The organism is Flavobacterium glycines, from assembly GCF_900100165.1.
Classification (GTDB): domain Bacteria; phylum Bacteroidota; class Bacteroidia; order Flavobacteriales; family Flavobacteriaceae; genus Flavobacterium; species Flavobacterium glycines.
Genome location: NZ_FNEO01000003.1, coordinates 115,343 through 173,013 on the forward strand (window position 1 = coordinate 115,343; position 57,671 = coordinate 173,013).

General features: G+C 33.3%; 53 protein-coding genes (2 of these 53 running past the window's edge). 26 read left to right on the top strand and 27 right to left on the bottom strand.

Going from position 1 to position 57,671, the window contains the following annotated elements; all coding sequences use genetic code 11:
- Positions 1 to 525: the beginning of an alpha-L-fucosidase gene (locus BLR17_RS10245; protein WP_066323723.1), read on the bottom strand. Its footprint begins 1,566 nt before the window's first position; the window shows 525 of its 2,091 coding nt (coding positions 1–525); its start codon is at positions 523 to 525; its stop codon lies off the left edge, out of view.
- A 219-nt stretch (positions 526 to 744) separates the two neighbouring features.
- On the opposite strand from BLR17_RS10245, the gene BLR17_RS10250 reads away from it, so the two are divergent.
- The 4 genes from BLR17_RS10250 to BLR17_RS10265 all read left to right on the top strand — a co-directional run bounded on the left by BLR17_RS10250 (position 745) and on the right by BLR17_RS10265 (position 4,065).
- Positions 745 to 1,305 carry a DUF6642 family protein gene (locus BLR17_RS10250; protein WP_066323954.1) on the top strand — a complete coding sequence of 187 codons (561 nt, stop codon included), beginning with the start codon at positions 745 to 747 and terminating at the stop codon, positions 1,303 to 1,305.
- Positions 1,306 to 1,422: 117 nt separating this feature from the next.
- A complete protein-coding gene (locus tag BLR17_RS10255) occupies positions 1,423 to 2,139 on the top strand; it encodes a GYF domain-containing protein (RefSeq protein WP_066323722.1) in 717 nt (238 codons plus the stop codon).
- A gap of 36 nt (positions 2,140 to 2,175) precedes the next feature.
- Positions 2,176 to 2,739: a 2'-5' RNA ligase family protein gene (locus BLR17_RS10260; protein ID WP_066323717.1), complete on the top strand. Its 564-nt coding sequence runs from the start codon at positions 2,176 to 2,178 to the stop codon at positions 2,737 to 2,739.
- 180 nt (positions 2,740 to 2,919) lie between these two features.
- Entirely contained in the window at positions 2,920 to 4,065 is a 1,146-nt protein-coding gene (locus BLR17_RS10265) for a saccharopine dehydrogenase family protein (protein ID WP_066323714.1), read from the top strand.
- 113 nt (positions 4,066 to 4,178) lie between these two features.
- Here the strand turns inward: BLR17_RS10265 and BLR17_RS10270 are convergent, their stop codons facing one another.
- Positions 4,179 to 5,204 (bottom strand): LacI family DNA-binding transcriptional regulator, encoded by a 1,026-nt coding sequence (locus BLR17_RS10270; protein WP_066323713.1) that lies wholly within the window; start codon positions 5,202 to 5,204, stop codon positions 4,179 to 4,181.
- 130 nt (positions 5,205 to 5,334) lie between these two features.
- Between BLR17_RS10270 and BLR17_RS10275 the strand changes: the two genes are divergently transcribed.
- From BLR17_RS10275 to BLR17_RS10285, 3 genes are read left to right on the top strand one after another with little or no spacing between them, the layout of a single operon-like run.
- Positions 5,335 to 6,351: a zinc-binding alcohol dehydrogenase family protein gene (locus BLR17_RS10275; protein WP_066323952.1), complete on the top strand. Its 1,017-nt coding sequence runs from the start codon at positions 5,335 to 5,337 to the stop codon at positions 6,349 to 6,351.
- Between the two features lie 2 nt (positions 6,352 to 6,353).
- Complete coding sequence (locus BLR17_RS10280; protein WP_066323710.1) at positions 6,354 to 7,181, top strand: amidohydrolase family protein; 828 nt, start codon at positions 6,354 to 6,356, stop codon at positions 7,179 to 7,181.
- Positions 7,182 to 7,184: 3 nt separating this feature from the next.
- Positions 7,185 to 7,976 carry an SDR family oxidoreductase gene (locus BLR17_RS10285; protein ID WP_066323708.1) on the top strand — a complete coding sequence of 264 codons (792 nt, stop codon included), beginning with the start codon at positions 7,185 to 7,187 and terminating at the stop codon, positions 7,974 to 7,976.
- A 68-nt stretch (positions 7,977 to 8,044) separates the two neighbouring features.
- On the opposite strand, the gene BLR17_RS10290 is transcribed toward BLR17_RS10285, so the two are convergent.
- The 5 genes from BLR17_RS10290 to BLR17_RS16490 all read right to left on the bottom strand — a co-directional run bounded on the left by BLR17_RS10290 (position 8,045) and on the right by BLR17_RS16490 (position 11,652).
- A complete protein-coding gene (locus BLR17_RS10290; RefSeq protein WP_066323705.1) occupies positions 8,045 to 9,508 on the bottom strand; it encodes an AAA family ATPase in 1,464 nt (487 codons plus the stop codon).
- Positions 9,509 to 9,631: 123 nt separating this feature from the next.
- Positions 9,632 to 10,750, bottom strand: a complete 1,119-nt coding sequence (locus tag BLR17_RS10295; protein WP_066323951.1) for a vWA domain-containing protein — start codon at positions 10,748 to 10,750, stop codon at positions 9,632 to 9,634.
- Between the two features lie 129 nt (positions 10,751 to 10,879).
- Complete coding sequence (locus BLR17_RS10300) at positions 10,880 to 11,254, bottom strand: YchJ family protein (protein WP_066323704.1); 375 nt, start codon at positions 11,252 to 11,254, stop codon at positions 10,880 to 10,882.
- Between the two features lie 12 nt (positions 11,255 to 11,266).
- Positions 11,267 to 11,497 carry a hypothetical protein gene (locus BLR17_RS10305; RefSeq protein ID WP_066323701.1) on the bottom strand — a complete coding sequence of 77 codons (231 nt, stop codon included), beginning with the start codon at positions 11,495 to 11,497 and terminating at the stop codon, positions 11,267 to 11,269.
- A 2-nt stretch (positions 11,498 to 11,499) separates the two neighbouring features.
- Positions 11,500 to 11,652, bottom strand: a complete 153-nt coding sequence (locus BLR17_RS16490) for a hypothetical protein (RefSeq protein WP_169817136.1) — start codon at positions 11,650 to 11,652, stop codon at positions 11,500 to 11,502.
- A 509-nt stretch (positions 11,653 to 12,161) separates the two neighbouring features.
- Here BLR17_RS16490 and BLR17_RS10310 point away from each other — a divergent pair.
- Together BLR17_RS10310 and BLR17_RS10315 are read left to right on the top strand one after the other, a co-directional pair.
- Positions 12,162 to 14,366 (top strand): sensor histidine kinase, encoded by a 2,205-nt coding sequence (locus tag BLR17_RS10310; protein ID WP_169817135.1) that lies wholly within the window; start codon positions 12,162 to 12,164, stop codon positions 14,364 to 14,366.
- Positions 14,366 to 14,752, top strand: a complete 387-nt coding sequence (locus BLR17_RS10315; RefSeq protein WP_066323698.1) for a response regulator — start codon at positions 14,366 to 14,368, stop codon at positions 14,750 to 14,752. Before BLR17_RS10310 ends, BLR17_RS10315 begins: the two co-directional genes overlap by 1 nt.
- Here BLR17_RS10315 and BLR17_RS10320 read toward each other — a convergent pair.
- A complete protein-coding gene (locus BLR17_RS10320) occupies positions 14,749 to 15,309 on the bottom strand; it encodes a hypothetical protein (protein ID WP_066323695.1) in 561 nt (186 codons plus the stop codon). The genes BLR17_RS10315 and BLR17_RS10320 overlap by 4 nt on opposite strands.
- 87 nt (positions 15,310 to 15,396) lie before the next feature.
- On the opposite strand from BLR17_RS10320, the gene BLR17_RS10325 reads away from it, so the two are divergent.
- Both BLR17_RS10325 and BLR17_RS10330 read left to right on the top strand, forming a co-directional pair.
- Entirely contained in the window at positions 15,397 to 15,645 is a 249-nt protein-coding gene (locus BLR17_RS10325; protein ID WP_066323689.1) for a hypothetical protein, read from the top strand.
- A 161-nt stretch (positions 15,646 to 15,806) separates the two neighbouring features.
- Entirely contained in the window at positions 15,807 to 16,247 is a 441-nt protein-coding gene (locus tag BLR17_RS10330) for a KTSC domain-containing protein (protein ID WP_066323687.1), read from the top strand.
- A gap of 82 nt (positions 16,248 to 16,329) precedes the next feature.
- On the opposite strand, the gene BLR17_RS10335 is transcribed toward BLR17_RS10330, so the two are convergent.
- Both BLR17_RS10335 and BLR17_RS10340 read right to left on the bottom strand, forming a co-directional pair.
- Entirely contained in the window at positions 16,330 to 17,022 is a 693-nt protein-coding gene (locus tag BLR17_RS10335) for an SIMPL domain-containing protein (protein WP_066323685.1), read from the bottom strand.
- Between the two features lie 45 nt (positions 17,023 to 17,067).
- The gene (locus BLR17_RS10340; protein ID WP_066323680.1) at positions 17,068 to 17,706 is read right to left on the bottom strand and encodes a rhomboid family intramembrane serine protease; all 639 of its coding nucleotides are present in this window, start codon (positions 17,704 to 17,706) and stop codon (positions 17,068 to 17,070) included.
- 118 nt (positions 17,707 to 17,824) lie between these two features.
- Between BLR17_RS10340 and BLR17_RS10345 the strand changes: the two genes are divergently transcribed.
- A complete protein-coding gene (locus BLR17_RS10345) occupies positions 17,825 to 18,697 on the top strand; it encodes a lysophospholipid acyltransferase family protein (RefSeq protein WP_066323678.1) in 873 nt (290 codons plus the stop codon).
- A 69-nt stretch (positions 18,698 to 18,766) separates the two neighbouring features.
- On the opposite strand, the gene BLR17_RS10350 is transcribed toward BLR17_RS10345, so the two are convergent.
- From BLR17_RS10350 to BLR17_RS10360, 3 genes are all read right to left on the bottom strand, one after another.
- Positions 18,767 to 19,345, bottom strand: a complete 579-nt coding sequence (locus tag BLR17_RS10350) for a porin family protein (protein ID WP_083189144.1) — start codon at positions 19,343 to 19,345, stop codon at positions 18,767 to 18,769.
- A gap of 16 nt (positions 19,346 to 19,361) precedes the next feature.
- Positions 19,362 to 20,114: a membrane metalloprotease gene (locus BLR17_RS10355; RefSeq protein ID WP_066323673.1), complete on the bottom strand. Its 753-nt coding sequence runs from the start codon at positions 20,112 to 20,114 to the stop codon at positions 19,362 to 19,364.
- 78 nt (positions 20,115 to 20,192) lie between these two features.
- Positions 20,193 to 21,233 carry a hypothetical protein gene (locus BLR17_RS10360; RefSeq protein WP_066323670.1) on the bottom strand — a complete coding sequence of 347 codons (1,041 nt, stop codon included), beginning with the start codon at positions 21,231 to 21,233 and terminating at the stop codon, positions 20,193 to 20,195.
- 239 nt (positions 21,234 to 21,472) lie between these two features.
- On the opposite strand from BLR17_RS10360, the gene BLR17_RS10365 reads away from it, so the two are divergent.
- The 6 genes from BLR17_RS10365 to BLR17_RS10390 all read left to right on the top strand — a co-directional run bounded on the left by BLR17_RS10365 (position 21,473) and on the right by BLR17_RS10390 (position 28,366).
- Positions 21,473 to 21,988, top strand: coding sequence for an RNA polymerase sigma factor (locus BLR17_RS10365; RefSeq protein WP_066323668.1), 516 nt, complete (start codon positions 21,473 to 21,475; stop codon positions 21,986 to 21,988).
- A 58-nt stretch (positions 21,989 to 22,046) separates the two neighbouring features.
- Complete coding sequence (locus tag BLR17_RS10370; protein ID WP_066323665.1) at positions 22,047 to 22,961, top strand: FecR family protein; 915 nt, start codon at positions 22,047 to 22,049, stop codon at positions 22,959 to 22,961.
- Positions 22,948 to 25,476, top strand: coding sequence for a TonB-dependent receptor (locus BLR17_RS10375; protein ID WP_066323664.1), 2,529 nt, complete (start codon positions 22,948 to 22,950; stop codon positions 25,474 to 25,476). The genes BLR17_RS10370 and BLR17_RS10375 overlap by 14 nt, the downstream gene beginning before the upstream one ends.
- Before the next feature lie 222 nt (positions 25,477 to 25,698).
- Positions 25,699 to 26,817 (top strand): DGQHR domain-containing protein, encoded by a 1,119-nt coding sequence (locus BLR17_RS10380; RefSeq protein ID WP_083189132.1) that lies wholly within the window; start codon positions 25,699 to 25,701, stop codon positions 26,815 to 26,817.
- Positions 26,807 to 27,601 carry a hypothetical protein gene (locus BLR17_RS10385; protein WP_066323662.1) on the top strand — a complete coding sequence of 265 codons (795 nt, stop codon included), beginning with the start codon at positions 26,807 to 26,809 and terminating at the stop codon, positions 27,599 to 27,601. The genes BLR17_RS10380 and BLR17_RS10385 overlap by 11 nt, the downstream gene beginning before the upstream one ends.
- Positions 27,602 to 27,817: 216 nt before the next feature.
- Positions 27,818 to 28,366 (top strand): REP-associated tyrosine transposase, encoded by a 549-nt coding sequence (locus BLR17_RS10390; RefSeq protein WP_066323661.1) that lies wholly within the window; start codon positions 27,818 to 27,820, stop codon positions 28,364 to 28,366.
- 339 nt (positions 28,367 to 28,705) lie between these two features.
- Here the strand turns inward: BLR17_RS10390 and glmM are convergent, their stop codons facing one another.
- Positions 28,706 to 30,100, bottom strand: a complete 1,395-nt coding sequence (gene glmM, locus BLR17_RS10395; protein WP_066323654.1) for a phosphoglucosamine mutase — start codon at positions 30,098 to 30,100, stop codon at positions 28,706 to 28,708.
- 225 nt (positions 30,101 to 30,325) lie between these two features.
- On the opposite strand from glmM, the gene BLR17_RS10400 reads away from it, so the two are divergent.
- From BLR17_RS10400 to BLR17_RS10435, 8 genes are all read left to right on the top strand, one after another.
- Positions 30,326 to 30,910: an acyl carrier protein phosphodiesterase gene (locus BLR17_RS10400; protein ID WP_066323652.1), complete on the top strand. Its 585-nt coding sequence runs from the start codon at positions 30,326 to 30,328 to the stop codon at positions 30,908 to 30,910.
- Position 30,911: 1 nt separating this feature from the next.
- Positions 30,912 to 31,586, top strand: coding sequence for a DNA alkylation repair protein (locus tag BLR17_RS10405; RefSeq protein ID WP_066323651.1), 675 nt, complete (start codon positions 30,912 to 30,914; stop codon positions 31,584 to 31,586).
- Positions 31,587 to 31,623: 37 nt separating this feature from the next.
- Complete coding sequence (locus BLR17_RS10410; protein WP_066323649.1) at positions 31,624 to 33,408, top strand: chloride channel protein; 1,785 nt, start codon at positions 31,624 to 31,626, stop codon at positions 33,406 to 33,408.
- A gap of 209 nt (positions 33,409 to 33,617) precedes the next feature.
- Positions 33,618 to 36,449 carry an excinuclease ABC subunit UvrA gene (uvrA, locus tag BLR17_RS10415; protein ID WP_066323643.1) on the top strand — a complete coding sequence of 944 codons (2,832 nt, stop codon included), beginning with the start codon at positions 33,618 to 33,620 and terminating at the stop codon, positions 36,447 to 36,449.
- A gap of 138 nt (positions 36,450 to 36,587) precedes the next feature.
- Positions 36,588 to 37,475, top strand: a complete 888-nt coding sequence (locus BLR17_RS10420) for an alpha/beta hydrolase (RefSeq protein WP_066323640.1) — start codon at positions 36,588 to 36,590, stop codon at positions 37,473 to 37,475.
- Between the two features lie 288 nt (positions 37,476 to 37,763).
- Positions 37,764 to 38,492 (top strand): LOG family protein, encoded by a 729-nt coding sequence (locus BLR17_RS10425; RefSeq protein ID WP_066323638.1) that lies wholly within the window; start codon positions 37,764 to 37,766, stop codon positions 38,490 to 38,492.
- A gap of 93 nt (positions 38,493 to 38,585) precedes the next feature.
- The gene (locus BLR17_RS10430) at positions 38,586 to 41,417 is read left to right on the top strand and encodes a gluzincin family metallopeptidase (protein WP_307725425.1); all 2,832 of its coding nucleotides are present in this window, start codon (positions 38,586 to 38,588) and stop codon (positions 41,415 to 41,417) included.
- A 186-nt stretch (positions 41,418 to 41,603) separates the two neighbouring features.
- On the top strand, positions 41,604 to 44,009 hold the full coding sequence (locus BLR17_RS10435; RefSeq protein WP_066323628.1) for an alpha-ketoacid dehydrogenase subunit alpha/beta: 2,406 nt from the start codon (positions 41,604 to 41,606) through the stop codon (positions 44,007 to 44,009).
- Positions 44,010 to 44,073: 64 nt separating this feature from the next.
- Here the strand turns inward: BLR17_RS10435 and BLR17_RS10440 are convergent, their stop codons facing one another.
- From BLR17_RS10440 to ligA, 13 genes are all read right to left on the bottom strand, one after another.
- Positions 44,074 to 44,784, bottom strand: coding sequence for a response regulator transcription factor (locus tag BLR17_RS10440; protein WP_026715022.1), 711 nt, complete (start codon positions 44,782 to 44,784; stop codon positions 44,074 to 44,076).
- Positions 44,785 to 44,787: 3 nt separating this feature from the next.
- Positions 44,788 to 46,371 (bottom strand): sensor histidine kinase, encoded by a 1,584-nt coding sequence (locus tag BLR17_RS10445; protein WP_066323625.1) that lies wholly within the window; start codon positions 46,369 to 46,371, stop codon positions 44,788 to 44,790.
- Between the two features lie 71 nt (positions 46,372 to 46,442).
- Complete coding sequence (gene coaE / locus BLR17_RS10450; protein ID WP_066323622.1) at positions 46,443 to 47,027, bottom strand: dephospho-CoA kinase; 585 nt, start codon at positions 47,025 to 47,027, stop codon at positions 46,443 to 46,445.
- Positions 47,028 to 47,029: 2 nt separating this feature from the next.
- A complete protein-coding gene (locus BLR17_RS10455) occupies positions 47,030 to 48,028 on the bottom strand; it encodes a glycosyltransferase family 2 protein (RefSeq protein ID WP_066323620.1) in 999 nt (332 codons plus the stop codon).
- Between the two features lie 156 nt (positions 48,029 to 48,184).
- Positions 48,185 to 49,375, bottom strand: a complete 1,191-nt coding sequence (gene fabV, locus BLR17_RS10460; RefSeq protein ID WP_066323618.1) for an enoyl-ACP reductase FabV — start codon at positions 49,373 to 49,375, stop codon at positions 48,185 to 48,187.
- Positions 49,376 to 49,477: 102 nt separating this feature from the next.
- Positions 49,478 to 51,130 (bottom strand): DNA repair protein RecN, encoded by a 1,653-nt coding sequence (gene recN / locus BLR17_RS10465; protein ID WP_066323615.1) that lies wholly within the window; start codon positions 51,128 to 51,130, stop codon positions 49,478 to 49,480.
- A gap of 45 nt (positions 51,131 to 51,175) precedes the next feature.
- A complete protein-coding gene (gene porD / locus BLR17_RS10470) occupies positions 51,176 to 52,060 on the bottom strand; it encodes a type IX secretion system protein PorD (RefSeq protein WP_066323613.1) in 885 nt (294 codons plus the stop codon).
- Complete coding sequence (gene coaBC / locus BLR17_RS10475) at positions 52,053 to 53,264, bottom strand: bifunctional phosphopantothenoylcysteine decarboxylase/phosphopantothenate--cysteine ligase CoaBC (protein WP_066323611.1); 1,212 nt, start codon at positions 53,262 to 53,264, stop codon at positions 52,053 to 52,055. Before coaBC ends, porD begins: the two co-directional genes overlap by 8 nt.
- A 6-nt stretch (positions 53,265 to 53,270) precedes the next feature.
- Positions 53,271 to 53,588 carry a DNA-directed RNA polymerase subunit omega gene (locus BLR17_RS10480; RefSeq protein ID WP_035657230.1) on the bottom strand — a complete coding sequence of 106 codons (318 nt, stop codon included), beginning with the start codon at positions 53,586 to 53,588 and terminating at the stop codon, positions 53,271 to 53,273.
- A gap of 9 nt (positions 53,589 to 53,597) precedes the next feature.
- Entirely contained in the window at positions 53,598 to 54,392 is a 795-nt protein-coding gene (locus BLR17_RS10485; protein WP_066323949.1) for an outer membrane protein assembly factor BamD, read from the bottom strand.
- 135 nt (positions 54,393 to 54,527) lie between these two features.
- Positions 54,528 to 55,409, bottom strand: coding sequence for a 4-hydroxy-tetrahydrodipicolinate synthase (dapA, locus tag BLR17_RS10490; RefSeq protein ID WP_066323608.1), 882 nt, complete (start codon positions 55,407 to 55,409; stop codon positions 54,528 to 54,530).
- A gap of 11 nt (positions 55,410 to 55,420) precedes the next feature.
- Entirely contained in the window at positions 55,421 to 55,939 is a 519-nt protein-coding gene (locus BLR17_RS10495; protein WP_066323604.1) for a DUF6913 domain-containing protein, read from the bottom strand.
- Between the two features lie 151 nt (positions 55,940 to 56,090).
- On the bottom strand, positions 56,091 to 57,671 hold the 3' portion of the coding sequence (ligA, locus tag BLR17_RS10500) for an NAD-dependent DNA ligase LigA (RefSeq protein WP_066323602.1). It continues 426 nt past the right edge of the window; 1,581 of the gene's 2,007 nt are visible here — the last part of the coding sequence; its start codon lies beyond the right edge, outside the window — the gene reads right to left on this strand; it ends in the stop codon at positions 56,091 to 56,093.

Sequence of the window (57,671 nt, forward strand, 5' to 3'; positions counted from 1 at the left end):
ATTAGTGAGCAATTCTTTTAACTGATTTCTGAAATAAGTAATGTATTCCGGCTTACCGTATTGTGGATGATTTCTATCCCAAGGAGAAAGATACAATCCTAATTTCAGATTGTACTCTTTACAAGCTTCAGCCAGCTCTTTTACTACATCACCTTTTCCATTTTTCCATGGTGAGTTTTTAACCGAACGTTCAGTATAAACAGACGGCCATAAACAAAAACCATCATGATGTTTAGCTACCAATATAATTCCTTTCATTCCGGCTTCTTTAGCAATACGCGCCCATTGTCTTGCATCTAAAGCTGTTGGATTAAATAATTGAGGCGATTCATTTCCATACCCCCATTCTTTATTGGTAAATGTGTTTAGTGAAAAATGAATAAATGCATAAGACTCCATTTCATGCCACTTCATTTGTTTTTCAGAAGGAAGAGGACCATAAGCTTGTGGCGGATGAACTATTTTCTGACTGTAAACAGGAAAAAATGCAGTTAAAAAACTAAATAACAGAACCAGTTTTTTCATTACAATTACAATGTATTTAAGGTGAAGCCAATCATTTGTAATATAAAATTATAGCATTATAATTCCGAATTGATATATTTTCGACCAATGACGTTTTTAATACTATTTAGGTAAATAATACCCCTTAAATGAAAGAAAGAATTAATGCTCGTTACTAAAAAAACAATTCTAATTAAACATATCTTTGTTCCCTTTTAAATAAATTCAAAACACAGCATGATGGTTAATGAGAATTTTATTTTTTGTCTTGAAGGCGTTCCTGACGTAGAAACCAATATTACTACTGAAGTACTTAAAAATTTAGAACATCTGGCTTTTGAAAATAAAATCTCCAGTATTTATAAAAGCTGCGACACAATAGAAGGACTTGAAGAGAGTCTGGGAGCTTTGTTGTACGATGATCATAATTTCAAAGATTACCAAATTATCTATTTGGTAATGCCTGGACAGGAAAACAATATTTGTCTACACGATTATTACTACAGCTTAGAAGAAATAGCTGAATTATTTGAAGGCAAACTAAAAGGAAAAATCATTCATTTTGCTAATGAGAAAGTATTGGATTTAACTTCGGAAGAAGCGCAGTACTTTCTTGATATCACTGGCGCAAGAGCCATTTCAGGTTACGGAATCAAAAACCAAAAAATAAGCAGTATTCATCTGGATAAATTCTTTTTTAATTTATGCGATGAATTAGATGATATTATTGAAATAGTAGAAGAATTACATCAAAAAAACTATGCTCTTTGTAAATTTCTTGATTTCAGATTGTATTACTAAATCTTACTATTTTATAAATTCGACAAACTTTAATAACTTCGAAAAGCTTAAATATAATGGGATACTATAAATTCTTATTTTCTGTTTAATCTTTAGACGCACATAATATTAACACTAATGAAAAAATACTATTTACATAACGGTGTCGAAAGCAGCGGTCCTTTTGACCTGACCGAATTAGAAATGAAACAAATTACAGCAACTACTCCGGTATGGTTTTCAGGAATGCCGGATTGGAAAACGGCTGCAGAAATAGACGAACTACAAATACTCTTAAAAGTTAGTCCGCCTCCATTTAAATCACTTCCGACAGAATTGGAACCGGAACCAAAAGAAAAAGTAAAAAAAACAAAACTTATGGGACTTCATAAGAATACATTTTATTTGGTTTTACTATTTGTATCATTAATTATTGGAAGTTTTGTTTTAAATATTTTAGAAGAAAACAGAAAAGCGGAATTAAGTAAAATAAACCACCAAACTGAAATTGAAAACAGACAATTTTTACTAAAAGAGAGAGAAATTAAGGAACAAAATGAACGTTTAGCCGAACAACAAAGACAAGAAGCAGAACGTATTGCCCGAGAAAGAAAGGATACAATAAACAAAAGACTTTCTGAAATAAAAATTGAGAAAATAGAAAATCAAACGCTTTTAGATGAAGCTAAAAACAAATTGCTCAAAGCCAACAATTTTCAATTTTTTAGAACTGCTGATGAAAAAAGTAAAGAAATAAATGTGTTACAAACTGAAATTTCACACCTTAAAAGCGAACTGGAAATATTAGAAAATGAGCAAAATCAACTGAATTTAGAGCTGGAAAGAACACACTAGAAAGCAACTAAAGTTTCTTACTTAATCTAAAACAAAATGGAAAATCGTTATTCATTAGTTATAAGTCCGCCTGAAACGATTATTGATTTGGTAAAAATCATGAAAAACGAATTAGCGCATGAGATAGGCTGGTTTCACAGCAAAAATTCATTGGCACATATTACAATTAATGAGTTCATGGCTAATGAAAATGAAATCGAAAGTATTAAGAAACAATTAGATACTATCTGTGAAAGTCTAAAGCCAGTTTTTGTATGCTTAAACAGCTTTGACCACTATCCTAATGGTGCTTTTTTCATTGCTCCGGATACTGTTTCAAAAATTGCTTTGAAACAAATCATGAAACACATCAACCAATCTTTTCCAATAAAAACAATCTTTAAAAACAACGAACCACATTTATCCATTGCCCGTAAATTAACTTCTGAGAATATATCCAAAAGCTACCGCTTATTTTCCAAACCAATTGATTTGAAATTTGAATGCAAGAGCATTGCACTTCGGTTGTTTAATCCTAAAATAAAGCAATTTGAAATAATTGCCTATTTCGAATTGAGGAATAACCCAAAACCTACATTTGAGCAGGGAACTCTTTTTTAGTTTTATCAAAACTAAAAAACATTAAATATTTTTTGATAAAATCAAAAATCGTAATTTTAAGATACGAAATAACCTCAATACTAAATCAGTCTAAAAAAGCAATAAATAGATGCAATTGAGGCAATAACGAAGAGCTTAAACAATAACATATGACCGATAAACAACAATAAATATCAACATATGAAAAAGCATTTCAACATTATCATAGCGGGAGCAGGCGGAATAGCAGAAGCAGCGGGTTTGATTCTAGCTGAATGGAGCGAAGTTACTCCTTCTCTATTTATTGGAAACAGAACGCTCGCTAAAGCACAATCTGTAGCTAATTGGATTAAGGAAGGAACGACAAAACAGTGTGCTGTAGAACCTTTTCTACTTCCTGAAGAAGAATTGACTGAGGAAATGAAAATAATTTTCGACGAAGCCGACATTATTTTGGATTGTTTACCGGGAAATCAGGCTCCAAGAATAGCAAAACTGGCTCAGGAATTTCATTTGCATTATGCAAATCTTACCGAATACGTTGCCGAAACCGAAGAAATTATTGCTTTTGCAAAAGATGCTAAAACGGGTTTTATACTACAAACAGGAATTGCACCGGGTTATATTGATGTACTTGCTAACTACTTATTTCAACAATTTTGTATTGACTTCAATGTAAATACAGCAGATAAATTAGAATTTAAAGTAGGTGCATTGACTAAAAATGCAGTAGCTCCGCATTATTATGGTTTTACCTGGAGTCCTATTGGTGTTGCTACCGAATACCTGAAAAATGTAATAACTATAAGGAACTTTAATAAAACCGAACTCCCAGCCTTATCCGAAAAAACTACAATAATTCTCAACGGAGTTACTTATGAAGCCGATTTGACTTCAGGAGGTGCTGCCGATTTACCAGATACCTTGACTGGAAAAGTACGGGATTTGGATTACAAAACCTTACGCTTCCCGGGTCACTATGATTGGATTCAAAATCAAATAGCAACGATTGGTAACTCAGAAAATAGAATTACAGAATTGCAAAAGATTATGGAAAAAGAAATTCCTCTCTTTGAAGATGACCAAATCATATTGTTCGCTGCTGTGGAAGGTAAAGATATTAAAGGAATTTTGAGAAGACGTGAAATCACCAAATGTATTCTTCCACTAAAAGTTGGAAACCATCAATTACGTGCTATTCAAACCACAACTGCAGCTTCTTTAGTACAATCAGCTCAATTATTACTTGAACAAAATTTAAAAGGAGTTATTCTTCAAAGTCAAATTGAATCAAACTCTTTTTTGAACGGAAATTTCATCGTTCCTGTTTACGGGAAAATAGAATAGCACCTAAAATTTTCGCTGAAAAAAAGAACACAGATTTAAGAAATTTGAAAAATAAAAACAGATTTTCTAAAATTTTTATCTGATAAAATTTCTTAAATCTGTGTTCCCAAATACTACTTCAAATCCCTATTAGAAGATTGTCTAATTATCAATTCCGGTTCCAGAATGATTCGGTTAATCGTTTTTTTCTTAGGATTTTTCATTCGCTCCAGAAAAGCTTCAGCAGTTAATTTTCCTATTTGGTCACTATGCTGATTTACTGTCGAAATTGATGGTTGGGTAAGCGAAGTAAAAGGCTCGTCACTAAAACCGATTAAAGCGATTTCCTCAGGAACTTTGATATTATTTTCTAAAAGTACCTGCAAAGCACCCAAAGCCGCAATATCTCCCGCCACATAAACTGCATCAGGTCTTTCCGACGAATCCAATAATTGCTGCATAATTCGGCGTCCGTCTTCCAAGCGTAAATTACTTTCGATAATCCAATTTTCTTTACTTTCTAAATTCCATTTTTCAAGCGCATCTTTATAGCCACGAATACGCTCTTTATAAATTCGAATATGCTTAAATCCTGCGATATGAGCAATGCGATTGCAATTTTGTGAAACCAAATGATCAACAACTAAATGGCTACTTTTATAATCGTCAATTCCCACATAATCCACATTCAATTCCTCTTCACCTCTGTCAAATAGTACCAATTCCGTTTTGGATTTTATTTTTTGATAATATTCTAAATTGGTCGTTTCATTCGCCATCGAAGCAATAATCCCGTCGACCTGAATTTTTAACAAAGTATCAATTTCCTGGCATTCTTTGACATACAATTCATTCGATTGTGTCATAATGATATTGTAACCATTGAGGTTAAGTACTTTTTCGATATTTTCCACTACCGAAGAAAAAAAATGACTGTTTACGCGAGGAATAATAACACCAACCAAATTACTCTTCCCTTTACGCAAAGCACTCGACAAATAATTGGGCTGATAATCCAATTGAATTGCAGCTTCTTTCACCGCAATTTTAGTCTTTTCACTTATTCTGGGATGATTATTCAATGCTTTAGAAACCGCCGAAGGTGTTAAACCCAATACGGCAGCAATATCTTTTATCGTGGATTTTTTTTTATTCTCCAATTAGTTTTTATATTTGTTCAATCGATTGAACAAAAATAGGATTTTAAACGAAAAGCACAATACATTTTTAGTTGTGTTTTTTTATTTCAAAAACTGTTCAAACGTTGGAACAAATAAAATAATCAAGAAAATGAAATACATTGTTTGCGAAAAACCGGGTGAATTTATTCTAAAAGAAAAAGAAGCACCTGTTAGAAAAGAAAATGAAGCCTTATTACAAATCAACAAGGTTGGAATCTGCGGAACCGATTTACACGCTTATGGCGGAAATCAGGCTTTCTTTAGCTATCCTAGAATCTTAGGACACGAATTAGCTTCGACAGTTCTTGAAATTGGAGACAATCCTAGAGGAATTAAAGCCGGAGATAATGTGGTTATTATGCCTTATGTAAGCTGCGGGACTTGTATCGCTTGCCGAAACGGAAAAACCAACTGCTGTACCAATATCAAAGTTTTAGGTGTTCATACTGACGGCGGAATGCAGGAACAAATTACGGTTCCTACTTCTATCCTATTGCCTGCTAACAATTTATCTGATGACCAAATGGCTATTGTAGAGCCATTGGCAATTGGAGCTCACGCTATCCGCAGAGCTGCCATTGTTCCGGGAGAAACTGTTGCAGTTGTAGGTTGCGGCCCTATTGGAATTGGGATTATGAAACTGGCTCAAATTGCCGGTGCTAAAGTAATTGCGATTGATATGAATGAGCAACGTTTGGCTTACGCCAAAGAAAAAATAGGTGTAGATTACACCGTAAAAGCAGGTGAAAACACAGTTGAAGAAATTACAAAAATTACCAATGGTGATTTGTGTACAGCTGTTTTTGACGCTTCAGGACACAAAGGTGCTTTAGAAACTTGTCCTAACTATATGTCCCACGGTGGTCGTTTTGTTTTGGTTGGTTTATCTAAAGGAGAAATGACTTATAGCCACCCTGCCATTCATGCTAAAGAAATGACTTTGATGTGCAGCCGAAATGCTACAACGGAAGATTTCGAACATGTAATCAGTATTTTAGACCAATTTCCAACGGAATCCTACATTAGCCACAATGTTCCTTATACTGAAATGATTGCCAATTTTGACAGCTGGTTAAATCCTGCAACAGGAGTTATCAAAGCTACAGTAGATTTTAAATTAAAATAATCATGGTAATAGATTCGCATCAGCATTTTTGGATATACGAAACCGAAAAACACGCCTGGATAGACGATGACATGAAAGTGATTCGTAAAAATTTTCTGCCTGAGGATTTAAGAATTGTATATCAGGAGAACAACGTTGATGGTTGCGTGGCTGTTCAGGCTGACCAAACATTAGCAGAAACGGATTTTCTTTTAGATTTAGCCGAGAAAAACGACTTTATCAAAGGAATTGTGGGCTGGGTCGATTTAAGAGCTGCTAATATTGACGAAGTTTTAAATCAATACATTGCATTTCCAAAACTAAAAGGTTTCAGACATGTGGTTCAGGGAGAAGCCGATCATAACTTTATGTTACGTCCTGATTTCCTAAACGGAATTGCAGAATTGGAAAAACACAATTTCACTTATGACATTCTTATTTTTCCGCACCAATTAGGAGCGGCTTTAGAATTAGTACGACGTTTTCCAAATCAAAAATTCGTAATTGATCACATTGCGAAACCCTACATAAAAGACGGATTTTATGACGGTTGGGCTTCTTTAATGAAAGCGATTAGTGAATATCCAAATATCTATTGCAAACTTTCAGGAATGACCACCGAAGCCGATTACAACAACTGGACTTCGGAACAAATCGAACCTTATATGGAATTGGTTTTGGAAGCTTTTGGAACAAACAGAATCTTGTTTGGTTCTGATTGGCCGGTATGTCTGGTAGCAGGAAATTATACAAAAACAAAAGAATTAGTAACCAATTTTATTGCAAAATTAAGCTCAGAAGAGCAAGCCGCTATCATGGGAGGGAATGCAATTAAATTTTATAACTTATAAATTATGGATTTAGGATTAAAAGGAAAAGTAGTCGTTATTACGGGTGCTGCAGGAATCAAAGGAAGTATTGGAGAAACTATCCTTCAACATTTGGCAGCCGAAGGTGCTATTCCGGCTGTTATTGACAGAAACGACAGAGGTTTTGGATATGTTGAGGAATTACAAAAAAAAGGAATTGATGCTTTATTTTGTAAAACAGATGTAACTAATCCTGTAGAAATTGAAAATGCCGTTGCTAAAATTGCCGAAAAATATGGTCGTATTGATGCTTTAATCAACAACGTAGGAGTAAATGACGGAGCTGGTTTAGATGCTTCTTACGAGGAATTCATGAATTCTTTGAAATTAAATATGGTAAGTTATTTTGTAACTGTAAAAAGTGCACTTCCTTACTTAAAAGCGTCTAAAGGTCCAATTTTAAATATTGGTTCCAAAGTAGGATTAACAGGACAAGGTGGAACTTCAGGATATGCAGCTGCCAAAGGTGGAGTTCTGGGATTAACCCGCGAATGGGCTGTGGATTTAATTAAATATTCAATTCGTGTAAATGCAATTATCATTGCCGAAAGTTGGACTCCTGCTTATGATACCTGGATTAAAACATTGGAAAACGGAGAAGAAAAATTACAATCTATTGTAAAGAAAATTCCTTTAGAAAACCGTATGACTACTCCGGACGAAATTGCAGATACTTGTTTGTTTACCATTTCTGAAAGATCTTCTCATACTACAGGACAATTTATTTTCTGTGACGGAGGTTATGTTCATTTAGACCGAGCATTACTAACAGAATAAACGGTTAGTACTTAAATAAAAAATCCGTCCCGATAGTTATCTGGACGGATTTTTTCGTTTCAAATACTTTATAATTTACTGATATAACTTCCGTAAATATCTTTAAACTGGTAGCCATCAGCAATTCGATCTTTGCTTAGTTTTCGATATTCTACTAAACCCCACAGAATAAATTCTTTTACAAAAAACTTATCTTCTTTGGCAAAATCCGGTTGGTATTCTTTTAGCAAAATTTCCAATGGCACCACTGCCGCTAAAATATTTTGGTATTCTTCATCAGAACAATCATCCAATAATTCGAAACCACTTTCGGCAAAAAACCATTCTATCAAATCCGAATAAGCTGTTTTTTCATTTGGCTTTTCCAATTTTTCAATTTTTGGAAAATAATTAGGGAATAAAGTTTTAACTGCTTCTGCAATTAAACGTTCAGCAACCGCAGCAGCTCCCTCCTGCTCTCCTTCATAAACCAATTCCACTTTTCCCGTAATAGCTGGAATAATTCCCATAAAATCTGACAATCGCAAAGTAGTTTTATCGACACCAGCTTTTAAAGTGCGACGTTCGGCTGTACTTAGCAAATTCTCATAAGCGGTAATACTCATTCTGGCACTTACCCCGCTTTTATGATCGATAAATTCGCTTTCTCTGGCCTCAAAACTAATTTGTTCTAATAAATCTTTGGCTAATGAAGGCACATAAACTGCTTCACTTTGAATAGTATCTAACTTAGCTTCCTGTTCCGTAATTTTTCTGGCAATCTCAAGGGTTTCCGGATAATGAGTCAAAATCTGAGAACCTATCCTGTCTTTCAACGGCGTTACAATACTTCCGCGATTCGTATAATCTTCCGGATTTGCTGTAAATACAAATTGCATATCAAGTGGCATTCGCACCTTAAATCCGCGAATCTGAATATCACCTTCCTGCAAAATATTAAATAAAGCAACCTGAATTCGGGCTTGCAAATCCGGTAATTCGTTTATCACAAAAATACATCGATTGGCACGCGGAATCATCCCAAAATGAATCACGCGATCATCAGCATAAGACAATTTTAAATTAGCCGCTTTTATAGGATCAACATCACCTATCAAATCGGCAACAGTTACATCAGGAGTGGCAAGTTTTTCAAAAAAACGCTCACTTCTGTGCAACCAGGAAATAGGCGTTTCATCTCCTTTATCTATAATTAAATCTTTAGCAAAACGCGAAATAGGATTTAATGGATCATCGTTTATTTCAGAACCGCTCACATACGGAATGTATTCATCAAGTAATTCGACCATTTTACGGGCCAATCGGGTTTTGGCCTGACCGCGAAGTCCCAATAAATTGATGTTATGTCGCGAAAGAATAGCCCGTTCCAACTCAGGAATTACAGTGTTTTCAAAACCATGAACTCCTTCAAATGTGGGAACTCCCAATTTAATTTTTTCTCTCAAATTGTTACGCAATTCGTCTTTTATGCTTTTACTTTTATAGCCGAAAGCTTTTAATTCACCTAAAGTATTAATAGTTTCTATTTTCATATTTAAAATTTAAAGATTGAAACATTGAATAATTTAAAAATATATTCAGTTTTATCAAATAAATACCATTGTTCCTAATTTCTTTTTTCTTGCTTCTTTGTTCTATTTTCTAATTACTTCAATTTACTTCAATCTCTTTTTACGATTCATTTCATAATCTTCAAAAATCATCTCACCCAAACCTTTCAAACCGGTATAAAAGGCTTTTCCCTGATTGGCTTCAGTAAATTTATTTACGAATTTTTGCAGATAAGGATCACTGGCAATCATAAAAGTGGTAATCGGAATGTGCAATTTTCTAGCCTGCTGTGCCTGAGTATAACATTTGTCAACTATATATTCATCTAACCCATTACTGTTCATATAATAAGAACCATCCCGTTCCCTTACGCAGCTGGGTTTTCCATCTGTTATCATGAAAATTTGTTTGTTGGTATTTCGTTTTCTTCGAAGCATATCCATTGCCAATTGCAAACCGGCAACGGTATTAGTATGAAAGGGACCAACTTTTAAATACGGTAAATCTTTGATAGCAATTGGCCAGGCATCGTTTCCAAAAACCAAAATATCCAGAGTATCTTTTGGATAACGAGTCGTAATTAATTCAGCCAGTGCCATAGCCACTTTCTTAGCAGGTGTAATACGGTCTTCGCCATACAAAATCATACTGTGGCTGATATCAATCATCAAAACAGTACTCATTTGGGCTTTGTACTGTGTATCTTCAACAACCAAATCATTTTCCGTCAGCATGAAATCATTCACGCCGTTATTGATTTGGGCATTACGTAAACTTTCAGTCAATGAAATTCGTTCCAAGCTGTCGCCAAAATGAAATTCTCTGAATTCTCCCGTATGTTCATCGCCGTTTCCGGCATGTTTTGTTTTGTGATTTCCGTTTCCGGAGCGTTTTAGCTTACCAAATATTTGGTCTAAGGCTTGTTGACGAATGGCTCTTTCGGTCTTTGCAGTGATTCCAAAACCTGAAGTTCCATCGTCTTTCAGTTCGTCTTTGATGTAGCCTTTTTTCTTTAAATCTTCAATAAAATCATCTATAGTATAGTGTTCATCAGTCAATTTATATTCCTTGTCTAATTCACGCAACCAATCGATAGCTTCATCAAAATCTCCCGAAGCATGTGTGATCAACTCTTTGAATATCTCAAAAAGTTTATCAAACGGAGACTGATTGGGAGCCTGATACTGTTTAAAATAGAAACCTTTTTTACTGCTCTTTTCCATAACCATTAAAATTACATTATTTTAAAATGTACTTCAACTCAACGGTTATTAATTTTAAGTTAAAAGAAATCCCTAAAAAGTAAAATTTTCTCTTCCCCGTCCCTAAAGCGTGGAAAATTTCTTGAAAAATCAATAATATTCACCATCAACATAATACCAAATTCCGTCTTCCTGAACAAAAGTGGAAAACTCGTGATGAATATGCGACTTTTTATTTGAATCCAAATAATAGGCTTTAAATTCAACTGTAGTAGCAGTTGCTTTAAGAACTTCTAATTTTTGCCATTGATTAGAAGTAGCCCAAAGCAAAATATCTTCTTTAGGATATAAAGCCCTTTGCGACACATCCGTTGTTGCCACTAAATAATCAGCCTGATGTGTGGCGTAAGCACTATAACGGGAACGCATCAAAGCTTCGGCTGTGGGTGCCTTTTCTAATCCTTTCAAATAAGGTTCGCAACAATCTTCAAATGATTTTTGCGAATTACAATAACAGAGACTCATAACTGAAAAAACTTAGACCTGACCATTGAGCGCCACGATCCTTTGAAACAATTGATTCAACAAAACCTGATACTTACTCAATTCTACTAAATCCTCGTCGTCATCACTTATATCTAATAAATCATCTAATTGTTCGCTAACATCTACCAATTTATTATTGGCTTCTTTGGCGTTTTTTGCAGCTATTAAATCGATTATTTCCTGAACCTCAGCTTTCAATAAGGCGTATTTATCGTTTTCCATTTCTATTTGTTTTCTTCGTTTTTGTTTTCATTAAACTTTTTGACAATTTCCTTCAATTTTTCTTTTCTAAGCATTTCGGCCTGTTTTGCTTTAGCCTGAGCTTTATGCAACTTGTCATTGTGTTTCTTTATATTTTTTTCATTATTTCTTCCCATAATCCTCTTTTTTTAATCTACAATAACAATTTTCAAAAACTTTAAGCAACTAAACTATTTTTTAAGCATCTTAATACTGCACAAAGTTTATCATTTTTAAATAAAATATTCAAATTAAAAAGAATCATTTCACTGGAATTTCTAAAAATAAAATAGAAAACCCACAATTTTAACATGATTTAACAAATAGTAATCAGCAATAGTTTTTTTCTAAAATTATCAAAAAAACAATAATCAATTTCGTTCAATTTTTAAATATTTTTCATAGTTTTGAGCTAAAAGCATTACTTTATTGCGATAGCTAAGCGTTTTTAGTAAAAAGCTAAAAGCATTACAAAAACAAAATTTCTTAAAAAATGAAATTAACAAAATTTTCTTTAAATCATAACAAATGGTTTCTGCTAAAACCCAAGTTGATAGGGATATTCGTTTTTTTATTTTTTTGTGTCATTTTTTCACTGATTATTTCACAACAATACCATATTTTAAAAAAAGCAAAGAATGATGCTATGCATACAAAGCTTCAGGCTATCCATAAAAGCATCGAGCAATCTTTGAAAAAAAATTATGTTGATGCATTAACATTAGCATTAACAATTAATGACAAAGGTGAACCCGAAAATTTTGAAGCTGTTGGAAAACAAATTCTTGCTTCGGATTCTAATATTGATGCCGTACAACTCGTTCCTAATGGGATTATCCGTTACACTTATCCTTTAAAAGGAAATGAAGCGGCAATAGGAATTAATCTTTTCAACGATAAGAAACAACGTCCTGAGGCCTTAAAAGCTATTAAAACCCGAAAAATGCATTTTGCAGGTCCGTTTGAATTAAAACAAGGAGGAATGGGGATTTTAGGCCGATTAGCTATTTATAAGAACAATAAATTTTGGGGATTTTCAGCAGTTTTAATTCGATTAAATACACTATTAGAAAAACCGGAAATAAAAAAACTCGACCAGTCTAAATATTATTTTCAATTTTCTAAAATAAATCCAATTACAAAAAAAGAAAACTTTTTTTTAGACACAAAAACAAAGCTTAACCCTAAAAATGCTATCACTTCTATTATACCTGACGGCGACTGGAAACTATATTTGGTAGATAAAAAACCTTATGAGCTAATATTTCCCTTTGCAGTACGTGCATTTTTAGCTTTGATTTTAGCTTCTTTAATTGGTTTTTTAACAGCTTCCTTTTTTAAAAAACCAGCCGAATTAGAAAAATTACTTCGCAAACAAACAGATAAACTTTTAAGAAACGAAATTAAATTCAAAAGTATTTTTGATCAGGCTGCTGTAGGAATTACTTATTTAGACTCTATTACCGGACGATTCTCGGAAGTAAATAAGAAATTTTGCGATTTAACAGGATACAGCAGTGACGAATTAAAACTATTAGACGTAAAAGCCATTACTCATCCGGATGATATAGAAAAATCTTTGGATTTCCTAAAAAAACTCTACCGAAAGGAAATTCAGGAGTATGCAATGGAAAAAAGATACATTACTAAATCAGGAGAAATAATCTGGGTTAACATCACTGTTTCAGCTCTTTGGAAAGAAGAAGAAGCAACTTCAAAGCATGTAATAATTATAGAAGATATTACAAAAAGAAAAAAAGCAGATCAGATTATTATTGACTCACAACAAAGAATTGAGTCACTAATCAATACAGTTGACGGAATTGTATGGGAATGTGATGCAAAAACCTTGGAATTCACTTTCGTTAGTAAAAAAGTAGAAGCTATTTTAGGATATACCGCCAAAGAATGGATGAGCACCCCTTCTTTTTGGACAGATCATATTCACCATCAAGACAAAGACTTTGCGATACAATTCTGTGCAGAACAAACAGCTCTAAAATTAGACCATGATTTTGAATATCGAATGATTGCAAAAGACGGTTCAACTGTTTGGCTTAGAGATATTGTAAACGTAATCATTGAAAACGAAGAAGTAAAAACCTTAAGAGGTATCATGATTGATGTTACTAAAAACAAAGAAATTCAAAAAGACTTAAACAATTCATTTAATCTGGTTAGCGAACAAAATAAAAGATTATTGAATTTTTCTTATATAGTTTCACATAATTTAAGATCACACACCAGCAATATTTCATCAATAGTTGATTTAATTGAAAACTCAGATTCAGAGGATGAAAAAGAAGAAATGATTCAGTTATTGAAATCCGTTTCCGATTCCTTAAATGAAACCATGCTTAATCTTAATGAAGTTGTAAATATCCAAACCAACGTAGATATTGTAACCGAAAAACTAAACTTAAAACAATATATTGACAATACACTAACCATTTTGTCTGACCAAATTCAGTTAAAAGGCGTAAAAGTAATTTCTTCTGTCAAAAAAGATATTGAAATCATCTATAATCCGGCCTATTTGGAAAGTGTTCTATACAATCTTATTTCAAATGCTATCCGTTACAGTCATCAGGAAAGACATCCTACTATTCAGATTGACTGTTATACAGAAGGTAAAAAAACAGTACTTAAAGTTTCGGATAATGGAATTGGAATTGACCTAAATAAAAATGGTCATAAAATCTTTGGAATGTATAAAAAATTCAGTACCCATAAAGACTCAAAAGGTATTGGATTATTCATTACAAAAAATCAAATTGATGCTATGGGTGGCAGTATTACTGTTGAAAGTGAACCCAATTTAGGAACAACGTTTAAAGTGTATATATCATAATGGAAAAAACAATTTGGATAATAGACGATGATCCTATCTATCAAATCATCATGAAAAAAATAATCCTGAAATCAGGAATATTTTCGGCTACACAATCATTTACAAATGGAAAAGAAGCTATTGATTCATTAAAGAAAAATATAACCGAGAATGAAAAATTTCCGGATATCATACTATTAGATATCGAAATGCCTGTTCTTGACGGATGGGGATTTATGGAAGAAATAGCCGTTTTAAAATCACAAATAAACGCCAAACTCAATATCTATATTTCCAGTTCTTCAATTGCCATTGATGATAAAGAAAGAGCTAAAAACAATCCTAATATTTTTGGTTATATGTGTAAACCTATAAGTCTTGAGGATTTAATAAAAATTGCTTCTTAATTAGAAAGTTTTTCAGCAACTTCCCTTTTAACCCTATCCAGACTTTTATCTGTATTAATCAATTCTTCAATAATTAATGAGCGTAAAAGTCCAATATCATCACATTCAAAATGCTTTGCCCAGGAAGTAAGCTCAATGATGTTCCTAATTTGCTTGATTCTTTTGGTTGTTTCCAAACTATTGCGCAGCAAGGTTTTTTGATTGTAATCCGGATTTAATTTATGCTGATAATTAACAGCATTCTTAGTGTAATCCATTTCTAAATAATACAGTTTTTCTGTAGCATTATCAGGATAAAAACAATCCCATTTTGCAAAACCTATTTTATACTTAGACGCAGTTTCGGGTTCCATAGGTACCAACCGCCATTTGCTGTTTGCTAATCTTCCCCAGTGATTAGAAAGACGATACATTCCTTCAGTTGAATAATAATAACTACTCCCCGCCTTGCTTTCAAATTGCTTTTTTAATCCTTCAATAGCATCAGGAAGTACTTCATGAAAAACACAAAAAGTGTTTTTAAATGAATTAGGATGTGGTTTGTAATTTTTTTGCATAGGCGCAAATATACTTAGAATGCCCAAAACAGCCTAAAGCCAATTTTAATTGATTAACTTTGTCCTGAAATTTTTAAAGAAACAATCATGACCAAAGCTTCAGAAGAAAAGAGGTTACAAAAAGGAATATTTACAGGAATTATTGAAAAAGACGAAAACAACAACTTTTTTTGTGGAGAATATCTGTTAGATTACAAAATGGTTCTGGCCAAATTTGCTGTTGGTGATTGGATCACTATAAAATCAGTTATTGAAAACCCAAGTGACATTAGTTATAAACAGTATCCTAAAAAGTCTAAAAACTTTGACAAGGCCAACAATAAAACCGAACAGTAAACACTGATAATCTGCATTTTACATTTTAAAAAACTTTTTTCCTTTTTTTTTAATCATAAAGTGAAAACTTAAAAAAAAGTGTACCTTTGCAAAAAAATTGTCGATTTTGAAAGTAAACATAATTACTTTCACACTAACAGACAAGTAGTTACATTAAATTTATGAAAAAAATAGTTGAATACCGCAAGCTTTTAAATGTTGATAAAACTGTACAGCTAAAAGAATTGAAAACCATTTATCGTAATGCGATGAAAGAATCTCATCCTGATAAATTTCAAGGAGATGATGCCGGATTAAAAGCAGCTGAAGAAAATAGTAAAAAAATCATTGAAGCTTACCACTTTTTAGTAAGTATCAATCCTGAAACTATCAAACAAAATCTACCTGAATACCAGGAAACTATTGCTACTGCTACAGTTACTGATTATAAATTTGAAGAAGCCCGATTAATTATTAATTTCTCTAACGGTAGTGTTTATGAATACATTAGTGTTCCTAAAGCAACTTACATTAAAATGGTAAATGCTGATTCTCCTGCGAGATTCGCTAAAAGACATATTTTTGGTTCATTTCCTTACAGAAAAGTTACAAACCAAGATTAATTCATTAATCTGATAAAATATTAAAAAAGCCAGTAAAATACATTTACTGGCTTTTTTATTTGTATCCTTTTAAATAGGGAATTTATTCTAAAATAAAATTCACACTTACATTTGCTATAATGGTAATTTCTCCAACAGCTAAGGTTTCTCTTGGAGCCGAATCGCTTTCCATAGCTGTCATTGTTTTAAATCTGGCATAAACAGGTTCCGGCGTATAACTTTGTGTATTATCGGATATTGTCATTGCTTTACCAACTTTTTGTCCTAAAACCGAAACATAATCTTCCGCTTTATGTTTGGCTTCTTTCATTGCTAATTTTCGGGCATCCGATTCGTATTGAGCCATTTTAGACGATTGAAAAACCACATTGTCAATTCGGTTTACACCTTGACTAACTAAGCCTTCCATCAACTCATCGTATTTATTCAAATCTCTAACTGTAATTTCAATTGTTTGAGTAGCATTATACAAAGTTTTCTTTTTTTCGTAATCGTATTGTGGATTCAGGCTCACGCGTTGCGTTCTATAATCCGCAGGTGCTAAATTCATTTTTTTAATGAGTTTTAAAACGGCTTCTGTTTTTTCGTCGTTTTCTTTTTTCACCTCCTTAGCCACATTCCCTTTTGTTTCAATAGAAACCGAAACCGTAGCCTGATCCGGAATTACTTTTACTTTACCTTCACCGGAAACCGATATTTGTGGGACTTGTTTAATTTCCTGACCATAAGATAAAGTCATGAACATTACTGCTAAAAATACTATTACTCTTTTCATTGCTATATTTTTTTAATTTCTAGACAACATTCAAAATTTGTGCCATTAAAGCTTCTTCATCTTTATTAAAATAAAAAGAAATACGATAGGTATTGTTAACAAACTGACCATCAATGGATGTAAGATAAGTAAATCCGGATAAACCAATAACGTAATTAAATAGCCTCCTATAGCGCCACCAAAATGTGCTGTATGCCCTATTCCATCATTCTTAGCTTTCATTCCGTAAATAGAATACAACAAGTATAAAATTCCAAACACATAAGCAGGCATTGGGATAATAAAAAAGATACCCAACATCATATCCGGCTGCAATAATATAGCCGAATACAAAATTCCCGTAACCGCTCCCGACGCACCGATAGCCCGGTAATTATATTCGTTTTTATGTATTGCCAAAGTGAGTAAACTACCAAAGACTAAACTTGCAAAATAAATGATTACAAACATTAAATCACCTAAATATGCACTCACTACAGGAGCAAAAAAATAAAGTGTAATCATATTGAAAGCCAAATGTCCTAAATCGGCATGAAGAAATCCCGAAGTTAACATTCGGATTTGCTGACCTGAACGAATACTACCAACATGAAATTCATATTTTCTAAAAAAAGAATAATCATTAAATCCTTTGTAACTAAAAAGTACATTCGCCAATATTATGGCAATCAAAAAAGTATTCATATCGTATTTTTATTATCACTGGTAAATATAAGAATTCCAACAGATGCAATGAGTAACTACTCAGACTTTATTATGATTAGTCAATTTTGACTTATATTTGCCCCATAAAAAAAACTGCATGCAATTTTTAGCTTTTATAATCGCTTATCCATTACTTTGGTTCATATCGATTTTACCTTTCCGAATATTTTATTGGATTTCTGATATACTCTATTTTATTGTTTACTACATAATAGGTTATCGAAAGAAAACCGTAAAACACAATTTAGAAATCGCTTTACCGCATTTAAACGACAAAGAGCGTTTGCAAGTCGAGAAAAAATTCTATCACCATTTTTGTGATTTGTTTATGGAAATGGTCAAAACCATGACTATTTCTCCGGAAGAAATGCAAAAAAGATTTAAAATCACCAATCTGGATTTACTCAAAGAATACGAAGAAAAAAACCGAAGTATCATGGTTTTAGCCTCTCATTATGCCAGTTGGGAATGGTTAATAGCCATCAATCTTAAATCCTCCTATCAGGGTGTAGGTGTTTACAAAAGAATAGCCAACCGCTATTTTGACAAATTGGTCAAAGACATTCGTTCAGAATACAAAACCGAATTAGTATCAACTGACAAAACCATTCCGTTGATGGCAAACAACCAACGAAAAGGAATCTTATCCCTGTACGGACTTGTCAGTGACCAATCACCTAAAACCAAACAAATTGCACATTGGGAAAATTTTATGGGAATGGAAACTCCGGTTCACATTGGTCCGGAATTATTATCTAAAAAATACAATCTCAATGTTGTGTTTGCCAAAGTTACTAAGGTAAAAAGAGGTTATTATGAAGCCACTTTGGTTCCTATTACTGACGAACCGAAATCACTTCCTAATTATGAAATTATCCATCGCTATATTAAAGAAGTAGAAAAACAAATTTATGAAGCTCCTGAATATTATTTCTGGACTCATAAAAGATGGAAACACCAACATAAATAAAACAAAAAAGCTTAGTCGTATAATTACAAACTAAGCTTTTTTTATATAGCAAAATGATAGATTTGGGGCTTACAAATCAAATCCTAAAGAAAACATCCAAACTCGATTTTGAGCTTTTTGTTCATCGTACAAATCTCCTAATCCCAGATGGTATCTTACACCTAAACTAATACCTGAATCTGTTTTAATACCTGCTCCGAAATTCATTCCCCAATCAAAACTATCCGGATTATATTCCTGGGTACTGCTAAATACTCCGTCATAAACTTCTTTATGAGTCACCGCAACTCCTATTTGCGGCCCTGCTTCCAGAAAAAAGTTTTGAGAAGGATAAGCTTTAAACATTACAGGCAAATTGATATAATTCAATTTTTGAGTAAATTTCCCGGAACTATTGGTGATTTCATAACCTTGTTGTGAAAATAGTAATTCCGGTTGAATGGAAAAAGCATCACTTAAAAATGACTCTCCATAAATTCCAACATGAAAACCACTTCTGCTATCAGTTTCTCCGTCACCGTCAAAACTTACAGCAGCTAAATTATAACCTCCTTTGATTCCTCCATGTGACTTATGCAATGAAGTTTCCTGTGCTTCTATAGACATTACTAAACCTAGCAACAATCCAACTAAATATATTTTTTTCATTATTTTATTTTTAAAATTATTTACCCCCATTAGCCTGAAGATCGGCTATACACTGAGTATCTAATTGCGGAATAGTTCCTCCCAGTAAATTACTTCCTGATTCGGCTTCCCAAAACATCAAACAACTTGACACATTACAATGTCTTTTATGTTCTGAATCTTCATGACTGGATTGCATAGCTGTTCCGGCATTAGTTAAACCTAAAATATGTCCGAATTCATGCTCGATTACTGTAGATTCTAAAACTACTGTACTTGGTTTATACAAACCACCACTTAATTTGCGAACTGTATTTTCATAAATTACAAAAGAAGTATTTCTATACGCTGTTCCTAAAACCACCGAAGTGCTCGTATCTGTAGAAGATTTTGCATCAGCAAAAAAAGCCCAGACTGCAATCTGACTTCCTTCATTATAATAAATTCGATTAGCATCTTCAATGGCAATAATTTGTGTATTGGTATAGCTGTCATTACCAGGAGACGGAATGGCTCTTTTTTGAATTGTAATCCCTCCCGTTTTATTAATTCTGGTATTTAGAAAAGAAACAAAGTTATTAATTGCTGTAGCGGTAGGTTCATAGCCTTCTACATAAACTATCTCTACAATCATACTATCAAATTTATCTTCTGATAATAAATCGTGTGCAGAAGTTCCTAAGGTTTTTTTATTATTTGCTTTAACAATTACATCTGAATTATCATCACTCGGAGAACAGGAATTCAGTAAAAAAAAGGCTAAAACAAATACAGCTATTATTTTCTTCATTATCTAAATTTTATAAACTACTTCTTTTAAAAAGATAAATTAAACACAAATTAATGGTATATACCAATTCCTTAGCATTTAAATTTGTTTCAATACTAATTTTACAGCACTATTGGTTTTACTTTCTAATGTAATGGTTGAAGCAGTAAAACTGATTACTTTCCATGTATTATTGAATACGGTAAAATTAGTATTACTGGTAAAACCTAATTGTAAATACACATCCGTGTCTGATGTCATACTATAAGTACCTGTAGCAACAGTAGTCAAAGCTTCCAAAGACTTCACCTTCCAATCGTTTGTAAAATCAATAGTCTTATTCAAATAATAACTAGTAGCCGATTCTACTCCAGCAACAATATAAGAACTCACTTTAAAAGTTCCGTCAACTAAGATTTTTTCTAATTTGGCTTTATTTTCAACAGCCGCATCAATTTTTGATTCAATACTCAACGCAGCGGTAATTTCCGATTTCAATTCAGTATCACTGTTTACAGTTGCGGTAGTTCCATCAGCAAGTGTAACTGTCACTGGATATTTTACTGAAAAATAGTCGGTGCTTGATAAATTAACCATATAAGTGTACAATTGTCTTTCGGTTGTAATAACAGTACTTCCTGTTTGTACTAAACTCGCATCATAGGTTAATATTGTGATTGGGAAGCTAATATTTAATGAAGAAATAGCAGCCTGACCATTATTTTCTGCCTGAGTACAATTATTTACTATAGCATTATATTCTGATTGACTGTTTACAGTAACCTCTGTATAATCGCTCATTCTGATTCTTAAAGGAAATTGAAGTACCACTGTATCGGTATCATTATTAAGTTGTCCAAGAATAGTAATTGCTTGTTCATAACTCAATTGGTTTACAAGGCTTACACCATTAACTGTAGCACTAAAAGGAAACAAAATAGAAGAGCAGGAAGAACCATCTAAAGCATCATCTGATGATCCATCATACATGGAAATTCTCTTAATACTATTGGCTGTAGTTGAATTAGCAGTGTTCGTATTCGGATTATCTCCCTGAACTTCTTCAACCTCACTTTGGCATGATGTTAAACTAAAAATTCCCATCAATGCAATTCCGGCAATCAATTTAAATGTTTTCATAATTTACAAATTTAATATTTCTAATAGTTAATAATGACGATTTATTCGCATTTCTATTAGTAAGACAACAGCAATTGATTTTTCCCTACCCTGAAAAATTAAAAAAAATAAAACTTTTCATAACAAACTGATTTACAATAATCTTAAAGCCGTAAAAAAAATACATTTTTTTCAAACACTGATGATTTCAAAAAAATAATCTAATTTTACAAAACCCCTAAACCAATCCTACAAGAAGAATGAGTAAGGAAAACAACAATCTTTGCGAAGAATCTTATTTTAGCGAATTTTATATAAAAAACGTACAATCAGCAACCAATTTTGCCTATTACAAATCGGGCGATAGTGATGCCGCTTTAGATATTGTCCAGGATGCCTTTGCTAAAATCTGGGAAAACTGTTCCCAAATTGACTACACCAAAGTAAAAACCTATTTATTCACCACGGTAAATAATTTGTTCCTGAATACGGTTAAACATCAAAAAGTAGTTATGGCTTTCGCCAAAGACACTCCTGCTCTGGATAAAACCAATCAAAGTCCCGAATACCTTTTAGAAGAAGAAGAATTTAAAATCAAACTGCAAAATGCCATCGCTTCATTAAGCGAAGCACAAAGAGAAGTTTTTTTAATGAACCGGATTGACGGAAAAAAATACAGGGAAATTGCCGATGAACTGGGCATCAGCCAAAAAGCAGTTGAAAAAAGGATGTCCGGAGCTTTAAAAACCCTAAAAGAACGAATCGAAAATATCTAATTAACTGAAAAGTAGGGTAAAAAACGATACAGTTGTCTTATCACTATAGCGAGAACAAATGAAAAAGGAAAAAGAAATATTAAAATGGCTTAATGGCGAACTTTCTGCTGAAGAAATTGAAGATTTAAAACAATCCGAAGATTTTGAAACTATAGAAAAGATTGCTCATTATTCAGCTCATTTGGCAACTCCAAAAGTAGATGCCAGAGAAGCTTTGGCTTCATTAAAAAGCAGAAATTTGACTAAAAAAGAACCTAAAGTGAGAACACTCAACTTTAGAACTTTCTTTAAAGTGGCTGCTGCTGTTGCGGTAGTATTAACTTCGGCTTATTTCTTATTTTTCAATTCGACACAATCTTTCGAAACCGGAATTGCACAAACCAAAAGCTTTCAGCTTCCCGACAACTCCGAAGTTTTACTGAATGCTTCTTCCAAAATTACTTTCAATGAAAAAAATTGGGACAAAAAAAGAGATTTAACTTTGGAAGGAGAAGCTTATTTTCAGGTACAGAAAGGTAAAACCTTTAGCGTAAAAACAGCTGATGGTGTGGTAAAAGTCCTCGGAACACATTTTGATGTAAAACAAAGAGACAACTATTACGAAGTAAGCTGTTTTGAAGGTTTGGTAAGTGTGACTTACAATAATACAACCGTAAAATTACCTCCCGGAAAAAGCTTTAGAGTCATTAACAAACAGATTGAAAAAACAGATGATTTTGATGCGCAAACACCTTCCTGGTTACAAAAAGAATCCAGTTTTACCCGTGTTCCACTTAATCAGGTTATTGCCGAATTAGAGCGTCAATATGATATACAAATTGAAACCCAAGGCATCGATACTTCTAAATTATTTACCGGAGGTTTTACACATACAAATCAAAAAACAGCTTTGGAATCCATTACTATTCCGCTGCAATTAAGCTATACTATAAAAGGCAAAACCGTTACATTATACCAATATGAAGTTCAATAAATGGATTTTTTATTTAGTGTTTTTTGTTGGGAGTATTGGTACTGCACAAACAAGCAGTAACAAAACTCCTTTAACCACTATTATAAAAACCCTTGAACAACAATTCAATATTAAATTTTCCTATGCTGTAGAAGACATTACCGCAATTAGTATCGAAAAACCATCTAATGCCTTAAATCTGCAGCAAACCATTGATTATTTGAATGCAAAAGTTCCGCTTAATTTCAAAGCGCTCGACAGTCGCTACATTACCATATCACGACTCGATAAAACCATTAGTATTTGCGGATTTATTCTGGCCGCAGATTCTAAAAACACACTTTCGGGAGCAACTATTCGAACCAATAACTCAAAAGTAACGATTGCTTCAAAAAACGGAAGTTTCAATCTGGAGAATATTCCTCTGGAAACGATTATTAGTATTTCTTATTTGGGTTTTGAAACTAAAGAAATAAGAGCAACTGCTTTTTTTGCTGCTGCAAAAGATTGTCCAACTATCTATTTAAAACCTTCCAAAGAAGAACTCAATCCGGTTTTAATTCCGGTATTTTTAACTTCCGGTTTACAAAAAACCACCGATGGGAGTACGGTTTTAAACACTAAAAAATTCGGGATTCTTCCCGGACTTACCGAACCTGATGTTTTACAATCCATACAAGTGCTGCCGGGAATTGAAAGCGCTAATGAAAGTGTTGCCAATATCAATGTTCGCGGAGGTACTAACGACCAAAACCTAATGCTTTGGGACAATATCAAAATGTATCATTCGGGGCATTTTTTTGGTTTAATTTCAGCTTACAATCCTAATTTGACTAATAAAATTGTAGTGACTAAAAACGGTACCAGTGCCGAATTTAGTGATGGTGTTTCGAGCATGATTAATATGAGTACCAATAACGAAATCAAAAGTTCCGTTTCCGGAGGTGCAGGTATCAATTTAATTAGCGGAGATGTATTTGTTCAAATTCCGTTGGCCAAAAATCTGGAAATCGATCTTTCTGCCCGTCATTCCATCACCGATTTTGTCAACACGCCTACTTATACCAACTATTACAAAAAGAGTTTTCAGGATACCGAAATCAATGCTGATAATACCACCAAAAACAGTAATTCCGATTTTTATTTCTACGATTATACCGCCAAAATCCTTTATGATTTAAACGAAAAACATCAGTTTAGAGCAAATCTTATCGGGATAACCAACGAATTGAATTATTCTGAAAATAATAACAGCGATGACACCAAATCCAAATCCAGTGCGCTTTCGCAAAAGAACATTGGGTTTGGTGGTAATTGGAAAGCCCAATGGACACCCAAATTAAGCACCCAATTAAACAGCTATTTTTCCAGATACAACATTGATTCCCGTGATCATCGTGTGGCTACCGATCAGCTGTTGACCGAAGCCAATGAAGTGATTGAAACGGCGACCAAACTGAATTTGCATTATGTTTTTAATGAACATATCCGCCTTTTATCCGGTTATCAGCTAAACGAAACCGGAATGCTCAACCAAACCCGTGTCAGCGCACCATTCTATTCCAGCACGAAAAAGAATGTGTTATTGAATCAGGCTTTATACGCCGAAACCGAATACAATAAGAACAAAACCTATTTTCGTTTAGGACTTCGTTTGAATTATTTCCAGAAATTTCAAAAATTCCTTTTCGAACCCCGAATCAATTTCAGACAGGAACTTTCAAACCAATTCGCATTCAAACTGGAAGGCGAATTTAAAAATCAGACTTCTACGCAAATTATCGATTTTGAAGATGATTTTCTGGGCGTAGAAAAAAGACGCTGGCAATTAGTCAACAACAAGGACATTCCAATTGCAAAAAGCAAACAGGCTTCTTTTGGCTTCGAATTCAATGATAATAACTGGAATATTGACCTCACCGGATTTTACAAATTGGTTGACGGCATTACCGCTTCCAATCAGGGATTTTACAATAATTTCCAATACAAAAATGCCAACGGAAGCTATACCGACAAAGGAATCGAATTCTTAATCAACAAAACGTCCAAAAAACACAGTGCCTGGCTGAGTTATACTTTTAGTCAAAACAATTATCATTTTGAGAGTTTTATACCTTCTTCCTTTCCTAATAATGTTGACATTCGTCATTCAGTAAACATGGGATGGAATTATGCCATTTTAGAAAATTTAAAAATGGCCATTGGAGGCAGCTGGCACAACGGACTACCCTACACCAAACCCGTTGCAGGAAATGAAACGGTACAAAATGGAAACCGCTATTTTGTAAATTACGATACCCCTAATAGTCAAAACCTGGATCATTTTCTTCGAATAGACGCTTCCTTTAGTTACAATTTCAATTTCAGTTCGGCTGTAAAAGCAATCCTAAGGGCTGGTGTTATAAACATCACCAATCAAAACAACATCATTAATCGTTATTATAAAGTAGATCCTAACGATACTTCGAAAACCATACAGGTCAACAACAAATCCCTGGGCTTGACTCCTAATGTGAGTTTTAGGGTGAATTTTTAATTAGTCTACTACCTCCCTTAATAAAAAAAATCTCCATAAATAAAATATGCCGTAGTAATTTATCTCTATATTTGGATAAAACAAAATTGGATTAACATCATACCTTTAGTACTAAAAAAAAGATGGCTTTGTATAATTTTGTTATAAACATAAACTAGTTGAGGGCAATTGTAGAAAAAACATCCTCAACAAGAAACAAAACAACCATATAATCTATATATAATGGCATTAAAAAAAATTGAAGCAAATACTAAATTAGCTCAAAAAGAAGAAACTGTAGCAAAAAAAACATCAACAATTAAAAAAGTTAAAGTAAAATCACTACAAACAAAATTTGGTGATTTAACAGTTTTTACACAATCAATGAAAATTTCGGATGTCCTTTACATATATTATGTAGCTGTTCGAGGACGTGACGAAGAAGAAGGAGCTGTACAAAGAGTATTGAATAAACAAAGAATCGCTGCAATAAAAAAATATATATTAGAAGGAAATATATTTTACAGTACATTCATTTTAAATTGGACTGACACAAAAGTTAAACCCATATTTTCAAATGATGAAATCATAATACCTATTATTCCTTTTTCAGCCCAAGCAATCGACGGTCAACATAGACTTGTTGGACTTCAAGAAGCAATAAAAGAAAATCCAGAAATTGGTGAGAAAGAAATCATAGTGACTTTAAGCTTGAACCTATCAACAAAAGATGCTGCAAGAATTTTTGTTAATATTAATTCAGAGCAAAAACCTGTTCCTAAAAGCTTGATTTATGATCTATTTGGTGAAATTGAAAATGACACAAACCATTCTATAAACAGAGCAACGGATATCGCAGAAGAATTAAATGATAATATTGAGTCTCCTTTTTATAAAGCTATTAAATATCCTGGACAAGGTAAAGGTGTTGGATTTGTTGACTTAGCTACTGTAGTTAGCTCATTAAAAAAACACTTAGAATCCGATGGAGTATTTGCAAGCCATAAATTAACCAATCTACAAAACCAGAAAATAGTCATAATGAATTATTTTACCGCTCTCAAATTTTACTACGACAGAGAAAATTTATGGACAAATCGAGCCAAAAATCCTTTCTTGACAAATGCAGGTTTTTTTGGAGCAATTGAGCATCTGATTAAAAATTTACTTATAAAATGTGCAGAAAAAAAATCGTTTAAAGTTGACGATTTTAAATCTCTTTTAGACTTACCAAAAGGAGAATTACTTCAAAGGTCAGATTTAAAAAATCTTGAAGGAAAATCTCAGAGAAAAGCAATTGTGGATTTTTTACAAGACAACTATTTAAAATCATTACCAAACCAAGACGAATATGAGTTTTGATAGACACAGAGCACAAACATTTTGTGAAAGTATTTTAGGTTGTACTTCATTTGATGATTTCTTTTTGGCTGATATTTCAACATTGACACTTGATAATGCAAATGCCTATGCTTTTAAAAACTCATTAATTGAAGACGCTAAAGATTTGTTTTACAAAGGGCATTTAAGTCTATTAGAGGGAATTAATGGTATTGAAAATAAAAACTATTCTTGGTCAATTATAAAATGTTATTATTCTGTTTTTTATATGATTAAAGCAGATTTAGCATTGAGAGATTATGGGCTAATTAGACATAAGACAATTTATTATTTACAAGCTTCTGCTGGTGCAACTCCAATATCAAAAGGAACTCGCGGACCAAATAGAAATAAATATTCTGGAGATCATAAATCAGCAATAAATTACTATAAAGATTTATTTAGTGGTTCTGACATGTTACTCTCTCAGGAAATTGATGGTTTAAGTTCGTATGAATGGTTAATGAAAAAACGGGAACAAATTAACTATCAGGAAAGGTATTTCAATGATCCTGGTAGTTCAGATTTTTTGACCTATATAGCTAATGAAGTGTTAAGTGGAAATTTCACTAAACTTATTGAAGATATTATTTCTGACACATTTATAATAACTTTTCAAAATGAATTCGCACCATTAGCCATACCAATTAAAAGAGCAATTTTGACAAAATCTAATTTTGATAGTAATGGTTTAACTTTAAATTATACTGTTGACCAGCTTAATCATCTTAAAACTTTTCCAAGATACGAGTTGTTGGGAATTTAATAAACCCCCAGCTGGCGCGAGCGTTTTTCTTAAGGTTCGCTAGCGCGAGCGTCCCGCTCGTGCCCGTAACAATATATAAACTTTTTTTAGGACGAGACACAATATGGGTACGAGCGGGACGCTCGCACTAGCAAAGTAGAAAATCCCAGGCCAACGCGAGCGTCCCGCTCGTGCCCACAAAGTGGAGCGAGTGATTTTTATCTATTAAAAAAAACAATGAGCCGAAAATATAAATTTGGAGAAAAATCAGGAGCTTATTTCATAAGTTTTGCTACCGTAAACTGGATAGATGTGTTTACCAGAGATGATTATTTTTGGTGTATAATAGAGTCGTTAGATTTTTGCAGAAAGAATAAAGGAATGGAACTCTATGGTTATTGCATTATGCCGAGCCATGTACATTTAATCTTTCGTTCCGCATTAAATGATCCTTCGGGATTGATAAGAGATTTTAAAGGATTTACCTCAAAAAAAATGCTCAAACTCATAGAAGATAATCCGCAAGAAAGTAGAAAAGAATGGATGCTTTGGATGTTTGAGAGAGCTGGAAAAAAGAATAGTAATGTTACCAATAGACAGTTTTGGCAACAAAATAATCAACCAATCGAGATTTGGTCATTGAAAGTATTTGAGCAAAAGTTAGAATATATTCACAATAATCCTGTTGAAACAGGATTTGTAACTGACCCTATAGATTGGAAATATAGTAGTGCTAGAAATTATGGTAATAATAACCAAACCATTTTGGAAATTGATATGAATTAGATGGTGGGCACGAGCGGGACGCTAGCGCTAGCGAAAGAGTTTGATAAAATGTTTCCTGTTCCTCCTCCTATCATCAACTAATGACGTTACCTGCTATTTTGGGACGACGTACATATTAACAAACTATTATAATGAAGATATTTCAAACCATAAAATCCATTTTTCTCCAGCTACCGCGAGCGTCACGCTCGTGGACATAAAGAAATTAAAAAATTCAGGATGGGTACGAGCGTGACGCTCGCACTAGCAAAATAGAAAATCAGTATTATTAATTATTTATAAAAAACAAATCCCTTTCAAAATCAAATTTGAAAGGGATTTTATCTTAAAAAAAAGCAATTAAATTCCTGCTATTGCTTTTATTTCATCAATAATTCTTAATGCCAAAGCATCCGCTTGTGATTGCAAAGGTGCTTCGGTATAAATACGAATAATCGGTTCGGTATTTGATTTTCTCAAATGTACCCATTCTTTAGCAAAGTCTATTTTAACTCCGTCAATAGTGGTAATATCTTCGTTTTTGTATTTCTCAGTCATAGCAACCAAAATAGCATCCACATCAATTTGAGGCGTCAATTCGATTTTATTTTTGCTCATATAATACTCCGGATAAGAAGCTCTCAAAGCCGAAACACTCATATTTTTGTTAGCCAAATGCGTCAAAAACAAAGCCACTCCTACCAAGCTGTCACGTCCATAGTGTGACTCCGGATAAATAATCCCTCCGTTTCCTTCACCACCAATGATAGCATTATTCTTTTTCATCAATTCCACTACATTCACCTCTCCTACTGCACTGGCTTCATAGCTTCCGTTATGAGCGTTAGTCACATCGCGCAAAGCACGGGAAGAAGACATATTAGAAACTGTATTTCCCGGAGTTTTGCTCAATACATAATCAGCAACGGCTACCAAAGTATATTCTTCACCAAACATTTCTCCGTCTTCGCTAATGAAGGCCAAACGGTCTACATCAGGATCAACCACAATACCAAGATGTGCTTTTTCTTCTACTACCAATTCGCAAATATCCTTAAGATGTTCTTTTAAAGGTTCCGGGTTATGAGGGAAATGTCCGTTAGGCTCACAATATAATTTTACCACTTCCACTCCCATTAATTCCAGTAACTTAGGGATAATAACGCCTCCTGATGAATTCACTCCATCAACAACCACTTTAAATTTGGCTGCTTTTACGGCCTCAATATCTACTAAAGGCAAATTCAATACTTCATCAATATGAATATCCATGTAGGCATCATTTTCAATAATTTCGCCTAAACTATCCACATCCGAGAAATCAAATGCTTCCGCTTCGGCAATTTGAAGAATCTTTTCTCCTTCAACTCCGTTTAAAAATTCCCCTTTATCGTTTAACAATTTCAAGGCATTCCATTGTTTTGGATTGTGTGAAGCCGTTAAAATAATTCCTCCATTGGCACTTTCTAACGGAACTGCCACTTCAACGGTAGGCGTTGTAGAAAGCCCCAAATCAATTACATCAATACCTAATCCTATTAAAGTATTCACTACCAAATTATGAATCATTGGTCCGGAAATTCGGGCATCACGACCTACAACAACCTTTAGATTTTTATTATCCTTGCCATAGGTATTTTTCAACCAAGTTCCATAAGCCGAAGCAAATTTCACTGCATCAACCGGAGTAAGATTGTCTCCTACCTTTCCGCCAATAGTTCCACGAATTCCTGATATTGATTTTATTAATGTCATTCTGTTATTTTTAAAATTTTAAGTAAATTGATATTAAGTTGGACACAAATATAAAAAAGTTGTTGGGTTACTGAGATGCTGAGAAGCTAAGATTTTAAAATAATATTCAGTGCTAAGTTTATTTAAAGCTAAATTATACATCCAGATGATTCAAAAAAGTTTTAATACATTTACTAAAACAAACGCAGCTCCTTTGTCTCTAAGAACCTTAGCAACTTAAAAAAGATGAATTTCCTAGCACACATCTACCTTTCCGGGAACAATGAATTTATAAAAATTGGCAATTTCATGGCCGATGGTATCCGTGGAAGAAAATTTGAAGACTACCATCCGGAAATTCAAAAAGGAATTTTGCTGCACAGAGCAATTGATACATTTACCGATGCACATCCAATTTTTAGAGAAAGTACCAAGCGTTTACACGAACGATACCACCACTATGCTGGCGTAATTGTAGATATTTTCTACGATCATTTCCTAGCAAAAAACTGGACTAATTATTCGGATGAAGATTTAGAAGAATATATTAGTCGTTTTTACCAATCCATGCACAAACACCATGATTTACTCAGCGAAAGAGCCAAAGGAATACTGCCGTATATGGAAAAACAAAATTGGCTTTCAAGCTATCAAAGTATTGATGGAATCCATGAGATTTTAAGCCGTATGGATCGTCGAACTGACAACAATTCGAATATGCGTTTTGCTTCAGAAGAATTAAAAGAATACTATTCAGAATTTGAACAGGAATTCAGCAGTTTTTTCGAAGACATAAAAGCCTATTGCTCATCCAAATTAAATACACTTTAAAATGGCATTTATAAACCAATTAGAAAATGCTTTTCAGGAAATCAACAATGCAGAAAACGCATTGGCAATGGCAAAATACATGAAAAATCATTTATCTTTTTTTGGCATCAAAACCACCGAAAGAAGACAACGATTTAAAGAAATTTGGAAAGCAAACAAACCGGAAGTTACAAAAAATACCAGAGCAATCGCTTTAGAATTATACGCTAAAGAACAAAGAGAATTACACTATTGTGCCATAGAAATTCTAATCAAAGAACTCAAAGGTAATTACAAAAAAGAAGATATTTTACTCATAGAAAAACTACTCACCACAAATTCCTGGTGGGATAGCGTAGATACCATTTCGAAATATATGCTGGGACAATATCTAGTTGAATTCCCTGATGCTATTGATACAACTATCGATAAATTTTCAAATTCAGACAATATGTGGCTCAACAGAAGTGCAATTTTATTTCAACTGGACTATAAAAAGAAAACCAATTTTGAGTTACTAAAAACCATTTGTATTCAACATCAATCGTCTAAGGAATTTTTTATTCAAAAAGCCATCGGATGGGCTTTACGCGAATATGCAAAAACAAATTCTGAAGCCGTAAAACAATTTGTTTTGGTTAATAACTTAAAGCCTTTAAGCCGAAAAGAAGCCCTTAAAAATGTATCCGATGCTTAAAATTGTAGTATTTTAGCACTTTCAAAAAAACACAATAATGTTCAAAAAATATATTTCAAAACTAGAAAGTATAATTGGTTTAGCGCAATCTTTGTTAACCGAAAAACAATTTATTTTCCTTTCAAGTGTATTAGTAGGCATTAGTTCGGCCATTGCCGTTATTGTTTTAAAATCCTTTGCGCACTGGGTATTTGTTTTTGCCACCAATATCAATAAAATCCTAAAACTAAGTTTCATCAACAGTATCTTACCCATTGCGGGACTTTTATTGACCGCATTCGTTATCAAACGATTATTAGGAGGAACTATCGAAAAAGGAACTTCGCAAATTCTCTATTCGGTTGCCAAGAAAGCGAGTATTATTCCGCGTAAACAAATGTATGCCCAAATTGTAACCAGTTCCTTAACGGTAGGCTTAGGGGGTTCGGCAGGTTTAGAAAGTCCAATTGTGATAACAGGTGCTGCTTTTGGTTCTAATTTTGCACAAAATTACAAGCTAAACTATAAAGACAGAACCTTACTTATCGGTTGTGGTGTAGCTGCAGGTATTGGTGCTGCTTTTAATGCTCCCATTGCCGGAGTCTTATTTGCTATCGAATTTTTATTGGTCGATGTAAGTATTTCAGCCTTTACTCCTATTATGATTGCCGCAGCAACAGGAGCTTTGGTTTCTGTGATTACGCTGGACGAAACCATTTTGTTAAAAGTACAGCAACAAAAAGAATTTGATTACCATAACATTCCGTTTTATGTTTTACTGGGCGTAGTCACCGGATTTATCTCGATTTATTACACTCGAAACTTCCAAAGAACCGAACATTTTTTCTCTCATTTAAGATTAAATCCATACAAAAAAGCGCTTTTAGGTGCTTCCATATTAGCGGTACTGATATTTATTTTTCCAACGCTTTTTGGTGAAGGATACGAAAGCATCCGAACCCTTGCCGATAACAATGCCGGGGAATTATTAGAAAACACCTTATTTAGCTCTTTTCAAAACAACAGATGGATCATTCTTCTTTTTGTTGCTGCAACAATGATGATGAAAGTTTTTGCCACATCCATTACTTTGGGTTCCGGAGGAAATGGAGGTAATTTTGCTCCTTCTCTTTTCATGGGTTCTTACGTGGGTTATGTTTTTGCAAAAGCGTTCAATCTAACAGGATTAACTCATTTACCTATCAGTAATTTTACAATGATAGGCATGGCGGGAATTTTAAGTGGATTATTTCATGCACCGCTAACGGCCATTTTCCTTATTGCCGAAATTACGGGCGGTTACAGCCTGATGCTTCCACTTATGATTGTAGCTTCCATCAGTTTTGCGATTTCAAAAACTTTCGAAAAACATTCGATGGATGTAAAAAGTTTGGTTCAAAAAGGACATGCTTTTACCAGTAACAAAGACACTAATGTACTTTCAACTTTAAACACTAATTCGATTATTCACACTGATTATCTTACTCTTTCTCCGGATGATAATTTAGAAAAATTAGTCGATTTGATTTCACATTCAACCCAAACCGTATTTGCTGTTGTTGATAAAGAAAAACATTTATTAGGCGTGGTACACTTTAACGAAATCAGAGAAGTTATTTTTAACAAGTACAGAGTTAAATACACGCTGATAAAAGAAATCATGAAAGATCCTGCTGATATCATATATCCATTCAACAACATGGAAATCGTTATGGACAAATTTGAAAAAACGAGAAAAACCTATTTACCCGTTATCAAGGATCAAAAATACTATGGTTTCATTTCAAAATCAGAAGCACTGGAAGCTTACAGAAGTAAACTAAAATCGATGACGATAGAGTAAAATTTCACAGAGATTTGCAAAGTTAGCACAGAGACACAAAAAATAGTTCTCAAAATGCCAGTCAATGTATGAGTTAACTTAGTGAATTTTTATAAAATTACTCTTTTGCCATAAATTCTCCGCGATACTCTGTGTTAACTTTGCAAATCTCTGCGAAACAAATAGTAACTTTGCTGTCATTGTGATGAAAAAAGCAATCAGTAAAAATTATGTTAGACAAAGACAATACTATTGAAGTTTTAGGCGCCAGAGTTCATAATCTCAAAAATATAGATATTTCCATTCCTCGTGAAAAAATGGTAGTTATTACCGGACTTTCGGGTTCCGGGAAATCTTCCCTAGCTTTTGATACTATTTATGCCGAAGGACAACGCCGTTATGTAGAAACTTTCTCGGCTTATGCCCGACAATTTCTGGGCGGCCTGGAACGTCCTGATGTGGACAAAATAGATGGATTGTCACCTGTTATTGCTATTGAGCAAAAAACGACTTCAAAAAGTCCGCGTTCTACCGTTGGGACAATTACTGAAATATATGATTTCCTGCGTTTGCTTTACGCTCGTGGAGCCGATGCTTACAGTTACAATACCGGCGAAAAAATGATTTCATATTCAGACGAGCAAATAAAAGATTTGATTGTAACTGATTTTGCTAACAAGCGCATCAATATTTTAGCTCCGGTAATTCGCGCCCGAAAAGGACATTATGGTGAATTGTTTCAACAAATTGCCAAGCAGGGATTCTTAAAAGTAAGAGTAAACGGTGATATTCTGGATATTACTCCCGGAATGAAACTGGATCGCTATAAAACCCACGATATTGAAATTGTGGTAGACAGAATGCTTATTGATAACAGTGAAGACAATCAAAAACGCCTTTCCGAAAGCATCAATACCGCCATGCATCACGGTGAAAATGTTTTGATGATTTTAGATCAGGACAGTCAAGAGGTTCGTTATTTTAGCCGAAACCTTATGTGTCCTTCAACTGGAATTTCGTACCAAAATCCGGAACCTAATTTATTTTCATTCAATTCTCCAAAAGGAGCCTGTGAACATTGCAACGGATTAGGAACGGTAAACGAAATTAACGTTAAAAAGATTATACCAGACCCAAAACTATCGATAAAAGCGGGAGGTTTTGCGCCCCTTGGTGAATACAAATCTTCCTGGATTTTCAAACAATTGGAAACCATCGGACAGAAATACAATTTTAAAATCACCGATGCCATCGAAAGTATTCCCGAGGCAGCGATGGAAATGATTCTGAATGGTGGTAAAGAAAAATTCACCATCAACTCTAAAGATTTGGGTGTTGCCCGTGATTACAAAATAGACTTTGAAGGAATTGCAAATTTCATCAAAAACCAACACGACGAAAGCGGTTCGACAACCATTAAACGTTGGGCAAAAGATTTTATGGACGAATTAGAATGTCCTGTTTGTGAAGGTTCACGTCTAAAAAAAGAAGCCTTATTCTTTAAAATAGACGAAAAAAATATTGCCGAATTGTGCAATATGGATATCTCCGATTTAACAAAATGGTTTCATAATTTAAACACCCATTTATCCGATAAACAACTACTTATCGCTTCTGAAGTCATCAAAGAGATTAAGGATCGATTAGACTTTTTGATGAACGTAGGTTTGGATTATTTGGCTTTAAGCCGAAGCTCCAAATCGCTTTCAGGTGGTGAAGCACAACGCATCCGTTTAGCAACCCAAATTGGTTCACAACTCGTTGGCGTACTTTATATTTTAGACGAACCAAGTATTGGTTTACACCAAAGAGACAACGAAAAACTGATTCATTCTTTGGAACAATTGCGTGACATTGGTAACTCGGTAATTGTGGTCGAACACGACAAAGACATGATTGAACGCGCCGATTATGTAATTGATATTGGTCCCAAAGCGGGAAAATTTGGAGGCGAAATTATTAGCATTGGAACACCTAAAGAAACCCTGAAATCCAACACTATTACTGCACAGTACCTTAACGGAAAGATGAAGTTTGATATTCCGTCAAAGCGTCGTGAAGGAAATGGAAAAATGCTAAAACTTACAGGAGCTACCGGAAATAATTTAAAGAATGTTTCTATCGAATTACCTTTAGGAAAAATGATTTGCGTAACGGGAGTTTCAGGTAGCGGAAAATCGACTTTAATTAACGAAACACTCTACCCTATTCTGAATGCTTATTATTTTAATGGCGTTAAAAAACCACAGCCTTATAAAGAAATTGAAGGATTAGAACATATCGATAAAGTGATTGATATAGACCAAAGTCCTATTGGAAGAACTCCGCGTTCGAATCCTGCAACTTACACCGAAGTTTTTACCGAAATTAGAGCTTTGTTTACCAAAACTCCGGAAAGTATGATTCGTGGTTACAAGGCCGGACGATTTAGTTTTAACGTAGCCGGAGGTCGTTGCGAAACTTGTCAGGGATCTGGAGTTCGCACAATTGAAATGAACTTTTTACCGGATGTGTATGTAGAATGCGAAACCTGTCAGGGAAAACGTTTCAACAGAGAAACTTTAGAAATTCGCTATAAAGGAAAATCCATTTCAGATGTACTGGATATGACTGTGGACGAAGCCGTTCCTTTCTTTGAAAATATCCCAAAAATATACCGCAAAATCAAAACAATCCAAGATGTTGGTTTAGGATACATCACTCTGGGACAACAAAGCACTACGCTTTCCGGTGGTGAAGCCCAACGTATCAAACTGGCAGGAGAATTGTCTAAAAAAGATACCGGAAATACTTTTTATATTCTGGACGAACCTACTACAGGATTGCATTTTGAAGACATTCGTGTATTAATGGAAGTGATCAATAAATTAGTCGATAAAGGCAACACCATCCTGATTATCGAACACAATCTTGACGTTATCAAACTTGCCGACTACATCATCGACATTGGTCCTGAAGGAGGAAAAGGCGGCGGAACGGTTGTTGCCAAAGGAACTCCTGAAGAAGTAGCAAATGTCAAAAAAAGTTATACCGCTAAATTTTTAAAGAAAGAGTTAATTTAATTCCCCATTCCCCTCTTCCGGAGGGGTTCCGAAGGGCGGGTTGGTTTTTGGTTACTATTATCATTTTGTAAATTATATTTTACTAAATATTTTTATATATTTGATTCAAAACCAATTAACCAAACAATTATTTTAACCATGAACAAACTTAAATCCTCACTGTTCCTATTTTTTCTATTGCAATGCTTTTCAATATTTGCGCAAATCCCTAAAGAAATTCCTTTATTTCCTGACGGAATCAAAGACAATCCAATTCTACATGAACAAAAAGAAACCTATGTTGATTCACTTGTAAAACCAGGTTCATTATCACAAAAAAATCGTGTTTTTTCTAATATTTCCGAACCAACTTATATGCTTTTTCCTGCTGCTGAAGCAAACAACAAACACATTGCAACCATCATTTTTCCCGGAGGCGGTTTTGTTACCAACTGGGTTGACAAAGAAGGAACCGATTTGGCACTTTGGCTTTCGCAACAAGGAATCACTTGTATGGTTGTAAAATACCGTACTAATACCAAAGATGAAAAAGGAAAATATAAAATTCCGATGGAGACAGTCTATTTTGAAGCACTCAAAAACGATGTAAATGCAAGCGTGATGACGATGATTGGATTGGCAGATAAATTAAAATTTGACAAAGACAAAATAGGAGTACTTGGTTTTTCAGCAGGTGGATTTATATCGGAATGGTTAACTTTTACAAGTGTTAGTCAAAATTTGCCTTGGAAACCAGCCTTTGCAGGTCTAATTTATGCAGGAGACAGATTAAAATTACTTGAAAGTATAAAAGACAAATCAACTTTACCTCCCTTTTTTATGGCTATTGCAAGGGATGATAAAAAATGGACTTTAAAAAGAGCGCTTCCCTTTTTATCTGCTGTAGTTGCCGAAGTTGACAAATCGGAATTACACATTTATTCTAAAGGAGATCACGGTTTTGGATTAGCCTATAACGAAGGCCATTCCGTTGAAATGTGGAAAAACAGTTTTTCCAATTGGCTTTTAGATATTTACAAAAAGTAATTTTTATTATACTCAAATTTTATAGTTTAACCACAAAATCAAATATCATTATAGAGAAATCATTTCAGATTTCTCTTTTTTATTTTATACAAATTACTATCCAACAACAATTTAGGCTCCTCATAATTTTTTATGCAAATTTTAAGACATTAAGCTGTAGTATTTGTAAGCAAAAAGCCTTAATTTAGTGTAAGACGCTCCAAGTTAATTAAAAAACTAATCTTTTTTAATTCACATTTATTAACCTTTAATTATTCGTTCTGTAATAATTAAATAAAAGCCTAAAAGATGAAATTAGAAGATTTTGATAATGACGAAGAAAAAATCATCCAAGATAAATTGAAACAAAAAACATGGAATGAAATTCGCACCAATGACAGTTGGGCTATTTTCAAAATCATGTCGGAATTTGTTAATGGATTTGAAAACATGGGACGTATAGGTCCATGTGTTTCTATTTTTGGATCAGCCCGTACTAAAGCTGATAATAAATACTATCAATTAGCCGAAAAAATTGCTTTTAAAATAAGTAAAGCAGGATACGGAATCATCACAGGTGGTGGTCCCGGAATTATGGAAGCCGGAAACAAAGGAGCTCATTTAGGTAATGGCACTTCGGTAGGTCTAAACATTGATTTGCCTTTTGAACAACATTTCAACCCTTATATTGATCCGGATAAAAACCTTAATTTTGATTATTTCTTTGTTAGAAAAGTAATGTTTGTAAAATACTCTCAAGGTTTTGTGGTTATGCCGGGAGGCTTTGGAACCTTAGACGAAATGTTTGAAGCCATTACCTTAATCCAAACCAAAAAAATTGCCCGTTTCCCTATTATTCTGGTGGGCAGCAGTTATTGGTGCGGTTTAATTGACTGGGTAAAAAAAGTCTTATTAGAACAGGAAAACAACATCAATGCTGAAGATTTAAATCTTTTTAAAATTGTTGACAACGAAGACGAAGTGGTGGAAGTTTTAGATAATTTCTACAAAAAATACACTTTAAAACCCAACTTTTAAAAGCTGTTTTCGCTACAGCTTTTTTCATTTCAGCTTTTACTGTAAAGTAAAAAAAAATGTATCTTCAAATGCTATTTAAAACCCCAGCTACCATTGAAAACTGTTTTCAAAATCTTGCTATCATTAGTTGTTTTTGTTGCTTCCATAAATACTATTATGGCTCAGCATCACAATCAGCTTTTTGTAGATGTTGATACCGAAACTCATGTTTTACATATTAAACAAGAAATTGAATACTTCAACTCTTCTACTGATAGCATTTCTGTAATTGTTTTGAATGATTGGAATAATGCCTATTCAAATGTACAAACCCCTCTGGCACTTCGTTTCTCGGACGAATTTTATCGTGGATTTCACTTAGCCAAAGATGCAGAAAGAGGAAAAACGTCAAACATTAGTGTTTTCAATAACGAGCATCTGTTTTTCTCCTGGAACAGAACTAAAGAAAACCCGGATATTATCACTATAAATCTTCCCGAAAAACTGGCTCCAAATAAAAAAATAGCCCTTCAACTAAGTTATGACGCAAAAATCCCTAACAATAAATTTACCAAATATGGTTATGATGATTTTGGCAATATGCATCTGAAATCCTGGTTTTTAACTCCTGCACGTTATGAAAATCATGGCTTCACAAAATACAGTAATGAAAATTTAGACGATATTGCTAATGCTGTAAGTGATTTTGATGTCGAATTAAGGGTGGGTAAAAACTTTGAAATCACAACAGATTTAGACACTACTGAAGAAATTGATAATGAAGACTTTATCATCTATAAATTAAACGGAAAAAACAGAGTTGATTTTAGTCTTTTTATCGAACCAATATCCAATTTTACCAGTTTTAAAAATGATAGTTTTGAGGTTTTAAGCAATTTAGATGGCGAAAAAATTACCCCAATTGCACAAGCACAAGCTATTGATTGTGTCGTACGATTTGTAAAAAAACTCATTGGCGATTATCCTTTTAAAAAAATTGTAATTTCTCAAACCGATTACGAAAGAAATCCTTTCTACGGACTCAATCAATTACCCTCTTTTATAAGACCTTTCACAGATGAGTTTACTTATGAAATCAAATTTTTAAAAACCTATTTAAATGTTTTTTTAAACAATAGCCTGTACATAGACAACCGAAAAGACAGCTGGGTCCACAACGGAATTCAAGTCTATATCATGATGAAATATATAGAAGAAAATTATCCGGACACAAAAATGTTAGGAAGTGCCGCTTCTTATAAATTATTAAAAAGCTTTAATCTTACTAACTTAGATTTCAACGAACAATACAGCTATTTTTATATGTTAATGGCTCGAAAAAATCTAGACCAGGCCTTAGGTGAACCAAAAAACACCCTTATAAAATTTAACGAACAAATTGCAAGTAAATACCGTGCCGGATTAAGTTTACGTTTCCTAAATAGTTATCTCGAAAATGAAGCTGTTACTCAAAGTATTCGAAACTTCTACACCCTAAACAATAAAAAACAAACCAATGCATTTGATTTTGAAAACACATTAAAAAATCAAACTTCAAAAAACATTGACTGGTTTTTTAAAACTATCATTTATTCCAGAGATCTTATCGATTATAAATTTAATAAGGTTACTAAAACCAAAGACAGCATTCAGTTTTCACTAAAAAACAAAACAGGAATTAACGTTCCGATTCCTGTTTATGGCACCAACAAGGGCGAAATTGTATTTAAAAAATGGATTGAGCCTACAACTAATGACAGTATTTATAGTTTTTCCAGAAATAATGCTTCTAAAATTGTATTGAATTATAAAAACGAAGTTCCTGAATACAATTTAAGAAACAATTGGAAATCGTTAAAATCCTTTTTTCCAAACAACCGTCCTGTCAAATTTGTTTTAATGAAGGATTTGGAAGATCCGTTCTACAACCAGCTTTTATATGTACCTACACTAGAATACAATTTATATGATGGAATAACTCCAGGAATACGTCTGCATAACAAAACTATTTTGGATAAACCGTTTATCTTTAACATAAACCCTGCCTATTCTACCAATGCCAAAACACTTTCGGGTTCGGGTACATTTACAATTAACAAAAATTACCGTGAAAGCCGATTATACAATATAAAATACTCTTTTACAGGTTCTTATTTTCATTATGCTCCTGATGCAACTTACACAAAACTAAATCCTAATATCCTATTACAAATTAGAGAAAAGGATTTTAGAGATAATAAAAAACAATTGATCTATTTTCGTCAGGTAATGGTTAATCGTGAAAAAAGCGATATTATAACCGATAACTCAACTGAAAATTATTCTGTTTTTAATGCAAAATACATCAATACCAAAACCGAAGTCACTAAACACTTTAGCTTCGTCAGCGATATTCAATTTGCTAATAATTTTGGAAAACTTGCTGCCGAAATGGAATACCGAAAGCTCTTTGAAAGTAATCATAAAGTTAATTTTCGCGTATACCTTGGAAGCTTTCTTTACAACAACAGCCAGTCCGATTTCTTCAGCTTTGCGCTGGATCGTCCTACCGATTATTTCTTTGATTATGGTTTTTATGGTCGTTCAGAAAGTACAGGTTTTTTTAGTCAGCAATTTATTCTGGCAGAAGGCGGTTTTAAATCCAAACTAAACACAGCTTATGCTAATCAATGGATAAGCACAATCAATGCAGGCTATAATATCTGGAATTGGATAGAAATTTATGGTGATGCGGGTTTAGTAAAAAACAAATATCAGGATCCAAAATTTGTTTTTGATAGTGGAATTCGCCTAAACTTAGTTACAGATTATTTTGAATTATACTTTCCCGTTTATTCATCTAATGGATGGGAAATAAGTCAAAATAAATACAATGAAAAAATACGATTTGTCATCACATTTTCACCTAAAATCCTTATAAACTTATTCAATCGGAAATGGTTCTAAACAAATAAATTAACACAGCACATTAAATAAAAACCAAATATCTGTCTGAAAAATTATTTTTTTACTAAAAAACCAATATTTTTTTTAAACAAAAACATCAATTTATAGTCTGTTTTTATTTTAATAGATTATGATAATACTTGGTTTTTAAGTAAATTTGCGGCAAAGAATTATAATCTTTCAATTATGATAAAAGAACAAACCAATACTACATTGACATTTGAAGATTTCAAAACTGAAGTATTGAATGATTATAAGATAGCCGTAACTAGTCGTGAGTGCAGCCTTTTAGGCCGCCGGGAGGTATTGACTGGTAAAGCAAAATTTGGAATTTTTGGAGACGGAAAAGAAGTGCCGCAAATTGCAATGGCTAAATTCTTCAAAAACGGCGATTTTCGCTCAGGTTATTACCGTGATCAAACTTTTATGATGGCTATTGGCGAATTAACAACCGCTAATTTTTTTGCTGGATTATATGGCAATACTGACATCAAACAAGAACCGATGTCGGCTGGTAGACAAATGGGAGGACATTTTGTTACCCATAGTTTAAATGAAGACGGAAGTTGGAAAAACCTAACAAAACAAAAGAACTCAAGTTCAGATATTTCTCCAACAGCAGCTCAAATGCCCAGGCTTTTAGGATTAGCTCAGGCTTCAAAAGTTTATCGTGAAATAAATATTCCTAATCAGGAAAACTTTTCTATTAACGGTAATGAAGTAGCCTGGGGAACCATTGGTAACGCCAGTACCTCTGAAGGTGTGTTTTTTGAAACAATAAACGCTGCCGGTGTCTTACAAGTACCAATGGTTATTAGTATTTGGGATGATGAATACGGAATTTCAGTTCACGCCAAACACCAAACAACAAAAGAAAACATCTCTGAAATCTTATCTGGTTTTCAAAGAGATAAAAACAATAACGGCTTAGAAATCATAACCGTAAAAGGTTGGGACTACTCTGATTTAATAACCGCTTACGAAAGAGCATCCAAAATTGCGAGAGAAAAACACATTCCTGTTTTAGTGCATGTTACCCAACTTACTCAACCTCAAGGACACTCAAGTTCAGGTTCACACGAAAGATACAAAAGCAGTGAGCGACTAAACTGGGAAAGAGAATTTGACTGTATAAGACAAATGCGACTGTGGATGATTGCCATAAATATTGCATCTGCAGAGGAACTTAATGAAATTGAAAATTCTATTAAAAAAGAAGTTTTAGAAACCAAAAAAGAATCCTGGACTTCTTTTATTACTCCTATTGTTGAAGAAAAAAACGAACTTATTGCTTTATTAGAAAAAATTGCTCCTTCAAGTAAAAACAAAGATCAGCTTCTTAGACTTTCAAACAATCTTAAAGCAATTAAAGATCCTTTGAAAAAAGAAATTCTTGTTACGGCCAGAAAATCTTTGCGCTTAATGACAAACGAAGCTGTTCGTTCGGAATTATCCTCATGGATACAAAACTATTTCAAAAAGAACCAACCACTTTTTAGCAATAATTTGTATTCTGAAACAAAAAACAATGTGTTTTCTGTTAAAGAAGTATTACCTACCTATGCGGAAGGCACCAGAAAAGATACGGATGGCAGAATGATTATCCGTGATAATTTTGATGCCTTATTTGCCAAACATCCTGAGGTTTTAATTTTTGGTGAAGACTCCGGAAATATTGGTGATGTAAACCAAGGGTTAGAAGGCATGCAGGAAAAATATGGAGAAACTCGTGTAGCCGATACCGGTATTCGTGAAGCAACAATCATTGGACAAGGAATAGGACTTGCCTTAAGAGGATTAAGACCCATTGCCGAAATTCAGTATTTAGATTATCTCTTATATGCTATTCAAATTTTAAGTGACGATTTAGCATCCTTATTATACAGAACGGCAGGAAAACAAAATGCACCACTAATCATCAGAACCCGCGGGCATCGATTAGAAGGGATATGGCACTCGGGTTCTCCTATGGGAATGATTATCAACGCCATTAGAGGTATTAATGTTTTAGTTCCCAGAGACATGACAAAAGCGGCCGGTTTTTACAATTCACTTTTAGAATGTAACGAACCCGCCTTAGTAATTGAATGTTTAAACGGTTATCGTTTAAAAGAAAAAGCTCCTAATAATTTCGGAGAATTCAAAACTCCAATAGGAGTTGTAGAAACCATCAAAACCGGAACCGATATTACGTTAGTTTCTTATGGTTCTACTTTAAGATTAGTGGAACAGGCAGCTAAAGAATTACTGGAAATAGGTATTGATTGCGAAGTTATTGATATCCAGTCTTTAATACCTTTTGATAAAAATCACGATATCGCTAAAAGTGTTCAAAAAACAAATCGTCTTTTAGTAATTGACGAAGACGTTCCCGGAGGAGCTTCGGCTTATATTTTACAAAAAATTATTGAGGAACAGGATGCTTACCAATATTTAGACAGTAAACCTCAAACTTTATCTGCTCAGGAGCACAGACCTGCTTACGGAACTGACGGTGATTATTTTTCTAAACCTTCAATTGAAGATATTTACGAAAAAGTATACAGTATTATCTCTGAAAGTAACCCAACAAAGTACCCAAAACTGTACTAATAACAGCCACATTTAAAATGTGATTATATAAAAAAAGTCCCGAATCATCGGGACTTTTTTATTTTTAAGCTTTATTTTTAATTACCAAACGGAAACCTTCTCCATGAATATTTAAAATTTCAACATCTTCGTCTTGTTTTAAATATTTACGCAATTTGGCAATATAAACATCCATACTTCTGGAAGTAAAATAATTGTCATCTCTCCAAATTTTAGTAAGAGCTAATTCTCTTGGCATCAAATCATTTTCATGAAGAATTAACATTTTTAATAATTCATTCTCTTTTGGAGAAAGTTTCACAGGCTCTTCACCGGCAAAACTTAAGAATCTTAATTTTGAATTCAAATGAAACTTACCAATTGTAAACTCAAAAGGAACCTGTTCTGCTTTTACATCCGAAGCTTTTCTTTGAATTATAGCTTTGATTTTCATCAATAGAACTTCGGAATCAAAAGGCTTATTTAAATAATCATCTGCTCCGGCTTTATATCCTTTTAAAACATCTTCTTTCATTGATTTTGCAGTAAGAAAGATAATAGGCACTTCGGCATTTTTCTCTCTTATTTCTTTGGCTAATGTATAACCGTCTTTATACGGCATCATTACGTCCAAAATACATAAATCATAAGAATCTTTTTTAAACTTTTCAAAACCTTCCATTCCGTTCTTTGCCAAAGTAACATCAAAATCATTTAGCATTAAATAATCTTTTAGAACAGCTCCAAAATTCAAATCATCTTCTACTAAGAGAATCTTTTTATTTATACTTTCCATATTCTAATTTATTAGGGGTAATTTTATAATGAAGGTACTTCCTTTTCCCTTTTCACTTTCTACATAAACTTGACCGTTGTGGTCTTCAACAATTCTTTTTACATAAGCCAAACCTAAACCATGACCTTTAACATTATGTAAATCTCCTGTATGCTCGCGATAAAATTTCTCAAAAACCCTCTTCTGAGCTACCTTACTCATCCCTAGCCCCTGATCCTTTACCTTTATAAGAATCATATCTTTGATATTTTCAGTATAAATGTCAATCTGAGGTTCTTCCGGCGAATATTTTATTGCATTTTCTAAAATATTTACAATAACGTTAGTAAAATGAACTTCGTTAATTAAAACCGTGGTTCTTGCTGCTTCAAAATGATTTCTTATCACTCCTCCTCTATCCTGCAAAATCAAATTTACATGTTCAATCGCATCGTAAATCACTTCTTCTACATTACTTGAACCTTTTTCTATATCTAATTCTTTCTTCTCTAATTTAGAAATTCGCAATACATTCTCAACCTGAGCATGCATTCGTTTATTCTCATCCCTAATCATCTGCAAATACCTATGAACCTTCTCCTTATCTTCTATAATCTTAGGGTTCTTAATAGCATCTAAAGCTAAATTAATGGTAGCGATAGGTGTTTTAAACTCATGGGTCATATTGTTAATAAAATCCGTCTTAATCTCCGATATCTGACGTTGACGAATTAACTGATTTAAGGCACTGGTATAAGCAATTAAAATAATTAACGTAAATACTATGGATAAGATTGTAATACTTACTAATTCTGACAAAAGAAATCTCTTTTTGTGCGGAAAAGTAATTGACAATCGATACTTTTCATTCCCTTCATTGTCTGTCAATATTGGAACAGAATAATTAGCATCCTTAATATAATGGAAACCATCCGATTTTATTTTCGTCTCTATTCCATTACTAAAAATCCCAAATTCAAATTTGGTATCAACACCATATACTTCTAATTCTTTCTTAATTAATTTTTGTACCGTTTCCTTAGAAATTCTTTCTTCCAAAGGCATCGCCGATGCTATATCCTTAAAAAAGATTTCAAACTGAGCATTATCTAATATATCTAAACTACCTGATTTTTCAATTTTTACATCCGGCACTAAACTTTGCTGTAAGCTGGGTTTGTCAATTATATTATTATTGTAAATCTCAGTTACTCTTTTTGAATTAAAATTTTTAAATCGTTCACTGCTGAACTTTTTATTGAACAAAGCTGAAGAAATATTATAATCTTCAGATATAATACTATTTGAATAAACTATTGTCTTATTCGTTTTTGGATTCTTTTGAACATAATAAAACTCAGACAAATCATCTTTTCTGGGTACCTTTCCTGTACTGTCCTTATAACGATTGTATTTAGCATAAAAACTATAAGCCTCCTGTTTTTCAATTTTTTCAGCAACATTATCAATTACCTGAGTAACATGATAACCAAACTGCTGATCATTATTTTTAAAAGAGGTATTAAACCAATACACCTGAACAAGTATTATCCCTATCAGGGACAAACTCATCAAAAGAACAAGAAATCTAAAAAACAATTTATTCATCAAAACAAAATTAATATTTTAACATTATGTCTGATAATACATTAACCAAACATTAACATCTAGCACAACAATTAACTAATCAGCAAAATTTTAAGAAATTCATCCATTTTTTGCTTAGCCAAATCAATATTTAAATTTTCTATAACAAAATCACTCTTAGAAATTCGTTGCTCGTCTGTCCATTGTGCATTAATCCGATTTAAAACTTGTTCTCTTTTACTATTATCTCTTTCTAAAACTCTTGCAATTCTCTTTTCCAAAGGTGCTATTACGGTTATTATTACATCAAAATCGTTATAACTTCCACTTTCGAATAAAATAGCCGATTCATAAAACACCAAAGGCGATTCCAAATACCGTGTTAACCAATTTTTAAAATCCTCTTTAACAGCAGGGTGCACAATGGCATTTAACTTTTTTAATTGTTCCGGATTATCAAAAACAATTTTAGCAAGTTTTGCTCTATTCAATAAATTATTCTCAAAAATTTCAAGACCAAACTTTTCTTTAATTGCATCAATAATTTCCTGTTTCTGCATTACTTTTCTCCCTGCATCATCAGCAATGTAAACAGGATATCCAAGTGAAACCAAATAATTAGCAATTGTAGTTTTACCACTCCCTATACCACCTGTTAAACCTATAATTTTAGGCATAATTAGACTTTAAAAAACATATTAGGAAAAGCTACTTCAGGCTTTTGTTTTAAAAGAATCACTTTATAATAGGATTCCATAAATCCAATCCCGTATCCTAAAAACTGCTTCCAAACTGCTGTTACCGACAAATAACCTATTTTAATACTTTTATTTTGAAAACTGGAAACCAAAAAAATCACAAAAAAATAAACACAATACAATTTAGCTAAAAAATCGTAAGTAAACACCAACAAAGCAACAGAAAGTGCTAATCCAATGATAAATAATGAAGGAAAAAAGAAAGTTAACTTATTATACTGTGGATACCAACTATTTAAAATAGGACGGGCTTTACCAAATTTATTTACCTGAATCGAAAATTTATCCCAATCAATTCTCCTTTTATGATACACATAAGCTTTAGAAAAAAGTCTGGTTTCAAAACCTAAATTCCATAATCGAATCGACAAATCAGGATCTTCACCGGGATGAATATTCCCAAAACCATTAGAAGCTTCAAATGCTTTACGAGAAATCCCCATATTAAAACTTCGCGGTTGAAACTTTCCTATTTTTTCCGAACCGCCTCTTATTCCTCCTGTTGTCAGGAAAGAAGTCATAGCAAAATTTATTGCTTTTTGAATGTCCGAAAAACTGTCCAATGCTTTATCAGGACCACCAAAACAGTCTACATAATCTTCTTTTAAAGCCTTATCCACTTCTGTCAAATATTCAGACGGAATAATACAATCCGAATCAAATATGATGAAATAATCGCCTTTAGCTTTTCTCATTCCATAGTTTCTGGAATCTCCGGGACCTGAATTTTCTTTGAAATAATAGGAGATGGCTAATTTGCTTACATATTGATTGACAACATCTTCGCATCTAACTGTAGAACCATCTTCTACAATCACAACTTCAAAATCTTCTTTATAATCTGATTTTGACAAACTTTCCAAAAGTTCATCGACTTCGTCCGGACGATTATACACGGGAATAATCAAAGAAAAATACATATTCTTAAAAGCGGTATTAATTATACAATATAAATGTAATATTTTAACAAAGATAACCTTTAATCAATAATGCGCCTTAATTTTAAATGCTTTTATACATTTAAAATCAAGACGCATTATCAAAAAAATTATATTTTATTCTTTTTCGAAATAAAATTAGGCGATACTTTCCACCTGAACCATTTCGTCAGCCTCAGCCTTATAATCTACTCCGGCTAAGTCAAAACCAAATAAGTTATAGAAATCTTTTCTGTATCCTTCTAAATCTCCTATTTCTTCAAGATTTTCAGTTGTAGCCTGAGCCCATAACTCAGCCACCTGAGCCTGAACATCTTCGCGCATTTCCCAGTCATCAATACGGATTCTTCCTTTTTCGTCTACTGGTACTTCTCCACCTGTAAACAATCTTTGTTGGTATAAACGTTGGATTTGTTCAATACAACCTTCGTGAATTCCTTCCGCTTTCATTATTTTGTACAATAAAGAAATATACAATGGAATTACAGGAATTGCCGAACTTGCCTGAGTAACCAAAGCTTTATTTACCGAAACATACGCTTTTCCGTTAATATCAGCCAAACTATCAGAAATAGTGAAAGCAGTAGCTTCTAAATGGTCTTTAGCACGTCCGATAGTTCCTTTTCTGTAAACCGCCTCAGTAACTGATGGCCCGATATAAGAATAAGCAACTGTAGTAGCTCCCGGAGCTAATAAATTTTCAGCTTTTAAAGCATCAATCCACATAGCCCAGTCTTCACCTCCCATTACGGCAATTGTATTTTCGATATCATCACCTGCACATGGTTCGATAGAAACCTCAGAAACTTTTCCTGTGTGGAAATCTACTGTTTTATTAGAAAAAGTTGCTCCGATAGGTTTTAAAACCGAACGGTGCGTAACTCCTGTATTTGGATTTGTACGAACAGGAGAAGCTAAACTGTAAATTACTAAATCAACCTGACCTAAATCCGCTTTAATCAAATCTAAAGTTTCTCTTTTTACTTCATTCGAAAAAGCATCTCCATTGATACTTTTAGCATATAAACCAGCTTTATGAGCTTCTTTTTCGAAAGCAGCAGAATTGTACCAACCTGGTGAAGCCGTTTTTCCAGCCATAGGTGGTTTTTCAAAAAATACTCCAATAGTTGCTGCATCAGAACCAAAAGCGCTTGAAATTCTTGAAGCCAAACCAAAACCTGTAGAAGCACCAATTACCAGTACTTTCTTAGCGCCATCAATGGCTCCTTTTGATTTAACATACTCAATTTGATTTTTAACACTTTGCTCGCATCCAACCGGGTGTGCTGTCAAGCAAATAAATCCTCTCATTCTAGGTTCTATGATCATAGGGTATCAATATTATATTTTTATTTTTTTTTTAAGGCAAATAAAACAATGACTTTATCAAGAAAAAGCCATCATTTTGGTTGGCAAATATAGAGCATTTTTTTAGTTCAACAAGGCTTTTGCATGATTTAGAGCCGAATCTGAAACAATAGTTCCCGATAGCATTTGTGCAATTTCAACAACACGCTCTTCTTCTGATAGTAATTTTAATTCTGATTGGGTATCCTCGTCAATTGTTGATTTAAACACTTTAAAATGAGCATCACCTTTGGCAGCAATTTGTGGTAAATGTGTAATGGCAAATATCTGCATGGTCTTACTCATTTCCTTCATGATTTCTCCCATTTTTATAGCAATCTCTCCCGAAACTCCAGTGTCAATTTCGTCAAAAATCAAAGTTGGTAATTTTGAATATTGTGCCAAAATAGCTTTTACGGCCAACATAATTCGAGACATCTCCCCTCCCGAAGCCACTTTTTTCAGCAATCCAAAATCAGTTCCTTTATTAGCCGAAAACAAAAATTGCAATTCGTCTTTTCCATTAGAAAAATAGCTTTCACCTTGAGTTACTTCTATATTAAAACGCGTATTAGGCATTCCTAAAGTCGCTAATATTTGAATCATTTTTTCAGATAAAACAGGAACTGCCTGAATTCTGTTATCATGAATGGTGGTAGCCAAAGCATTTAATGCTGACGTTTTTTCCTGAATAGCAGTATTCAAAAGCGCTATTTCTTCTTCAATATTTCCTAATTCAACAACTTCGTTTTCTAATTTAGCCTGGATAGCCAACAAATCGTCAACAGTTGCAACCTGATGCTTTTTTTGCAAATTATAAATCAATTGTAACTTTTGATTCGTTTGTTCCAATTGTTCCGGATCTGAAACAATTCTTTCCGAACAACGGTCCATTTCTGCTGAAATATCATCAAACTCGATTGCCAAACTTGTAATTCGTTCTAACAATTCCTGATATTCAGGAGCAAAAGAAGCTATTCTAGAAAGTGCATTTTTTATCTCTTTTAAATTACCGGAAATTCCGAATTGCTCCTCATTGGCAATTGCCAATGATTTATCTATTACCTCTCTGATACTTTCAACATTATTGAGTTTTTCAAAAACACTTTCCAACTCTTCTTGCTCACCCATTTTTAATTGAGCTGCTTGCAATTCGTTCAGTAAAAAAGCATGATATTCTTGTTCTTTATTGACCTCACTTTGTTTTTTAATAAGCGAATTTAATTGGGTCTTATCTGATTTATAACTTTTAAGAAGTGATTGATACTCTGAAATAATTCCTGAATTTGCAGCAATAGCATCAATAATATCAAACTGTACATTTTCATCGGTAAGCTCTCTGGTTTGTTGTTGTGAATGAATATCAATCAAAAACAACCCTAAATCCTGCAATTCCTGAAGGTTAACAGGACTGTCATTAACAAAAGCACGCGATTTTCCAGACGGAAGAATTTCTCTTCTTATGATGGTTTCATCTTCGTAATCCAAATCATTAGCTTCGAAAAAAGCTTTTAAATTGTATTTCGAAATATCAAATTGGGCTTCTATAATACATTTTTCTTCTTTATTTTTCAACGAAGTCAAATCGGCTCTTTTTCCTAAAACCAATCCTAAAGCGCCTAAAATTATGGACTTCCCTGCTCCTGTTTCACCAGTAATAATTGAAAATCCTTTAGAAAAATCAATAGTCAATCTCTCAATTAAAGCATAATTTTTTATTGATAGCGCAGTAATCATTAAATAATATATTTATTATACGTTGTTATGAAGTTATTAGAAAATCTAAAATTTTAAACTAGCCCATTTACTTGAATTAATAGGCGAAATTTTGTTTAAATTATCAACTAAATCTGTAATGGTAATATTGGGTCCACCAGTAAACACTGAAGTAATTTCATCTGATTTGGCATCAAAAAATACCCGGGTTAAATAAGCATTTGGTTTTGAATTATACAATTTATTCAAACCTAATATAGCTGTTTTTACTTTTTCTTTGGCCGACTTTAAATTATCAGTCATTACATCCAATCCCTGATGGTAATCATATACTGTTTTTCTAATTTCAGAATAAGTTGGCGACAATAAATCATTGATTAAAAAATAACGATTTTGATTTCCATCTAACTGACTCCATCCTCTATAACTACTTTGTTGTGCAACGGTAGCGATAGTTTGAGCGATTTGGAAATTTTCATCTCCTCCTTTAAATTCAAAAGTATCTCTGTCTGCGCCTAAAATCACATAACTGTAAAAAGAAACTACCGAAACTAAATTAGACTGAAAAGTATTCGCATTAAACGTTAGATTTTCAAACTCAGCATAAGTAAAGCTAAAATCTTTATCATTAATATTTAAAACCGGGGTTTCGTAAGACGAATTAAAAACAGGACGTGACGATTGTACCTGAATTGTTGCTGTAAATTGATCCGAACTATGCGACATCAAAGTAATATACATGGAACAATTTATCTTTTCCTGTTGCTTAAAAGCCTGACCTGTCCAATCGGTTTTATTTACAAATTCATTTAATGAAGTTTCTAGTGTTTTATAAATCTGCTGATTGGGATTACCCATTTTTTGAGCATTAACCGTAACGGTACAATTCAATTGCTGTCCTTGAACAAAACCAAAGCTTAGTAACAAAAAAAAGGCAATTATCTTATTCATAAAAATGAGCTATTACTTTATTTAAAATATCATCAGCAACCGCTTCTTTGGATTTTAATTCCATCGGTTCTATTTTAAAATCTTTATTAATAAAAGTAACTTTGTTGGTCATTTTTTGGAAACCGGCACCTTCATCCTGTAAAGAATTTAAAACAATCAAATCTAAGTTTTTTTTCTGAATTTTAGCCTTTGCATTCTCAATTTCATTTTCAGTTTCCAATGCAAAACCAATTAAAAATTGCTGTTTTTTATTTTCTCCCAATGAAAATAAGATGTCTTTTGTTTTTTCGAGTTCGATGACAAAATTTTCAGCGGCTTTTTTAATTTTTTGATTCGCTACATTTTTCGGTCTGTAATCAGCTACCGCTGCGGCAGCAATAGCCACATCAACTTCAGCATAATATTGATGACAGGCATCGTACATTTCCTGAGCCGAAGTAACTTTAACAACCTGAATAAAAGAATGATTTACAACACAATGCGTAGGTCCGGAAATTAAAACAACAGAAGCACCTAAATTAGCCGCACTTTTTGCAATATCAAAACCCATTTTTCCCGAAGAATGATTTCCGATAAAACGAACAGGATCAATAGCTTCATAAGTAGGCCCGGCAGTGATTAGTATTTTTTTTCCTTTCAAAGGCAATTTACTTTCTAGATCGGCTTCCAGAAAAGCAACAATATTCTCAGGTTCAGCCATCCTCCCTTCACCAGATAAACCACTGGCTAATTCTCCGCTTTCAGCAGGAATTATAATGTTACCAAAATTTTCTAAAGCTTTAAAACTGGCTAAAGTTGAAGGATGTTTGTACATATCCAAATCCATTGCAGGCGCAAAATAAACCGGACATTTAGCTGAAAGATAAGTAGCAACAAGCAGATTATCACAAGTACCATTTGCCATTTTAGACAAGGTATTAGCTGTTGCGGGAGCAATAAGCATTAAATCTGCCCAAAGTCCCAATTCCACATGATTATTCCATTTTTCATCTTCATCGTCCTGATTAAAAAATGTGGAATAAACCGGGTTTTTAGATAAAGTAGATAATGTAAGTGGGGTTACAAAATCCTTAGAAGCAGGTGTCATTATCACTTGGACATGTGCACCTGCTTTTATAAAAAGTCGTACTAAAGACGCTGTTTTATAGGCGGCAATTCCGCCAGAAACACCTAGCAAAATCTTTTTACCGCTTAAAACTGACATAGTATCTTATTTGTTTGATTCTCTGTGGTAAATTTTACCATCTAACCATTCCTGAACTGCTAATGCGTGTGGTTTTGGTAATTTTTCATAGAATTTAGAAACCTCGATTTGTTCTTTGTTTTCAAAAACTTCTTCAAGACTATCATTATATGTAGCAAACTCTTCCAATTTTTCAGTCAATTCTTTTTTAATTTCAGAATTGATTTGGTTTGCTCTTTTAGCCATAATGGTAATTGCTTCATACACATTTCCAGTAGGTTGTTCAATAAGCGTTTTGTTATACGTTATTGTATTTACTGGAGCATTCGTCTTTTTTAAATCCATGACTTATATTTATTTAGTATATTTTTGTAATTCTTGTTCAACACGAGCATACATTTCGTCTGCTTTTTCTTTATATTTTGTATCAGCTTTAAATTTAATCAAACTTTGATACGAAGCTTTAGCAACAGTAAGTCTTTCTTTCATTTTTTCAGGAACACTATTAATTCCTAACTGATAAGCCGAATCAAACTTATAAAACAAAGCATCTTCTTTAAACTTAGTCCCCGGATAATCGATTATAAAATTATCAAAGGCAACTAAAGCTGATTTAAAATCAGATATTGTATTGTAACCCTTTGCGTTTTCATAAACTTTTTTCTCAATCTTATCCGACAACAATTTTGTCAAACCATTAGCTTCAGTTAAATATTCTGAATTTGGAAAACGATCAATAAAAGCCTGCAATTTTTCAATTGCTTTGTATGTATCTGCCTGATCTAAACTGTAAACAGGTGACAAAATAGCATAACTTTTAGCCCCTAAAAAAGAAGCTTCCTGTATTTTTTCACTTTTTGGATATCCTGAAGCAAAACTTTCAAACTGATAGGCCGCCAGATAATACTGTTTTGTTTTATAGTAAGATTGCGCATACATATAAAACATTTTTTCTGCCTGTGGTTTTCCTCGGAATTCAGGAGCTATTTGTTCAAAAAGACGTAATGCTTTAGAATATTTAGCCTGAGCATACAAGGTGTCTGCCATAGCATACTTTACCGAAACATCTTCGCTTTTTAAAGCTTTTTGATATTCATTACATGAACTAAAAAGAACAACAAGAAGCAATAAGGATACAATTTTTTTCATTTTTTTGTTTGTTTTACTAATACAAGCTAACCACAGCCTATAAAAAATCATACCGAAGTTTCGGTGGCAAATTTAGTTATTAATTTAGCGACTACAAAATATTTCTTAGTTTAAAAAAATACTTGCAAAAAGCTGCTATTTATCTATTTTCTTTACAAAATCAGCTATTCTTTCCTGCAAATCTTCATCAACAGGAACAAGTGGCAAACGCACTGTATTATCAGCAAGACCTAAAACCTGAAAAACCTGCTTAATCCCGGAAGGATTTCCTTGTTCGAAAATCATATCAATACAATCAGACAACAAATATTGTGATTTGTAAGCTTCGTCAACTTTACGATTCAAACCTAAACGAATCATCTCAGAAAACTCTTTTGGAAACCCCTGACCAATTACAGAAATAACTCCTGAACCTCCAGCTAATACAGATGCTAATGCAGTCATATCATCTCCGGAAATCACATGGAAATCTGCCGGTTTATCTTTCAATAATTGCATTACCTGAACAATATCGCCAGCAGCTTCTTTAATAGCTACAATGTTTTTAAAATCATTTGCTAAACGTAAAACCGTTTTAGGCAACATATTACTTGAAGTTCTTCCCGGAACATTATAAACGATTACCGGTACCGGTGAAGCCTCAGCAATTGCCTTAAAATGTTGATAAATCCCTTCTTGTGATGGCTTATTATAATATGGAGAAACCGAAAGAATTGCCACATAAGGCGACATATCTCTTGTCTTTAACTCCTCAACCACTTTCATAGTATTATTTCCTCCAACTCCCAAAACCAATGGTAAACGACCATTATTTGCTTCAATAACAGTTTGAATCACCAATTCTTTTTCGTCATTGCTAAGTGTAGCATTTTCAGCAGTTGTTCCTAAAATTACCAGATATTCAACCCCACCATCGACAGAAAAATTCACAATTCTTTTTAAAGCATCGGTATCAATTGAAAAATCTTGTTTGAAAGGAGTCACAAGAGCAACACCAGTTCCTATTAATGATTGCATGTTTTTAGTTTCTATTTTTTGTTTAATATTTTTAAATACCTAAATAATTCCTCAACAAAAACCTTATAATTTCCCAGATTAGTAGCAATCATCAAATTATTCAGGCGTTTGTCAATACTCGAAAAACCAACTTTAAATTTAGCATTCGATTGATGTGTAACTACCAATAAAATGGCTTTTTCAACATCATAATAATTCACTAATAAATCAAAATCCTTTTCAAGAAATTCAATCACCTCTTTATTGGTAATTTGAGCTTTCCAATTTAAATGACTGGATTCTAATTTTATTGTTTTAATTCCAAAATCAACAGAAACTTTACTTTTGAAAAGTAACAATTCAATATTTTCTTTTGCAATTCCATTTAGAACAATTTCATTAATCAAAGACTGAGTATCTTTAAAATAACTCTCGTCGATAATCAGTCCAACTGTTTTTATATCACTTAAAAACAAGCCATTCTTTACATTAAGCAAGCTGTTTTTTACTATTTTCTTTACCGAAAACCCTTTTAAGTAATCTAAAAACATAACTTATCTTTATAAGTAAACAAAATTAACTAATTAAGTTACACTAAAGGTGGCAAATCTAAAAAAGTATAATGACGAATTAAAACTTTTTGTTAAATTCTTAACACTATTTTTTCATTAAAAATCACCTTTAAAACTTATAAATACATAATTAAACAGTTGCAATCATATTCATAAAATCCGTTTCAGAAATAATTGGAATATTTAATTTATTAGCCTTTTCTAATTTAGCCGGCCCCATATTATCCCCAGCCACCACAAAATCAGTTTTTGAAGAAATTGAACTCCCTACTTTTCCTCCATTATCCTCAATAGCATTTTTAAGTTCATCTCTGGAAAATTGAGTAAAAACACCGGACACCACAAACATTTTACCCTCAAGTATATTTGTAGCATTCAGATTTACCTTTTCAATAATTTCAAATTGAACACCATAACTTTTTAAACGTTCAATAATAATTTTATTTTCGCTATTCTCAAAGAAATCAACTACACTCTGTGCAATTCGCTCCCCTATTTCATCAACTAAAACCAAATCCATCAAACTTGCCCTGCCTAAAGCATCAATATTTTTATAATGTTTGGCTAATTTTTTAGCAACCGTTTCACCCACATAACGAATACCTAACGCATACAACACACTTTCAAAAGGAATAGCCGTTGATTTCTTAACCCCATTAACTAAATTTTCCGCCGATTTTTGAGCCATTCGCTCTAAAGGCAAAATTTGTTCAACAGTCAATTCATATAAATCGGCATAATTTTGAACCAAATGATTATTATACAACAACGCAACCGTTTCTCCTCCAAGACCTTCAATATCCATCGCTTTTCGCGAAATAAAATGCTGAATTCTACCTATAATCTGCGGTGGACATCCATAAAAATTTGGACAATAATGATTCGCCTCACCCTCATTACGCACCAATTCCGTATTGCATTCCGGACAATGAGTTATATATTCTGTGATTTTCGAATCTTCCGGTCGCTTGCTTAAATCAACAGCAATAATTTTAGGAATAATCTCTCCGCCTTTTTCCACAAAAACACTATCCCCTATTCGAATATCTAATTTTTCAATTTGATCAGCATTATGCAAAGAAGCTCTTTTTACAATGGTTCCCGCTAATTGAACAGGCTCCAAATTAGCCACAGGCGTAATAGCTCCTGTTCTTCCTACCTGATATGAAATCGATTCTAGTTTTGTTGCAACTTGCTCCGACTTGAATTTATAAGCTATTGCCCAACGCGGCGATTTTGCTGTATATCCCAATTCCTCCTGGTATTGGATTTTATTCACCTTTATTACCACCCCATCCGTTTCATAAGGCAAATCATGTCGATGCACATCCCAATAATCTATAAAATCAAAAACCTCTTGTAAATCACTAACTACCTTCGCTTCTTTAGGCACTTTAAATCCCCATTTTCTGGCAGATTCCAAACCTTCAAACTGAGAGGCAAAAGGTAGTTTTTCTCCAGTTACAAAATACAACAAACACTCCAAAGGCCGCTTAGCTACCTCCGAACTGTCTTGTAATTTCAAACTGCCCGAAGCTGTATTCCTGGGATTAGAGTATGGTGCCTCACCAATTTCAATCAATTCCTGATTCATTTTTTCAAAACCCGCAAAAGGAAGAATAATTTCTCCTCGAATATCAAATTTTTCAGGATAACCATCCCCTTTTAATTGCAACGGAATAGATTTTATCGTTTTAATATTATTGGTTAC

Coding starts and splice junctions, on each gene's coding strand:
- BLR17_RS10370 (WP_066323665.1), top strand. CDS start 22,047: ATGAAAAAGGAAAAAGAAATATTAAAATGGCTTAATGGCGAACTTTCT.
- BLR17_RS10345 (WP_066323678.1), top strand. CDS start 17,825: ATGCAATTTTTAGCTTTTATAATCGCTTATCCATTACTTTGGTTCATA.
- BLR17_RS10350 (WP_083189144.1), bottom strand. CDS start 19,345: ATGAAAAAAATATATTTAGTTGGATTGTTGCTAGGTTTAGTAATGTCT.
- BLR17_RS10300 (WP_066323704.1), bottom strand. CDS start 11,254: ATGAGTCTCTGTTATTGTAATTCGCAAAAATCATTTGAAGATTGTTGC.
- fabV (WP_066323618.1), bottom strand. CDS start 49,375: ATGATCATAGAACCTAGAATGAGAGGATTTATTTGCTTGACAGCACAC.
- BLR17_RS10485 (WP_066323949.1), bottom strand. CDS start 54,392: ATGAAAAAAATTGTATCCTTATTGCTTCTTGTTGTTCTTTTTAGTTCA.
- BLR17_RS10355 (WP_066323673.1), bottom strand. CDS start 20,114: ATGAAGAAAATAATAGCTGTATTTGTTTTAGCCTTTTTTTTACTGAAT.
- BLR17_RS10250 (WP_066323954.1), top strand. CDS start 745: ATGGTTAATGAGAATTTTATTTTTTGTCTTGAAGGCGTTCCTGACGTA.
- BLR17_RS10365 (WP_066323668.1), top strand. CDS start 21,473: ATGAGTAAGGAAAACAACAATCTTTGCGAAGAATCTTATTTTAGCGAA.
- BLR17_RS10445 (WP_066323625.1), bottom strand. CDS start 46,371: ATGAATAAATTGTTTTTTAGATTTCTTGTTCTTTTGATGAGTTTGTCC.
- BLR17_RS10440 (WP_026715022.1), bottom strand. CDS start 44,784: ATGGAAAGTATAAATAAAAAGATTCTCTTAGTAGAAGATGATTTGAAT.
- BLR17_RS10275 (WP_066323952.1), top strand. CDS start 5,335: ATGAAATACATTGTTTGCGAAAAACCGGGTGAATTTATTCTAAAAGAA.
- BLR17_RS10285 (WP_066323708.1), top strand. CDS start 7,185: ATGGATTTAGGATTAAAAGGAAAAGTAGTCGTTATTACGGGTGCTGCA.
- BLR17_RS10315 (WP_066323698.1), top strand. CDS start 14,366: ATGGAAAAAACAATTTGGATAATAGACGATGATCCTATCTATCAAATC.
- BLR17_RS10480 (WP_035657230.1), bottom strand. CDS start 53,588: ATGGATTTAAAAAAGACGAATGCTCCAGTAAATACAATAACGTATAAC.
- BLR17_RS10380 (WP_083189132.1), top strand. CDS start 25,699: ATGGCATTAAAAAAAATTGAAGCAAATACTAAATTAGCTCAAAAAGAA.
- BLR17_RS10385 (WP_066323662.1), top strand. CDS start 26,807: ATGAGTTTTGATAGACACAGAGCACAAACATTTTGTGAAAGTATTTTA.
- porD (WP_066323613.1), bottom strand. CDS start 52,060: ATGAATAAGATAATTGCCTTTTTTTTGTTACTAAGCTTTGGTTTTGTT.
- BLR17_RS10255 (WP_066323722.1), top strand. CDS start 1,423: ATGAAAAAATACTATTTACATAACGGTGTCGAAAGCAGCGGTCCTTTT.
- BLR17_RS10435 (WP_066323628.1), top strand. CDS start 41,604: ATGATAAAAGAACAAACCAATACTACATTGACATTTGAAGATTTCAAA.
- BLR17_RS10375 (WP_066323664.1), top strand. CDS start 22,948: ATGAAGTTCAATAAATGGATTTTTTATTTAGTGTTTTTTGTTGGGAGT.
- BLR17_RS10295 (WP_066323951.1), bottom strand. CDS start 10,750: ATGGAAAAGAGCAGTAAAAAAGGTTTCTATTTTAAACAGTATCAGGCT.
- BLR17_RS10335 (WP_066323685.1), bottom strand. CDS start 17,022: ATGAAAAGAGTAATAGTATTTTTAGCAGTAATGTTCATGACTTTATCT.
- recN (WP_066323615.1), bottom strand. CDS start 51,130: ATGATTACTGCGCTATCAATAAAAAATTATGCTTTAATTGAGAGATTG.
- BLR17_RS10495 (WP_066323604.1), bottom strand. CDS start 55,939: ATGTTTTTAGATTACTTAAAAGGGTTTTCGGTAAAGAAAATAGTAAAA.
- BLR17_RS10260 (WP_066323717.1), top strand. CDS start 2,176: ATGGAAAATCGTTATTCATTAGTTATAAGTCCGCCTGAAACGATTATT.
- BLR17_RS10425 (WP_066323638.1), top strand. CDS start 37,764: ATGAAATTAGAAGATTTTGATAATGACGAAGAAAAAATCATCCAAGAT.
- coaBC (WP_066323611.1), bottom strand. CDS start 53,264: ATGTCAGTTTTAAGCGGTAAAAAGATTTTGCTAGGTGTTTCTGGCGGA.
- glmM (WP_066323654.1), bottom strand. CDS start 30,100: ATGACATTAATAAAATCAATATCAGGAATTCGTGGAACTATTGGCGGA.
- BLR17_RS10320 (WP_066323695.1), bottom strand. CDS start 15,309: ATGCAAAAAAATTACAAACCACATCCTAATTCATTTAAAAACACTTTT.
- BLR17_RS10325 (WP_066323689.1), top strand. CDS start 15,397: ATGACCAAAGCTTCAGAAGAAAAGAGGTTACAAAAAGGAATATTTACA.
- BLR17_RS16490 (WP_169817136.1), bottom strand. CDS start 11,652: ATGGGAAGAAATAATGAAAAAAATATAAAGAAACACAATGACAAGTTG.
- BLR17_RS10420 (WP_066323640.1), top strand. CDS start 36,588: ATGAACAAACTTAAATCCTCACTGTTCCTATTTTTTCTATTGCAATGC.
- BLR17_RS10340 (WP_066323680.1), bottom strand. CDS start 17,706: ATGAATACTTTTTTGATTGCCATAATATTGGCGAATGTACTTTTTAGT.
- BLR17_RS10400 (WP_066323652.1), top strand. CDS start 30,326: ATGAATTTCCTAGCACACATCTACCTTTCCGGGAACAATGAATTTATA.
- dapA (WP_066323608.1), bottom strand. CDS start 55,409: ATGCAATCATTAATAGGAACTGGTGTTGCTCTTGTGACTCCTTTCAAA.
- BLR17_RS10310 (WP_169817135.1), top strand. CDS start 12,162: ATGCATACAAAGCTTCAGGCTATCCATAAAAGCATCGAGCAATCTTTG.
- BLR17_RS10360 (WP_066323670.1), bottom strand. CDS start 21,233: ATGAAAACATTTAAATTGATTGCCGGAATTGCATTGATGGGAATTTTT.
- coaE (WP_066323622.1), bottom strand. CDS start 47,027: ATGCCTAAAATTATAGGTTTAACAGGTGGTATAGGGAGTGGTAAAACT.
- BLR17_RS10330 (WP_066323687.1), top strand. CDS start 15,807: ATGAAAAAAATAGTTGAATACCGCAAGCTTTTAAATGTTGATAAAACT.
- BLR17_RS10455 (WP_066323620.1), bottom strand. CDS start 48,028: ATGTATTTTTCTTTGATTATTCCCGTGTATAATCGTCCGGACGAAGTC.
- BLR17_RS10290 (WP_066323705.1), bottom strand. CDS start 9,508: ATGAAAATAGAAACTATTAATACTTTAGGTGAATTAAAAGCTTTCGGC.
- BLR17_RS10305 (WP_066323701.1), bottom strand. CDS start 11,497: ATGGAAAACGATAAATACGCCTTATTGAAAGCTGAGGTTCAGGAAATA.
- BLR17_RS10410 (WP_066323649.1), top strand. CDS start 31,624: ATGTTCAAAAAATATATTTCAAAACTAGAAAGTATAATTGGTTTAGCG.
- uvrA (WP_066323643.1), top strand. CDS start 33,618: ATGTTAGACAAAGACAATACTATTGAAGTTTTAGGCGCCAGAGTTCAT.
- BLR17_RS10280 (WP_066323710.1), top strand. CDS start 6,354: ATGGTAATAGATTCGCATCAGCATTTTTGGATATACGAAACCGAAAAA.
- BLR17_RS10265 (WP_066323714.1), top strand. CDS start 2,920: ATGAAAAAGCATTTCAACATTATCATAGCGGGAGCAGGCGGAATAGCA.
- BLR17_RS10405 (WP_066323651.1), top strand. CDS start 30,912: ATGGCATTTATAAACCAATTAGAAAATGCTTTTCAGGAAATCAACAAT.
- BLR17_RS10390 (WP_066323661.1), top strand. CDS start 27,818: ATGAGCCGAAAATATAAATTTGGAGAAAAATCAGGAGCTTATTTCATA.